The organism is Streptomyces sp. CA2R106 (assembly GCF_037034245.1).
Classification (GTDB): Bacteria; Actinomycetota; Actinomycetes; order Streptomycetales; family Streptomycetaceae; genus Actinacidiphila.
Genome location: NZ_JBAGKC010000009.1, coordinates 226028 through 283698, shown reverse-complemented (window position 1 = coordinate 283698; position 57671 = coordinate 226028). Strand labels below are relative to the sequence as shown.

At 74.0% G+C, this 57671-nt stretch carries 42 protein-coding genes and 1 tRNA gene (1 of these 43 cut by a window edge); 25 read left to right on the top strand and 18 right to left on the bottom strand.

Translation table 11 applies throughout. The features are described 5' to 3' along the window. The 5 genes from WA788_RS16640 to WA788_RS16620 form a co-directional block, all read right to left on the bottom strand. Positions 1-591: the 5' portion of a hypothetical protein gene (locus tag WA788_RS16640; RefSeq protein WP_335978030.1), read on the bottom strand. Its footprint begins 1221 nt before the window's first position; only the first 591 of its 1812 coding nucleotides appear in the window; its start codon is at positions 589-591; its stop codon lies off the left edge, out of view. Between the two features lie 250 nt (positions 592-841). After that, positions 842-1315: a carboxymuconolactone decarboxylase family protein gene (locus WA788_RS16635; protein WP_335978028.1), complete on the bottom strand. Its 474-nt coding sequence runs from the start codon at positions 1313-1315 to the stop codon at positions 842-844. A gap of 174 nt (positions 1316-1489) precedes the next feature. Continuing rightward, positions 1490-2188, bottom strand: coding sequence for a TMEM175 family protein (locus tag WA788_RS16630; protein WP_335978024.1), 699 nt, complete (start codon positions 2186-2188; stop codon positions 1490-1492). Between the two features lie 256 nt (positions 2189-2444). Continuing rightward, positions 2445-3695 carry an MFS transporter gene (locus tag WA788_RS16625; protein WP_335978022.1) on the bottom strand — a complete coding sequence of 417 codons (1251 nt, stop codon included), beginning with the start codon at positions 3693-3695 and terminating at the stop codon, positions 2445-2447. After that, positions 3692-4231: an ArsR/SmtB family transcription factor gene (locus WA788_RS16620; RefSeq protein ID WP_335978020.1), complete on the bottom strand. Its 540-nt coding sequence runs from the start codon at positions 4229-4231 to the stop codon at positions 3692-3694. The genes WA788_RS16625 and WA788_RS16620 overlap by 4 nt, the downstream gene beginning before the upstream one ends. 260 nt (positions 4232-4491) lie before the next feature. On the opposite strand from WA788_RS16620, the gene WA788_RS16615 reads away from it, so the two are divergent. The 4 genes from WA788_RS16615 to WA788_RS16600 all read left to right on the top strand — a co-directional run bounded on the left by WA788_RS16615 (position 4492) and on the right by WA788_RS16600 (position 7988). Then, positions 4492-5142 carry a hypothetical protein gene (locus WA788_RS16615; RefSeq protein ID WP_335978018.1) on the top strand — a complete coding sequence of 217 codons (651 nt, stop codon included), beginning with the start codon at positions 4492-4494 and terminating at the stop codon, positions 5140-5142. Then, positions 5130-6128, top strand: a complete 999-nt coding sequence (locus WA788_RS16610; RefSeq protein WP_335978016.1) for a hypothetical protein — start codon at positions 5130-5132, stop codon at positions 6126-6128. Before WA788_RS16615 ends, WA788_RS16610 begins: the two co-directional genes overlap by 13 nt. A gap of 88 nt (positions 6129-6216) precedes the next feature. Beyond that, complete coding sequence (locus WA788_RS16605; protein ID WP_443034048.1) at positions 6217-7203, top strand: ATP-binding cassette domain-containing protein; 987 nt, start codon at positions 6217-6219, stop codon at positions 7201-7203. Continuing rightward, positions 7200-7988 (top strand): ABC transporter permease, encoded by a 789-nt coding sequence (locus tag WA788_RS16600; protein ID WP_335978011.1) that lies wholly within the window; start codon positions 7200-7202, stop codon positions 7986-7988. The genes WA788_RS16605 and WA788_RS16600 overlap by 4 nt, the downstream gene beginning before the upstream one ends. Here WA788_RS16600 and WA788_RS16595 read toward each other — a convergent pair. From WA788_RS16595 to WA788_RS16585, 3 genes are all read right to left on the bottom strand, one after another. Beyond that, positions 7972-11139: an ATP-binding protein gene (locus tag WA788_RS16595; protein ID WP_335978010.1), complete on the bottom strand. Its 3168-nt coding sequence runs from the start codon at positions 11137-11139 to the stop codon at positions 7972-7974. The genes WA788_RS16600 and WA788_RS16595 overlap by 17 nt on opposite strands. 104 nt (positions 11140-11243) lie before the next feature. Continuing rightward, the gene (gap, locus tag WA788_RS16590) at positions 11244-12242 is read right to left on the bottom strand and encodes a type I glyceraldehyde-3-phosphate dehydrogenase (protein ID WP_335978008.1); all 999 of its coding nucleotides are present in this window, start codon (positions 12240-12242) and stop codon (positions 11244-11246) included. A 218-nt stretch (positions 12243-12460) separates the two neighbouring features. Then, complete coding sequence (locus WA788_RS16585; RefSeq protein WP_335978006.1) at positions 12461-13417, bottom strand: GlxA family transcriptional regulator; 957 nt, start codon at positions 13415-13417, stop codon at positions 12461-12463. A gap of 175 nt (positions 13418-13592) precedes the next feature. Here WA788_RS16585 and WA788_RS16580 point away from each other — a divergent pair, with 175 nt between their 5' ends. The 14 genes from WA788_RS16580 (at position 13593) to WA788_RS16515 (ending at position 34667) form a co-directional block, all read left to right on the top strand. Beyond that, complete coding sequence (locus tag WA788_RS16580) at positions 13593-16802, top strand: NHL domain-containing protein (protein ID WP_335978004.1); 3210 nt, start codon at positions 13593-13595, stop codon at positions 16800-16802. Between the two features lie 37 nt (positions 16803-16839). Beyond that, positions 16840-18429: a phospholipase C gene (locus WA788_RS16575; protein ID WP_335978002.1), complete on the top strand. Its 1590-nt coding sequence runs from the start codon at positions 16840-16842 to the stop codon at positions 18427-18429. 155 nt (positions 18430-18584) lie between these two features. Further along, entirely contained in the window at positions 18585-19241 is a 657-nt protein-coding gene (locus WA788_RS16570; RefSeq protein WP_335978000.1) for a DUF402 domain-containing protein, read from the top strand. 130 nt (positions 19242-19371) lie between these two features. Next, positions 19372-20154, top strand: coding sequence for a polyprenyl diphosphate synthase (uppS, locus tag WA788_RS16565; protein ID WP_335977999.1), 783 nt, complete (start codon positions 19372-19374; stop codon positions 20152-20154). Between the two features lie 143 nt (positions 20155-20297). After that, the gene (locus WA788_RS16560; protein WP_335977997.1) at positions 20298-21539 is read left to right on the top strand and encodes an ROK family transcriptional regulator; all 1242 of its coding nucleotides are present in this window, start codon (positions 20298-20300) and stop codon (positions 21537-21539) included. A 157-nt stretch (positions 21540-21696) separates the two neighbouring features. After that, a complete protein-coding gene (locus WA788_RS16555; RefSeq protein ID WP_335977995.1) occupies positions 21697-22974 on the top strand; it encodes a family 4 glycosyl hydrolase in 1278 nt (425 codons plus the stop codon). Then, complete coding sequence (locus tag WA788_RS16550) at positions 22965-23978, top strand: N-acetylglucosamine kinase (protein WP_335977993.1); 1014 nt, start codon at positions 22965-22967, stop codon at positions 23976-23978. The genes WA788_RS16555 and WA788_RS16550 overlap by 10 nt, the downstream gene beginning before the upstream one ends. Positions 23979-24106: 128 nt before the next feature. After that, complete coding sequence (locus tag WA788_RS16545; RefSeq protein ID WP_335977991.1) at positions 24107-25579, top strand: hypothetical protein; 1473 nt, start codon at positions 24107-24109, stop codon at positions 25577-25579. A gap of 71 nt (positions 25580-25650) precedes the next feature. Continuing rightward, positions 25651-26646: a glutamate ABC transporter substrate-binding protein gene (locus WA788_RS16540; RefSeq protein WP_335977989.1), complete on the top strand. Its 996-nt coding sequence runs from the start codon at positions 25651-25653 to the stop codon at positions 26644-26646. A gap of 94 nt (positions 26647-26740) precedes the next feature. After that, positions 26741-28030 carry a hypothetical protein gene (locus tag WA788_RS16535; protein ID WP_335977987.1) on the top strand — a complete coding sequence of 430 codons (1290 nt, stop codon included), beginning with the start codon at positions 26741-26743 and terminating at the stop codon, positions 28028-28030. A gap of 261 nt (positions 28031-28291) precedes the next feature. Then, the gene (locus WA788_RS16530) at positions 28292-30907 is read left to right on the top strand and encodes a serine/threonine-protein kinase (protein WP_335978092.1); all 2616 of its coding nucleotides are present in this window, start codon (positions 28292-28294) and stop codon (positions 30905-30907) included. 4 nt (positions 30908-30911) lie between these two features. After that, positions 30912-32225 (top strand): protein phosphatase 2C domain-containing protein, encoded by a 1314-nt coding sequence (locus WA788_RS16525; RefSeq protein ID WP_335977985.1) that lies wholly within the window; start codon positions 30912-30914, stop codon positions 32223-32225. Between the two features lie 77 nt (positions 32226-32302). Next, positions 32303-33628: a vWA domain-containing protein gene (locus tag WA788_RS16520; RefSeq protein WP_335977984.1), complete on the top strand. Its 1326-nt coding sequence runs from the start codon at positions 32303-32305 to the stop codon at positions 33626-33628. A gap of 70 nt (positions 33629-33698) precedes the next feature. Then, on the top strand, positions 33699-34667 hold the full coding sequence (locus tag WA788_RS16515; RefSeq protein WP_335977982.1) for an FHA domain-containing protein: 969 nt from the start codon (positions 33699-33701) through the stop codon (positions 34665-34667). A 35-nt stretch (positions 34668-34702) separates the two neighbouring features. Here the strand turns inward: WA788_RS16515 and WA788_RS16510 are convergent, their stop codons facing one another. Beyond that, positions 34703-35602, bottom strand: a complete 900-nt coding sequence (locus WA788_RS16510; RefSeq protein WP_443034046.1) for a methyltransferase domain-containing protein — start codon at positions 35600-35602, stop codon at positions 34703-34705. Between the two features lie 120 nt (positions 35603-35722). On the opposite strand from WA788_RS16510, the gene WA788_RS16505 reads away from it, so the two are divergent. The 4 genes from WA788_RS16505 (at position 35723) to WA788_RS16490 (ending at position 43689) form a co-directional block, all read left to right on the top strand. After that, complete coding sequence (locus WA788_RS16505) at positions 35723-36127, top strand: globin (protein ID WP_335977981.1); 405 nt, start codon at positions 35723-35725, stop codon at positions 36125-36127. Between the two features lie 170 nt (positions 36128-36297). Beyond that, positions 36298-39708, top strand: a complete 3411-nt coding sequence (locus WA788_RS16500) for an FtsX-like permease family protein (protein ID WP_335977980.1) — start codon at positions 36298-36300, stop codon at positions 39706-39708. Between the two features lie 130 nt (positions 39709-39838). Then, positions 39839-42613 (top strand): ABC transporter permease, encoded by a 2775-nt coding sequence (locus tag WA788_RS16495; RefSeq protein WP_335977978.1) that lies wholly within the window; start codon positions 39839-39841, stop codon positions 42611-42613. After that, a complete protein-coding gene (locus WA788_RS16490) occupies positions 42610-43689 on the top strand; it encodes an ABC transporter ATP-binding protein (protein WP_335977976.1) in 1080 nt (359 codons plus the stop codon). The genes WA788_RS16495 and WA788_RS16490 overlap by 4 nt, the downstream gene beginning before the upstream one ends. An 18-nt stretch (positions 43690-43707) precedes the next feature. Here WA788_RS16490 and WA788_RS16485 read toward each other — a convergent pair whose 3' ends face one another. The 7 genes from WA788_RS16485 to WA788_RS16455 form a co-directional block, all read right to left on the bottom strand. Continuing rightward, complete coding sequence (locus WA788_RS16485; protein ID WP_335977974.1) at positions 43708-44424, bottom strand: hypothetical protein; 717 nt, start codon at positions 44422-44424, stop codon at positions 43708-43710. After that, positions 44421-44843 carry an acyl-CoA thioesterase gene (locus WA788_RS16480; protein ID WP_335977972.1) on the bottom strand — a complete coding sequence of 141 codons (423 nt, stop codon included), beginning with the start codon at positions 44841-44843 and terminating at the stop codon, positions 44421-44423. The genes WA788_RS16485 and WA788_RS16480 overlap by 4 nt, the downstream gene beginning before the upstream one ends. Beyond that, positions 44843-46507, bottom strand: a complete 1665-nt coding sequence (ettA, locus tag WA788_RS16475; protein WP_335977971.1) for an energy-dependent translational throttle protein EttA — start codon at positions 46505-46507, stop codon at positions 44843-44845. The genes WA788_RS16480 and ettA overlap by 1 nt, the downstream gene beginning before the upstream one ends. A gap of 351 nt (positions 46508-46858) precedes the next feature. Beyond that, positions 46859-48295 (bottom strand): thioester domain-containing protein, encoded by a 1437-nt coding sequence (locus WA788_RS16470; RefSeq protein ID WP_335977970.1) that lies wholly within the window; start codon positions 48293-48295, stop codon positions 46859-46861. Between the two features lie 271 nt (positions 48296-48566). Continuing rightward, a complete protein-coding gene (locus WA788_RS16465; RefSeq protein WP_335977967.1) occupies positions 48567-49001 on the bottom strand; it encodes a single-stranded DNA-binding protein in 435 nt (144 codons plus the stop codon). A 125-nt stretch (positions 49002-49126) separates the two neighbouring features. Beyond that, positions 49127-51022 (bottom strand): dynamin family protein, encoded by a 1896-nt coding sequence (locus tag WA788_RS16460; RefSeq protein ID WP_443034047.1) that lies wholly within the window; start codon positions 51020-51022, stop codon positions 49127-49129. Positions 51023-51147: 125 nt separating this feature from the next. Then, the gene (locus tag WA788_RS16455) at positions 51148-52788 is read right to left on the bottom strand and encodes a dynamin family protein (protein WP_335977966.1); all 1641 of its coding nucleotides are present in this window, start codon (positions 52786-52788) and stop codon (positions 51148-51150) included. Positions 52789-53116: 328 nt separating this feature from the next. On the opposite strand from WA788_RS16455, the gene WA788_RS16450 reads away from it, so the two are divergent. Then, positions 53117-53192 (top strand) — tRNA-Arg (locus WA788_RS16450). Between the two features lie 172 nt (positions 53193-53364). Here WA788_RS16450 and WA788_RS16445 read toward each other — a convergent pair. Both WA788_RS16445 and WA788_RS16440 read right to left on the bottom strand, forming a co-directional pair. Then, on the bottom strand, positions 53365-54159 hold the full coding sequence (locus tag WA788_RS16445; RefSeq protein ID WP_335977964.1) for an alpha/beta fold hydrolase: 795 nt from the start codon (positions 54157-54159) through the stop codon (positions 53365-53367). Between the two features lie 128 nt (positions 54160-54287). Further along, the gene (locus WA788_RS16440) at positions 54288-55322 is read right to left on the bottom strand and encodes a phospholipase D-like domain-containing protein (protein WP_335977961.1); all 1035 of its coding nucleotides are present in this window, start codon (positions 55320-55322) and stop codon (positions 54288-54290) included. Positions 55323-55765: 443 nt separating this feature from the next. Here WA788_RS16440 and WA788_RS16435 point away from each other — a divergent pair, with 443 nt between their 5' ends. After that, on the top strand, positions 55766-56710 hold the full coding sequence (locus WA788_RS16435; RefSeq protein WP_335977959.1) for a SigB/SigF/SigG family RNA polymerase sigma factor: 945 nt from the start codon (positions 55766-55768) through the stop codon (positions 56708-56710). Between the two features lie 274 nt (positions 56711-56984). After that, entirely contained in the window at positions 56985-57476 is a 492-nt protein-coding gene (locus WA788_RS16430; protein ID WP_335977957.1) for a MarR family transcriptional regulator, read from the top strand. Positions 57477-57671 lie beyond the last annotated feature (195 nt).

The following is a 57671-nucleotide window of genomic DNA, read 5'->3' as shown; positions in this document are numbered from 1 at the left end:
GGTGAGCAGCGCGGCCAGCGGCGGGTAGCCGTAGGTGTAGTCGGCGCCGCCGCTCATGGTCTTGGTGAGCGCGATGCGGGAGTGCTCGAAGAGCCAGGGCCACGGCTGGTCGTAGATCGGCCGGCCGTGGTCGATGGCCTGGGCCGCCTGGGCGGTGAGCACGCCCTCGTCGGCGCCGGCGTGGTGGAGCGCCAGCCGGCAGCCGACCAGGACGAGCGCGATCAGCAGGACCCCCGCGTCGGTCCGCACCAGCGCGCGGCGGGTCCGTACGGCGCCGGCGGCCACCCCCGCGAGGAGGATGCCCGCGTAGCAGACGGAGATGAGCGCGGCGAGCGGCGGGTGCTCGCCCATCGCGTCGGACCAGGTGCCGCGGGTGCCGATGAACAGGCTGATCGTGCCGACCAGGGTCATCCCGCGGTGCCACTGGGCGGGCCCGGCCGAGCCGTCCGGTGCCGTCCCCTCCTTCGGCGCCGGTGCCCGGTCCGGTGCTCCGCCCAGCGCGTCGCGGCGGGCCGGCGCAGGGGCGCCGCCCACCGCCGCGGGTGGCCGCTGCGCCACCGCCCCGCCGCCCGGATGCGAGCCTGCGTCCATACCGACCCTTCCCTCCCCCCGCGCCCTGCCGCCCGCCGGGGTTCCGGCGGCGCGGCGCGGGTGCGCGCGCCTACTTGTGTGGAGGGTCGCCAGGGCCTTGGCGTTGCATCGGGCCGGTGCGGAATCCCCCCGACAAGGACGACCGCGCACCCTCCGTCCGGGTTGTCCGGGCGGCCCGTTACGAGTGGGTGAACTCTGGTGGACGCGGGGGTGGGAGGCGGCCGGGGGAAGTGCCGGACGGGCTTGCGGATCAGCCGAGTTGACCGACGACGTAGGAGCCCGCGGGCTGGCGGACCATGATGTTGAGCCGGTTGAACGCGTTGATCAGCGCGATGGTGGTGAGCAGGGCGGCGATCTGGTCCTCGTCGTAGTGCTTGGTCACCGCGGCCCACACCTCGTCACTGACGCCCTCGGCGCCGTCGGCGACGCGGGTGGCCCGCTCGGTCAGCTCCAGGGCGGCGCGCTCGGCGTCGGTGAAGACGGTGGCCTCGCGCCAGACCGCGACCAGGTTGAGCCGGATCGCGCTCTCGCCCGCGTGCGCGGCCTCCTTGGTGTGCATGTCGGTGCAGAACGCGCAGCCGTTGATCTGGCTGGCGCGCAGCCGCACCAGTTCGAGGGTCGCCGCCGGTATCGAGGAGGTCATGGTCAGCCGGCCGGCCGTGGCCAGGTGGGGGATGACCTTGTTCATGAGCGCGTTGCCCGTGAGGTCCATCCGAGCTTCCATGGTGGGTTCCCGCCTTCGCTGTCGCGTGGGTGCGGCGCGTGGTGCGCCGCCTTCACCCGTACGACGGGGCAGCCCGCCGGAGTGTGATGTCCGCGGGACCGCCACACGAGATCTGCGCAGGATCTCCACCGCCCCGGCGCAGCCCGCGGCGGGCCGCTCGCGTGCGCGCGGGCCTCAGGCCGCGGTGCGGGCCCGCAGCTTCAGCACCCGCCGCGGCAGGATCAGCAGCACCAGGCTGTAGTACTGCAGCACGGGCACGGCGAGCGCGATCGCGAAGGCGGCCACCAGGGCGATGACGTTCCAGTAGCTCTCGGTGAACGACTCGTCGATGTCCACGCGGGCGCCCCGCCCGTCCTCCTCGAGCAGCTGCGGGGTCGACTTGAGGATGCGCAGCATCGCCAGCCGGCACACCATCGTGGCCAGGAGCGTGGCGTAGTAGAAGCCCCCCGCGAACCGGTCGCGGCCGAAGGTGCCGATCATCTCGGTCGGGAGCGGGAGCACGACGACGGCGAGCAGCCACCCCATGTTCCATATCACCAGGGCGCGGGTGAGCCGGGTGACCGCCGAGAAAGCGCGGTGGTGCTCGCGCCAGACGTTCGCGACGACGGCGAAGCTGAGCAGGAAGCTCCAGATCTGGCCGAGGTGGCCGGTGATCACCTCGCTGGCGCCCTTGTGGTCGGCCGAGACCTCCGGCACGAGGTCCACCAGCGGCAGGACCAGCAGGGTGATGGAGATCGCGGTCACGGCGTCGGTGAAGAACACCAGCCGCTCCCCCGACATCGTGCCCTCGATCTTGCCGGACCCGGGCGCCGGCGGCTCAGCGGTGTCGACCCTTTCCGTCCCGATCTCGTCGACAGTGCCGTTGGCACCCATGTGTGCGCACCTCTCCCCTGTCCGGTCCGCCGGGGCCAGCCGGCGCACTACCGGAATCCGCTGGTCGCGGGGGTTCCCACGACCCGCGGGACTCTACCTGAGTTCCATGGGAGGGAAGTTGACGGAAAAGTGCGGACGGGGGCCCGCCGACGGGGGCCGGCCGGCGGCTGGTGAAGCTTTCGAGGAGAACGTCTCGAAGCGGCCGCCGGGTGGCCGAACCCCCGCGGCGACGGGCCCGTCCCGGTGCCGACCGGGTTCAGATGACCGGGGCGGCGGCCGGGGCAGAGGCGGCCAGGGCCGCTTCGACCCGGCGGTTGCCGGTCATGGACGCCGTGACGGCCGTCATCGTCAGCAGGAGTGCGCCGGCGGCGTAGAGCGGGGTGCGGATGTCGTAGGCGGTGGCCAGCCAGCCGCCGAGGAAGGCCCCGACCGGGGCGGCGCACATCGCCAGCATGCGGGAGGTGGAGGCGACGCGGCCCATGAGGTGGGCCGGGACGATCGCCTGCCGGAGGGAGGGCCCGAGCACCATCGTGGCGCCCATGCCCGCACCGCAGACGGCGAGCGCCAGCCCGGCCGCGTACGGGTTCGGGGCGGCGGCCAGCCCCAGGACGGCGAGCCCCTCGACGACGGCCGTGCAGGTCAGCGCGGTGCCGGTGCCGAGCCGTCGGCCGAGGGCGGAGGCGGCGCCCGTCCCGAGCAGTCCGCCGGTGGCCTCCGCCGTGAGGAGCAGCCCGTAGCCGTACGTGTCGATGCCCAGGCGCTCGTGCGCGAAGAGCGCGAGCACGGTCTCCACCGCGAGGAACGCGACGTTCCCGACCGCCGGGCGCAGCGCCAGCCCGAGCAGCAACCGGTCCCCGAAGACGTACGAAGCCCCCGCCCGCGCCTGCCGCAGCAGGGACTCGCGCGCTTCCGGCACCGGCCGGGGCACGGCGGGCAGCGTGCGGACCAGCAGCGCGGACAGGACGAACGACACCGCGTCGGCGAGCAGCGGGAACGCCCGCCCGAGCGCGAGCAGCGCGCTGCCCGCGGGCGGCCCCGCGAAGCCGAACATGGCGGTCTGGGCGCCGCGCAGACGGGAGTTGGCGCGCTCCAGCAGCGCCGGGTCGCGGCGCAGCAGGTCCGGCAGGAAGGCCGTGGCGGCCGTGTCGAAGAACAGCCCGCCCAGGCCGAGCAGGAACGCGACGGCCGCCAGCAACGGAATGCTCAGCGCGTCCAGTACGGCCGCCACCGCGGGGACCGCGATCAGCGCCGCACGCGCGGCGTCCGTCACCCACATCGTGCGCCGGTGCTCCCACCGGTCCACCAGCACACCGCCGAGCACCCCGAACAGCAGCCACGGCAGGGTCCCCGCCGCCGTGACGACCGCGAGCGCCATCGGGTCGCGCGTCAGCGTCAGCGCGAGCAGCGGCATCGCGGCCTGCGACACCCCGTCGCCGAGCGAGGACACCGTCTGCGCGGTCCACAGCCGCCCGAACCCGGCCGGCAACTTCCGTGTCTCCGCGGTCACTTGGCGTCCCCCTCGGCCTGCCGGCGCGGCGCCGGGCGGAACAGTGCGAACACCAGCGAGGTGTCCGGCAGCGACGGGTCCGACAGCTCCCGGTACTCGTCGGCCAATGCCTCCAGCCGCGCCCCCAGTTGGGCGAACTGCTCGTCCGTCAGCCGCAGATGCGCCATCCGCACATGGCGCTCGCTGTCCGTCCGCGCCGCCTCCAGGTCCGCGACCGCGTGCCGCATCAGCACGTCCGGCCCTCCCTCGCCCGGGTCCGGCAGCACGATCGTCCGCGCGGCCATCGCGTAGTACCGCTCGGTGACGCCCCGCACCTTCCGGGTGCGGACCACCTTCACCAGTCCGGCCCGCTCCAGCAGCCGCACGTGGTAGCTCGAACTGCCCTTCGCCAGGCCCACCCGCTCGGCGAGTTGGGTGATCGTCGCCGGCTCGAAGCGGAGTGCCGCCATGATCCGGTGGCGGGTGAGGTTGGAGACGGCGCGCAACTGCTCGTCCGTCGTGACGTGGAGGGTCTCGGGGACCTCGTCGGTGGGCATGGGGTAATGGTCAAGGGTTCTTGACCATTATGCAAGGGTGGGGCGGAACGCGGGGCCGGGCGCGCGCCGGTGGAGTCGGTCGCGTCGTCGTGGACTGCGGCGCGTGACGACAGCTAACGTAGGGCTCCGAACGTTGCAGAATGTGGCCACCGTGAAGGGCGGCCGGCCCGGGGGGGCTCTGCACGACCACTCCTCGGCAGCGCCTCGTCCTTTGCTCCCGTCACGTCTGCGTACACCGACAACGGGAGACTGGGTCCGCCATGGCACCCCGCACGACGTTTGCTGCCGCCGCCTGCACCGTGGCTGCGGCCGCCCTGTTCCTCACCGCATGCGGGGGTGGCAGCCACGATGACAAGATCGCGGCCACCACCCCCGCGAGTACCCCGCCCCCCACCACCACTTCTTCCTCCCCCACCCCCACCACGGCCCCCGGCGCCCCGACGTTCGACTTCCCCAGCGACGTCAAAATCACGATCGACGCGGACACCACGGGCGACAAGACCAAGGACGCCATCCTCCGCGACCAAGGCTACGGCTTGGATGCCACATACGTTGCCGTCACCAAGCTCGACAAGAACCTGCCTCTGTTTACGACTTACATGTCCGAGAGCGCTCTCGAGACGTGGAGCGAAACCATCGACGCGCTGAAGAAGAACGGACACAACATCAGCGGGTCGGTGCACTACTACGACCGCAAGGTCACCATCAACGGATCACAGGCCGGTGTGACGTACTGCGAGAACGAGCGGTACCTCTACGACAAGGACACGAAGAGCGGCAAGGTCCTCACCACCACCCCGAGCTCTGACGATTTCATTCTGCACAGCTCCCTCATGCGCAAGTCCAAAGATGGTACGTGGGTCACGGCAACCGACAATTCCCAGGAAGGAGTCGCCCGATGCCAGCCGTGAAACGCCGCCATCGCGCGCTGGCGGTCATGGTGTTCACCGGTTGCGCCGTGCTCGCATCCGCACCACCGGGCAACGCCAAGGTCGGCGAATTCAAACACGGCCACCAGCCGACTCAGAAAACTCCAGGGCCCGGCTCACCCAACTCGATCCAATCCAAGGTCAGCTACAAGAAGAGTTACCACGGCGCGGGGGTCCAGATGACGGCGCCGGCGGGGTCGGGGTGGTCGCCGCCGGCTTGTTGGTATGAGCCGGAGTTCACTCCGAAGGAGTTCTCGGACTACATCAACAGCAACTGGGTCTCGGGGTCGGCCTGGGACGAGATGGGACAGGAGTACGGGAAGGACAACTTCCACGAGGGCGACAAGGGGGGCTGGTACCAGCTGATCGTCCCCGACCTCTCCAAGGCCGACGCGTGCGCGGCGCTCGACCCGTGGAAGTGGATCACACCGGAGCAGCCGTCGACGCCCGACATTCCCAAGGTCGACCCGAAGACGCTGGCCGGGTTGGCGTTCAACGAGACGGTCCTGCCGAATCCGGATATCACGCTGCGCCCGATCGCGCAGAACCAACTGGTGAACCTGGACACGGAGATCGCGTTCGACAAGGCGCTGCCGAAGGTGTGGGTGACCGCGAGCCTGGACAACGCGGACTTCGGCATCCACGTCGCGGCGACCACGACCGCGGTGCCGGAGCAGCTGACGATCGACGCGGGAACGCCGTACGCGGACCCCCAGAGCTGCACGTACGACCTGAAGGCGGCCGGGGGGAAGTACAGCGTCGACACCAAGGACGCGGACTGCAACGTCACGTACACGAAGGCATCCTCCGCAGGGGGCTACACCCTGAAGGCCAGCGTCGTCTGGAAGGTCACCTGGACCCCTTCCGCCGACCCCGACGGCGCCCCCAGCGCCCCGGCGCTCCCGGACGGCCGGTCGAGCAAGCAGTTCACCGTCACCGTCCGCGAGAACCAGGCCGTCAACCGCTGAGGGTTTCACGGCGCCTGCTCCCGCCGGGACCCGGTGAGTGCGGGGTGAAACCGCGGTGAAGCCGGGGGGCGGGAAGCTCCGGGGCATGATGACGACATCGGGTGGGCCCGCCATCGAGGCGAGCGGGCTGCGGAAGGCGTACGGGGACAAGGCGGTCCTCGACGGGGTGGACATGGTGGTGCCCGCAGGCACCGTGTTCGCGCTGCTGGGGCCGAACGGGGCCGGGAAGACGACCGCGGTGAAGGTGCTGTCGACGCTGGTCGCGGCGGACGCCGGACACGTGCGGGTCGGCGGCCACGACGTGGTGGCCGGGGCGCAGCAGGTGCGGGCGGCGATCGGGGTGACAGGGCAGTTCTCCGCGGTGGACGGGTTGATCACCGGCGAGGAGAACATGCTGCTGATGGCGGACCTGCACCATCTGCCGCGCCGCGAGGGCCGCCGGGTGGCCGCGGAACTGCTGGCGCGGTTCGGCCTGGACGAGGCGGCGAGGAAGCCGGCGTCGACGTACTCCGGGGGGATGAAGCGGCGGCTGGACCTCGCGATGACGCTGGTGGGCGGCCCGCGGATCATCTTCCTGGACGAGCCGACCACGGGGCTGGACCCGCGCAGCCGCCACACGATGTGGGGCATCGTACGGGGGCTGGTCGCCGACGGGGTGACGGTGTTCCTCACCACGCAGTACCTGGAGGAGGCCGACGAACTCGCGGACCGTATCGCGGTGTTGAGCGAGGGCCGGATCGCGGCCGAGGGCACCGCGGAGGAGCTGAAGCGGCTCGTCCCGGGCGGGCACGTACGGCTGCGGTTCACGGACCCGGCCGCGTACCGGTCGGCGGCAGCGGCACTGCGCGGGGCGGTCGGGGACGACGAGGCGCTGACCCTGCGGGTCCCCAGCGACGGCAGCCAGCGCGAACTGCGGTCCGTACTGGACCGGTTGGACGCCGCCGGTGTCGAGGCGGACGAACTGACCGTGCACACCCCCGACCTCGACGACGTGTTCTTCGCGCTCACCGGCGGCCGCGACGTCCCCGCGCAGCCCGGCAGCGGCAGCACCCTCCGGAAGGAAGAGACCCGATGAGCGCCCTCCCCCTGGCCGTCCGCGACTCCCACACGATGCTGCGCCGCAACCTCCTCCACGCGCGCCGCTACCCCTCCCTCACCCTCAACCTCCTGCTCACCCCGATCATGCTGCTCCTGCTCTTCGTCTACGTCTTCGGCGACGTGATGAGCGCGGGCATCGGGGGCGCCACCGCGAACCGCGCGGACTACGTCGCCTACCTGGTGCCCGGCATCCTGATGATGACGATCGGCAGCACCGTGATCGGGGCGGCGGTGTCGGTGGCCACCGACATGTCCGAGGGCATCATGGACCGGTTCCGCACGATGGCGATCCACCGCGGCGCCCCGATCATCGGGCATGTCGTGGGCAGCGTGCTCCAGGTGCTGGCCAGTCTGGTGCTGGTCGGCGCCGTCGCCGTGGCCGTCGGGTTCCGGTCCACCGGAGCGGGCGCGCTGGAGTGGCTGGCCGCGTTCGGGCTGCTCGCGCTGTTCGCACTGGCGCTGACCTGGGTCGCGGTCGGGATGGGGATGGCGAGCCCGAACGCCGAGGCCGCCGGGAACAGCGCGATGCCGCTGATCCTGCTGCCGCTGATCTCCAGCGCGTTCATCCCGGCGGACACGATGCCGGGCTGGTTCCAGCCGATCGCGAAGTACCAGCCGTTCACACCGGCCATCGAGACGCTGCGCGGGCTGCTGCTGGGCACGGGCATCGGGGACAACGGGTGGATCGCGCTGGCGTGGTGCGCCGGTCTGACGGTGCTGGGCTACCGCTGGTCGATGCGGTCCTTCAACCGCGGTCGGTGACGAGCGCGCGGGCGGCGGCCCGCAGGTCGTCCCGTGCCAGGGCGGCGTACCGCGACACCGCGTCGCGGTACGCCGCCCGGTCGGCGTTCGCAGCCGCCCGCCGGGCGCGGTCCGCGGACATCGTCGGCTGGAACTCCCGCAGTACGTGCAGCCGTTCGGCCAGGGCGAGCATGCGGACGGCGGGGGCGGTGTCGCCGCGGGCGAGGCCGGCCATGCCGAGGGCGTGCAGCGCGGTGCCGTACAGGGGGAGTTGCGCGGACGCGCCGGGCGCGGTGTCCGCGGCCAGCAGCAGGCGCAAGGAGCTTCGCAGCTCGGCGAGTTGGGGCTCGGCGAGGTCGAGGCGGCCGGCGTGCGCGTGGGCGGTGACCAGGGCCGCCTGGAGGTGCAGCGTCCAGGGGTCGGGCAGGGCCGGCTCGGCGGCGGCCGGTCCGGCCCCCGCGCGCATCCGCTCCCCCACCTCGCGCCACAGGCCGAGCCCCTTCTCGGTCTCCCCGCGCGCCAGCGCGACCTCGGCGCGGCCGGCCAGGTCCGGCCGGTAGTGCGCGTCCTGCCGCCGCGCGGCGTCCCGTTCGCACTGCGCGAGCCAGAACTCGGCCTCGTCGAGGTCGCCGCGCTGGAGGCAGGCGAGGACGAGGGAGGAGCGGACGAAGAGGTGCTCCTGCCCGTCGTTGAGGAGCGGCAACACGTCCAGTACCGCGAGGAGATGGCGGTACGCCTCCTCGCCGCGCCCGACCCGCAGGTACAGCTCGCTCAGCCGGGAGTGCCCGACCAGGCGCATCGACGGGCTGCCGGCCGGGGCCAGTTCGGTGACGACGCGGTGGGCGGAGGCGAGCGCGCGGTCGGGGTCGTGCTCGGCCTCCCAGACGTAGGTGGCGATGCTCTCGGCGATGCCGGCGACCAACGGGCGGTCGCTGCCGCACAGTTCGTTCAGCACCGCGAAGTCGGGGGGCCGTATCCGGGGGACGGCGAGGAGGACCAGCGCGGCGGCGCCCAGCAGGGTGTCGGGGGTGGCCGCGGGCAGCCGCCGCAGCGTGGCGAGTTGGCGCAGCGGGCGCGGGCCGTGGCCCATGAGCAGGCCCGCGGTGCACATCACGGCGGCGGCGCGGGCGACTTCGGCGTGTTCGGGCGCGGGGCGGTGGTGCGAGAGGGCGGGGCCGGTGTCGGCGGCGAGGGTGAGCAGGCGGGCGTAGCCGGCGTCGCTGGACCACAGGGCGGCGAGCACCGCGGTGACGGCGGCGGTGGTGGCGCCGTCACCGCGGGCCAGGGCGTGCCGCAGGGCGAGGACGAGGTTGTCCTGCTCGGGTCTGATCCGCTCCCAGGCCGCGCGGGGTTCGGGGCCGAAGGGCACGTCGTGGTGGGCGGCGCCGAAGTCCCGGGCCCAGCGCAGGAAGCGGTCGGCGGCCTCGTCCTGCTCGCCGGCCTCGGCGCGGCGCGCGGCGCTGAACTCCCGTACGGTCTCCAGCATCCGGAAGCGGGTGCCGGCCGGGGTGTCGGCCACGGTGAGCAGGGACTGGTCGGCCAGTTGCTCCAGGACGGGCAGCGCGTCGGTGCCGAGGACGTGGTCCGCGGCGGCGCCGGAGAAGCCGCCGGGGAAGACGGACAGCAGGCGCAGCGCGGCGGCGGCGTCCTCGGCGAGCAGGTTCCAGCTCCACGCGACGACGGCGTGCAGGGTGCGGTGGCGTGCGGGGGTATCCCGGGCGCCGCCGCGCAGCAGCGCGAAGCGGTCGCCGAGGCGGCGGGCGATCTCCGGGACCGACAGCGCGCGGACGCGGGCGGCGGCGAGTTCCAGGGCGAGGGGCAGCCCGTCGAGGTGGCGGCACAGCTCGGCGACGGCGTCCGGCGGCAGGTCGGCGCCGGGGCGGGCGGCGCGGGCGCGCTGGGTGAACAGCTCGGCGGAGGTGGCGGGGCCGAGGGCGGGCAGGGCGTACACCGCCTCGGAGGTGAGGTCGAGCGGGGCGCGGCTGGTGGCCAGCACCCGCAGGTCGCGCGTGGAGGCGACGAGGGCCCGTACGAGGTCGGCGGCGCCGTGGACGACCTGCTCGCAGTTGTCGAGGACGAGGAGGGCGGGGGCGGGGCCGAGGGCGCCGAGGATGCCGGACACCGGGTCGGGTGCGGTGGAGGCGGAGGCGGGTGCGGTGGAGGCGGGGTGCCGGGCGTCCCCCGCGCCGAGCGCCGCCGCCACCTCGGCGGCCACGTCCTGGTCGGCGGTGACCCCGGCGAGCGGCACGAAGTGCACGACGCGCCCTTCGGCCCGGCGGCTGACGGCGTGGGCGAGCCGGGTCTTGCCGAGGCCGCCGGGGCCGACCACGGTCACGGCGCGGGCGTCGCGCAGCAGGTGCAGCACCGCCTCGACGTCCGCGTCGCGGCCGAGCAGCGGGTTCGGTTCGTGCGGTACGCCGTGCACGGCCGCGGGAGTCTGTTCGCGCAGCAACTCCTGCTGCACGGACCGCAGTCGGGCGCCCGGCGCGGTGCCGAGCCGGTCGCGCAGGCCGCGGCGGTACGCCTCGTAGCGGGTGAGCGCGGCGGACGGGCCGGCCGTCGCCGCCTGCGTGCGCAGGAGTTCGGCGAGGACTTCCTCGTCGTGCGGGTGGGCGGCGGCGGCCTGCGCGAGGGGGCCGGCGGCCTCGGTGTACCGGCCCAGCCGGGCCAGGGCCAGGGCCCGGGTACGGGCCAACGCGTCGCGTACGGGGCGGCGTTCGGCGCGCAGCGCGGCGACGGGGTCGGACGAGGAGCCGGCGTCGTGGGAGTCGTCGGGGACCTCCGCCCACAGTGCGAGGCCGGTCTCGGCGGCCGCCAGCGCTCCCGCGTGGTCGCCGGCCCGGGCCCGCTCGGCGCCCGTGGATGCGGCGAGCAACAAGGCGGAGCTGTCCACCTGTTCCTCGGTCAGGGCCAGGCGGTATCCGCCCGGGGTTCTCTCGATGACCTCCGCGCCCCACTGCGCCCGTGCCCGGGACACGATCACCTGGAGCGCCTTGCCCGGCCGCTCCGGCAACTCCTCCGGCCACAGCCCGCGCACCAGCCGCTCGGTGCCGCACCCGCCCCGCAGCTCCCCGGCCAGCAGCGCCAGCAGCGCCCGCAGCCGCGGCGCGTTGACCTCCTGCCCGCGCCACGCCACCCGCGGCAGAAGAGTCAGCTCAGGTCTCGCGTCCACCCGCGCAGCCTAGGCCACCCGGCCTTCACCCGGACCGCCCGAGCCCCGCGGCCTTCGGGCGCGCGGGGCCGGTCGGTGCCCTGGGCGAACCCGGGGGGCAAGGGTCAGGAGGCGGCGAGGAGTTGGAGGGTGTCGATGACGCGGTTGGAGAAGCCCCACTCGTTGTCGTACCAGGCGACGACCTTGATGTGGCGGCCGTCGACGCGGGTGAGGGCGGAGTCGAAGATCGCGGAGGCGGGGTTGCCGGTGATGTCGGAGGAGACGAGGGCGTCCTCGGAGTACTCCAGGACACCGGCGAGCCGGCCGTCGGCGGCGGCACGGTAGGCGGCGAGGACCTCGTCGCGGGTGACGTCGCGGGCGACGGTCGTGTTGAGTTCGACGATCGAGCCGACGGGGACGGGCACCCGGATGGAGTCGCCGGAGAGCTTGCCGTCGAGGTCGGGCAGGACCAGGCCGATCGCCTTGGCCGCGCCGGTGGTGGTGGGCACGATGTTGACGCCCGCGGCACGGGCCCGGCGCGGGTCGCGGTGCGGGCCGTCCTGGAGGTTCTGCTCCTGGGTGTAGGCGTGCACCGTGGTCATGAAGCCGTGCTCGATCCCGGCGAGGTCGTGCAGGACCGCGGCGAGCGGGGCGAGCGCGTTGGTGGTGCAGGAGGCGTTCGAGACGACCGTGTGCAGGGCCGGGTCGTACGCCTCGGTGTTGACGCCGAACGCCAGGGTCACGTCGGCGCCGTCGGAGGGCGCGCTGACCAGGACCTTGCGGGCGCCGGCGTCGAGGTGGGCGCGCGCGGCCTTCGCGGCGGTGAAGCGGCCGGTGGACTCCAGCACGATGTCCACGCCGAGCTCCGCCCACGGCAGCTGCGCGGGTTCGCGCTCGGCGAGCACCTTGATCCGGCGGCCGTCCACCACGAGGACGTCGCCGTCGACGCTCACCGGGCGGCCGAGGCGGCCGGCGGTCGAGTCGAAGGCGATCAGGCGGGCGAGCGCGGCCGGCTCGGTGAGGTCGTTGACGGCCACGACCTCCAGTTCGGTGTCGCGCTCCAGCAGCGCGCGCAGCACGTTGCGTCCGATGCGGCCGAATCCGTTGATGGCGATGCGGGTCATGAGAAGTGTCCCCAGTCCTGGCACGATTCCTGAAGTCTCCGCAGGTCCCTGCGGGTGACTGTCCGGTTCGCCTTCCAGGGTGGCGCGCGGCGGCCGGGTACGGCCTGGGCACGAGCGCCACGGTTCGCAAGGATCGCGCCACGCAGGCCGTAGGACCGCCTGGCGCCATAGGACCGGCACCGTACCGGCCCCCCGCCGAGGCTCGCCGGGGCCCGCCGCTACTCGCCGCGCGTGAACGTCCGCCGGTACTCGCTCGGTGTCGTCCCCAGCGTCCGCTGGAAGTGCAGCCGCAGGTTCGCCCCCGTCCCCAGCCCCACGTCCGCCGCGATCTGCTCGACGCTGCGCCCGGAGCGCTCCAGCAGCTCCCGCGCCACGTCCACCCGGGCCCGCATCACCCACTGCATCGGCGTGTACCCGGTGTCCTCGGTGAAGCGGCGCGAGAACGTCCGGGGCGAGACCGCCGCGTGGCGGGCCAGCACCTCCAAGGTGAGCGGCTCGCCGAGCCGGCGCAGCGCCCACTCCCGGGTGGCGGCGAACCGCTCCCCCAGCGGCTCGGGCACGCTGCGCGGCACGTACTGCGCCTGGCCGCCACTGCGGTACGGGGCCGCGACCAGCCGCCGCGCCGCGTGGTTGGAGGCGGCCACCCCCAGGTCGCGGCGCAGCACGTGCAGGCACAGGTCGATCCCGGAGGCGGCGCCGGCCGAGGTCAGCACGCTGCCCTCGTCGACGAACAGGACGTTCTCGTCCACCCGCACCCGGGGGTGCTTCACGGCGAGCGCCCGCGTGTAGTGCCAGTGGGTGGTGGCGCGGCGGCCGTCGAGCAGGCCGGTGGCGGCCAGTGCGAAGGCGCCGGTGGAGATCGCGGCGAGCCGCGCGCCGCGGCGGTGGGCGGCGACCAGCGCCTCGACGACGGCCGGCGGCGGGTCGTCGCGGTCGGGGAAGCGGTAGCCGGGGATGAAGACGATCTCGGCCCAGGCGAGCGCGTCGAGGCCGTCGGCGACGTGGTACGACAGCCCGTCGCCACCGGTGACCAGACCCGGCGCCGCACCGCACACCCGCACCTCGTACGGCATGCTCGCGCGGGTCGAGAAGACCTGCGCGGGAATCCCGACGTCGAGCGGCTTGGCCCCTTCGAGCACGAGGACGGCGACGCGTTGCAGGGCGGAGGCGGGCACGCGCACCAGCGTAAGTGCGGGGCGGCGCCGGACCGTCCATCCGGCGGCCGCGCCGACGCCGATCCGGCCCAACGGGCGCAATTCGCAGGCCGGCTGAGGAATGTTCACACAACATCCATCGTCCCGCCGGAACCGGGCCGCGCGGCGTCCGTGGCGCTGGCCGTGAATGAGGGCCATGATCCCTCAACTCAAGGTCGGCTGGAGAACCGTGGCCGCGGCCGCCGCGGCGCTGACCGTCCTCGGCCTCGTCGGGGCCGACGCCGACGGCAGCACCGCCACCGCGGCCACCACCGGCCAGCGCTTCTCCGCCGCCTGCCCCGACGCCGACGTGGTGACCCCCGCCCTGGGCACCAACCTCATCGCCAACCCGGGCGCGGAGGACTTCACCGCGGTCACCGCGCTCGGCGCCCCGGCGGGCGACCCGCAGGACGTCCCCGACTGCTGGGACGCCTCCTCCCCGATGAACGCGCCCGGCGCGGTCCTGGAGTCGGCCGCGTCCTCGGAGCCGGGCCAGACCGGCAAGCGCACCTTCTACGGCGGCTACGACTACGACTCCCCGCAGGTGTCGATCGTCGGCGTCACCACGATCGCCACCCAGATGATCGACGTCGGCACGCTGGACGCGGGCGGCAAGGCGTTCACCCTGACCGGCGCGATCGGCGGCTACACCACGCAGGCCGACTACGCCACGGTGACGGCCGCGTTCCAGGACGCCAAGGGCGCCACCCTCGGCTCCGCGGTGCTCGGCCCGGTCAACGCCGGGCAGCGCGGCAGCGTCACCAGCCTCGTCCCGCAGGCGGCGGCCGGCACCGTCCCGGCCGGCACCCAGCAGGTCCTGGTCACCATCGCCTCGACCGGCGTCAGCGCCGGGTACGGCATCGACGGCCGGGCCGACGACCTCGACCTGACGATCGCCGCCGACGGCACCGGCCAGCACTACACCGCGCCCTGCCCGGCCGCCGACCAGGTCACCCCGGCCCTGGACAGCAACCTCATCGCCAACCCCGGCGCCGAGGACGCCACCGCGGCCACCGCGCTCGGCGCGCCGCTGGGCGACGACCAGACCATCGCCGACTGCTGGACCAGCAACTCGCCGCTGGGCGCCCCCGACGCCACCCAGGAGTCGCGCGCCTCCACCGCCCCCGGCACCACCGGCGACCGCGTCTTCCACGGCGGCAGCAGCCCGGACGGCGTATCGGCGGCGGGCACCGTCACCAGCGGCACCCAGCTGGTCGACGTCAGCGCGCTGGACGTGGACGGCAAGCCGTACAAGCTGACCGGCCAGGTCGGCGGGTCCGCCGCACAGGGCGACTTCGCCCAGGTCACCGCCACCTTCGAGGACGCCGACGGCGCCGCCCTCGGCACGGCCGGCATCGGCCCGGCCACCGCCGCCCAGCGCGCGAACACCACCGAGCTGCTCTCCGACGGCACATACGGCACGGTCCCGGCGGGCACGAAGAAGATCCTCGTCACGATCGTCACGGCGGCCGTCGCCGACGACTCCGACAACGACGGCACGGCCGACAACCTCAACCTGACGATCGGCCAGAAGACGGTCGGCCAGACGTACACCGCGCCCTGCCCGGCCGCCGACCAGGTCACCCCGGCCCTGAACGCCAACCTCATCGCCAACCCCGGCGCCGAGGACTTCACCGCGGCCACCGCGCTCGGCGCGCCGCTGGGCGACGACCAGACCATCGCCGACTGCTGGACCAGCGCCTCCCCGCTCAACGCCCCCGACGGCACGCAGGAGTCGCGCGCGTCGACATACCCGGGCGTGACCGGCGGCCGGGTCTTCTACGGCGGCACCAACCCCAGCACCGTGTCGATCCCGGGCATCGCCACCACCGGCGTGCAGACCGTCGACCTGGGTGCGCTCAGCACCGGCAGCCAGCCGTTCGAGCTCTCCGGCGACCTCGGCGGCTACGCCACGCAGAGCGACTACGCCACCGTCACGGCCGCGTTCGTGGACGACCAGGGCGGCACGCTCGGCTCGGGCGTGATCGGCCCGGTCACCGCCGCCCAGCGCGGCAACGTCTCCAGCCTGGTCCACCAGGCGTGGTACGGCACGGTGCCCGACGGCACCGCGAAGGTCGTGGTCACCATCGCCACGGTCGGCGTGAGCAGCGGCGCCAACTCCGACGGCACCGCCGACAACCTCGACCTGAGGATCGGCTCCGACGCGGTGCCGTCCGGGCCGGTGCTCCAGACCATGCCGTACACCTCGGTTGGCGACATCCCCGGCACGCACGTGGACCCGGGCACCGGCGCGGTCGTGCCCAACGTGACGCCGGGCTCGCTGTACCGGCCGGCGGGGATCTCCGTCGGCGGTGGCTCCCCGCAGGCGCAGTCCCAGGGCGCCGCGGGCACGAAGGCGAACCTGCGGGCGGAGCTGGCGAGCGTCGGCGACGGCTCGGTCTACGTCTCCAACACCGGTGACAACGTGGTGGCGCGGCTGCGCGACGGCGCCACCAGCGTCATCGCCGGGCAGCTGGAGGACAGCGGGGAGAAGGGCGACGGCGGCAAGGCCACCGACGCGACGCTCTACCAGCCGGCCGGCACCGCCGTGGACGGCAGCGGCGACGTCTTCATCGCCGACAGCGGCGACAACGTGGTCCGCGAGGTCTCCGCGAAGGGCGTGATCTCGCGCTTCGCCGGCACCGGGACCGCGGGCAGCCGGTCCTCCGCCAACGCGCTCACCACGCAGTTCAACGGCCCGGCGGCCGTTGCGGTCGACAGCGCGGGCGACGTGTACGTCTCCGACACCCGCAACAACCGCGTGGTCGAGGTGAACACCAGGCACAAGGTCGTCCGGGTGATCGGCACCGGCCGCGCCGGGTACACCGGCGACGGCAAGGCCGCCACCCGCGCCCAGCTCGACCAGCCCACCGGGCTGGCCCTGGACGCCAAGGGCAACCTCTACGTCGCGGACTCGGCGAACAACGTGATCCGCCGGGTGGACGCGGCGTCCGGGGCGATCAGCACCGTGGCGGGCGACTACGCCGCGGCCAGGGCCGACGACGGCCTCGGCGGCTTCGCCGGGGACGGCGGCGCGGCCACCTCCGCGCGGCTCAACGACCCGCAGGGCGTGGCCCTGGACGGCGCGGGCGACCTGTTCGTCGCCGACACCGTCAACAACGCGGTCCGCATGGTCACCCCCGACGGGACCATCACCACCGTGGTCAACAGCTCGGCCGCGCCCGGCGGCGAGAGCAGCGGCGCGGCGCCGACCGCCTCCAGGCTCAACAGCCCGATCGCGGTCGCGGTCGACCTGTCCACGCACCTGCTGTACGTGGCCGACACCCACAACAACGCGGTGGCGCAGGTGCTCGGGATCGCCCGGGCCGGCGACGCGGCCGGGCCCACGGCCGCCGCGACGTCCTGACCGGTCCGAGACCCGACGAGAGAGGAAGAGAGAGACGATGAGCACCACCGACTCCCGCAACCCCGGCCCGGCCGCGGGCCGCTCGGGGATGTCCCGCCGCCGCTTCATCACCAGCGCCGCCACACTGGCCGGCGCCGCCGGTGCGGCCGGCGTGCTGCCGGAGAGCCTGGCGCGGGCCGCGGCCGCGACCCCCGCCAAGGGCAGCCTGTCCCAGATCAAGCACGTCGTGTACGTGATGATGGAGAACCGGTCCTTCGACCACTACTTCGGCATGTTCCCCGGCGCGCGCGGCTTCAGCGACCCGACCGCGATCAGGCTGCCCAACGGCGACTCCGTCTTCCGGCAGCCCGACCCGGCGAACCCGGACGGCTACCTGGAGCCGTTCCACATGTCCACCATCAGCACCGGCGCGGCCGCGATACCGTCGCTGTCGCACGACTGGCGCGACCAGCACGCCTCGTGGAACCACGGCGCGATGGACGGTTGGCTGACCACCCACCTCGCCTCCGACGGCGAGGTCAACGGGTCCTACACGATGGGGTACTTCACCCGCGAGGACATCCCCTTCCACTGGGCGCTGGCGGAGTCCTTCACACTGCTGGACAACTACCACTGCTCGATCCTCGGCCCGACGGACCCCAACCGGCTGGTGTGGATGTCCGGCACCAACGACCCGCAGGGCAGGTTCGGCGGGCCGGTGCTGGAGACGGTCACGCCCAACCCGATGACGCACCCGTCGGCGGCGGAGATCCTGTACGACGCCGGGTACAGCGTCAAGACGTACTTCTCCGGCGCGACCAGCGGGTTCAACGTCTTCTCCTGGTTCGCCAGCTTCCAGAACAAGACGGTGCCCACCGGGCTGTACAACGCCGTGATGAGCGGCGGCACCCTGTACGGCGACGGCACGCCCGGGAAGGCCGGCGACCCGCTGAACCCGACGGCGGCGGCCGACCCGGCGCTCGGGTTCGAGGAGGACTGCGCCAACGGGGTCCTCGCGGACGTGTCCTGGCTGTACATGCCGAGCGCGGCCGACGAGCACCCGCCGAACCTCCCGGCGGCCGGGGCGCAGTACCTCGCCTCGAAGCTGGAGGCGCTCGCGGCCAACGAGGAGCTGTGGAACTCGACCGTCTTCGTGCTCAACTACGACGAGAACGACGGGTTCTTCGACCACGTGCCGCCGCCGGTGCCCGACCCGCGCAGGTACCCCGAGGAGTTCGTCACCGTGCCCTCGCCGAAGGGCACCCCGGGCGGCGGGCTGCCGGCCGGCGGCGGCTTCCGGGTGCCGTGCATCATCGTCTCGCCGTGGACCGTGGGCGGGCGGATCTTCTCCGAGGTCTCCGACCACACCTCCGGGCTGCAGTTCATCGAGACGCTCACCGCGGCGGGCGGCCTGTCCGGCAACGGCCCGGTGAAGTTCACCCCGATCAGCACCTGGCGGCGCCGCACCTTCGGTGACTTCACCGGGGCGCTGCGCCTGAACGACCGCAAACCGGCCCCGAGCAACCCGCAGTTCGAGCCGGGCACCACCGCGGCCAACCTCGCCGCGCAGACCGCGGCCGCCGCCCAGCCGATGCCCTCGCGCCCCGGCGCGACGCAGAGCATGCCGGCGCAGCCGCACGGGCACTGACCGTCCGGCGCCGGCCCGTCCGAGGGCAGGGGGAACCGCGGGCCGTACGCCCACCCGGCGTACGGCCCGCGGCCACCCGCGCCGGTCGCGTGCCTCCGCCCGCCGGGGTGGCGGCCGCGGGCGCCGGGCAGGAATCCGGCCGAGGAGGTGGCGACATGGCACCGTTCGCCCCGGGAACGACGGTCGTCCGCAGGGACGTCTTCCGAGGCAGGGTCTGGAGCGCCCAGGCGCTCCGCGTGGTGAACGACGACCCCGAAGCGCTGGTGGCGGCCTGCCGCCCCGGCGCCCAGTCCCTGGCCCCGGCGGCCTGGATCGCGACGCAGGTGTCCGGGCAGAGCACGGGACGGATGCGGGCGCTGGACGACCTCGCCTCGGGCGACTGGCGGCTGGGCCGCTGGACCTGGCAGGACACCGTCCTACTGCTCTGGAACCCCCCGGCGACGTACTTCAGCGTCAACGCCTTCTACGCGCCCGACGGCGACCACCGCCTCGACCACTGGTACGTCAACTTCCAGCGGCCGCTGCGCCGCACCGGCCTCGGCTTCGACACCTTCGACCTCCTCCTCGACCTCGTCGTCAGCCCCGACCTCTCCCGGTGGACCTGGAAGGACGAGGACGAGTACGCCCAGGGGCGCCGGCTCGGCGTCGTCGACGACACCGACCACGCCGCCGTCGAGGCCGCCCGCGACCAGGTGCTGGCCATGGTCAAGAGCGCCGACGGGCCCTTCGCCCCCGCCGCGGGCTGGCACCGGTGGACCTCCTCCGCCAGCTGGCCGACGGCGCTCCTCCCCGCCGCCTCCGCGATCCCCTGACGCCGCGGGGGCGCGGGCGCGGCCCCGGTTCCGGCCGGACCGGGGGACGTAACAGGTCGGGCGTGGCATCGTTTCGTGTTGTAGCGGGTCCGACGAAGGGGTCCGCGGCCTGTCCCGGAAGGAGCGCGGCATGCGCATGGCCGGTCCGCTGTATGCCCTGTACACGCGGCGGTTGCGCCGCAAGGTCGCCGCGTCCGGGCCGCTGCCGCGGCACATCGGGCTGATCATGGACGGCAACCGGCGCTGGGCCCGGCAGATGGGCCTGGCCAGTCCGAGCCAGGGGCACCGGGCGGGCGGCGAGCACGTGGAGGAGGTGCTCGGCTGGTGCGACCGGCTGGGCGTGACCCACGTGACGGTGTTCGTGTGCTCCACGGAGAACCTGGCCCGCCGCGACAGCGCCGAAGTGGCATTCCTGATGGGCCTGATCGAGGACCTGGTCGGCCGGCGCCTGGCCGGGGCCGGCGCCCGCCGCCAACTGCACGTCGCGGGAACGCTGGACGCGCTGCCCGACCGTACCGCCCGCGTGCTGAAGGAGGCGGTGGCCGCGACGAGCGGCTGCGCGACCGGGGCCCACGTCACGCTCGCCATCGGCTACGGCGGCCGCCAGGAAGTGGTCGACGCGCTGCGCGAACTGCTCTACGAGCAGGCCGAGTCGGGCCGCACCCTGGGCGAACTCGCCGACGAGATCGACCTCGACGACGTGGCCCGGCACCTGTACACCGCCGGGCAGCCCGACCCCGACCTCGTCATCCGCACCAGCGGCGAGCAGCGGATGTCCAACTTCCTGCTGTGGCAGAGCGCCCACGCCGAGCTGTACTTCTGCGAAGCCTACTGGCCCGCCTTCCGCGAACTGGACTTCCTCCGCGCCGTCCGCAGCTACGCCGACCGCCGCGGCTCCTCCCCCACCCCGTAAGTCCCCGCCCGGTTTGGGCCCGGGCCGGTGCCCCTGCGGCTCGGGCACGGCCCGGTAACGGGTTGGGCGGGGGCGGGGTGCTGGGGGCGGGCCTATTTTGACATTGCAGATAGGAAAGTTTACTAACAGTGAATTGGGGGAGGATGGCGCGCATGGCTGGCACTCCCGGAACGCCGCGCGTCCTGCGCGCCATGAACGACCGCGCCGCGCTCGACCTCCTGCTGGAGCACGGCACGCTCTCGCGTACCCGCATCGGCAAGCTCACCGGCCTGTCGAAGCCCACCGCGTCGCAGTTGCTCGCGCGGCTGGAGGCGGCCGGGCTGGTGCTGGCCACCGGCACCACCGCGGGCCGCCCGGGGCCCAACGCCCAGTTGTACTCGGTGAACCCGGCGGCCGCCTACGTCGCCGGGCTCGACGTGAAGACCGAGCGGATCAGGGCCGCGGTCGCCGACATCACCGGCCGCACGGTCGGCGACTTCCGGCTGCCCACGCCGACCCACCCGGCCGGCAGCGCCGTGCCGCAGGTGGTGCAGGCGCTGGAGGGCGCGCTGAAGGCCGCCGGGCTCGGCCGCGCCGACCTGCACCGGGTGGTGATCGGTACCCCCGGCGCGTTCGACCCGAGCACCGGGCGGCTGCGCTACGCCAGCCACCTGCCCGGCTGGCACTCCCCCAGCCTGCTCGACGAACTGGCCGCCGCGCTGCCGATCCCGCTGGAGTACGACAACGACGTGAACCTCGCCGCGATCGCCGAGCAGCGCCTCGGCGCGGCCCGCGGCCACGGGGACTTCGCGCTGCTGTGGAACGAGGAGGGCATCGGCGCGGCCTTCGTCCTCGGCGGGCGGCTGCACCGCGGCTGGACCGGCGGCGCCGGCGAGGTCGGCTTCCTGCCGGTGCCCGGCACCCCCCTGGTCCGCAACGTCGCCAAGGCCAACAACGGCGGCTTCCAGGAGCTGGCCGGGTGCAACGCGGTCCTGCGCATCGCCCGCGAACTCGGGATCGACGTGCCGGACGGCAGCCTGGAGGACGCCGCGGCCGAACTGCTGCGCCGGGCCGCGCAGTTCCACCAGGAGGCGGCCGGCGCGGACGGCGGCGGCGAACCCGCGGGCCCGTACGCGGAGTTGCTGGCCCGCTGCGCCACCGGGCACGCCATCGGCCTCGCCTCGATCGTCGCGGTGCTCGACCCGGAGCTGATCGTGCTGGCCGGCGACGTCACGGTCTCCGGCGGCGAGCCGCTGCGCGCCCTGATCCAGTCCGAGCTGGCCGAACTGGCCGTCCCCCGGCCCCGGTTGGTGCTCGGCACCGTCGCGCTGCACCCCGTGCTGAGCGGCGCCCTGGAGAGCGCGCTCGCCACCACCCGCGACGAGGTGTTCGACACCTCCCGCTGACCCCGCACCCGCGACCGCACCCGTGGCGGCCGCCACACCCACGGGAATCCGACCCGGCGGCCGCCGTTCTCGTGACGGCCCCCGTGGTCGTGGTCCTCTTCCTCGCATTCGCACAGAAAGCCTTCATCGAAGGTGTGACGCTGACAGGAGTCAAAGGTTGAAACTCGCAGTCGTGGGCGGCGGTTCCACCTACACGCCCGAACTGGTCGACGGGTTCGCGCGGTTGCGGGACACGCTGCCGGTGGAGGAGCTGGTGCTGATCGACCCGGCCGCCGAAAGGCTGGAGCTGGTCGGCGGGCTGGCCCGGCGGATCTTCGCGAAGCAGGGGCACCCCGGGCGGATCGTCACCACCGACGACGTCGCCGCGGGCGTGGCCGGCGCCGACGCGGTCCTGCTCCAACTGCGCGTCGGCGGACAGGCCGCGCGCAACCAGGACGAGACCTGGCCGCTGGAGTGCGGCTGCGTCGGCCAGGAGACCACCGGCGCGGGCGGGCTCGCCAAGGCGATGCGCACCGTGCCGGTGGTGCTCGACATCGCCGAGCAGGTGCGCAGGACCGCCCCGGACGCCTGGATCATCGACTTCACCAACCCGGTCGGCATCGTCACCCGGGCGCTGCTCCAGGCCGGGCACAAGGCGGTCGGCCTGTGCAACGTGGCCATCGGCTTCCAGCGGAAGTTCGCCCGGCTGCTGGACGTCACCCCCGAGCAGGTGCACCTCGACCACGTGGGCCTGAACCACCTCACCTGGGAGCGCGGGGTGCGGCTGGGCGGACCGGACGGCGCGGACGTGCTGCCGCGGCTGCTCGCCGAGCACGGCGACGCCATCGCCGAGGACCTGCACATGCCGCGCACCCTGGTGGACCGGCTCGGCGTCGTGCCGTCGTACTACCTGCGCTACTACTACGCGCACGACGCGGTGGTGCGCGAGCTGGGCACCAAGCCGTCGCGGGCCGCCGAAGTCGCCGCGATGGAGAAGCAGTTGCTGGCGATGTACGGCGACCCGTCGCTGGACGAGAAGCCGGGGCTGCTGTCCAAGCGGGGCGGCGCCTTCTACTCCGAGGCGGCCGTCGCGCTCGCCGCCTCGCTGCTGCGCCCGCCGTCGCCGTCGTGGACCGGCGACGTGCAGGTGGTCAACACCTACAACAACGGCACGCTGCCCTTCCTGCCGGACGACGCCGTCGTCGAGGTGCCCGCCCGGGTGGACGGCACCGGCGCCACCCCGCTGCCGGTGCCGCCGCTGGAGCCGCTCTTCGCCGGCCTGGTCGCGAGCGTCACCGCGTACGAGGACCTGGCGCTGGACGCGGCGCTGCGCGGCGGCCGGGACCGGGTCTTCGCCGCGCTGCTGGCCCACCCGCTGATCGGCCAGTACGCGTACGCCGACGGCCTGACCGACCGGCTGATCGCGCACAACCGGGAGCACTTCGCGTGGGCGTGACATCCGAGCCGCTCGTCCCCGGCGGCGTCCTCGCCGTCGACGCGGGCAACAGCAAGACCGACGTGGCGCTGGTCGCCGCCGACGGACGGGTGCTGGGCGGCGCCCGCGCCGGCGGCTTCCAGCCGCCGGTCACCGGGGTCGACCGGGCCGTGGCGGTCGTCGCCGACGCGGTGGAGCGCGCGGCCGCGGCCGCCGGGCTGCCCGCGGCGGGCGACCGCGGCGGCCGGCCACTGGCCGAGCACACCTCGGCGTGCCTGGCCAACGCCGATCTGCCGGTCGAGGAGCGGCAGTTGCGGCAGGCGCTGCACGCGCGCGGCTGGGCGCGCGAGACCCACGTCGCCAACGACACGTTCGCGGTCCTGCGGGCGGGCGTGGCGCAGCCGCGCGGCGTCGCCGTGGTGTGCGGCGCCGGGATCAACTGCGTCGGGCTGCTGCCGGACGGGCGCACCGCGCGCTTCCCCGCGATCGGGAAGATCTCCGGTGACTGGGGCGGCGGTTCGGGTTTGGCCGAGGAGGCGCTGTACCTCGCCGCGCGCGCCGAGGACGGCCGGGGCGGCCCGACCGCGCTGGCCGCGGCACTGCCCGCGCACTTCGGGCTGCGCACCATGTACGAGCTGATCGAGGCGCTGCACCTGGCGCACATCCCGTACGAGCGGCGGTACGAGCTGACGCCGGTGCTCTTCGCGACCGCCGACGCGGGCGACCCGGTGGCCCGGTCCGTCGTCGACCGGCAGGCCGAGGAGGTGGTCGCGCTCGCCACGGTCGCGCTGCGGCGGCTGGAACTCCTCGACGACGAGGTGGACGTGGTGCTGGGCGGCGGAGTGCTGGCGGCGGGCAACGCCCGGCTGCTGGACGGCGTCACCGCCGGGCTCGCCGCGGCCGCGCCCAAGGCCCGCGCGCACGTGGTCACCGCGCCCCCGGTGCTCGGGGCGGCACTGCTCGGGCTGGACCGCACCGCGGCCCCGCCCGACGCGCACACCGCGCTGCGCGCGCACTACCGGTAGGGCGGGGTCCGGGGCCGGGCCCGGCGCACAGGGTGGCCAGGAACCGCGCGGCGGCCCCAGGCGTGTGCAGAGGTAGCAGACGGCAGCCATACTGCTGCTGCACACCGAACGCTCTGTGGGGAGGGTGCGTGACGCAGACGCCAACCGGCAACACCACGGGCACGGCACAGGTGCCGGCGCCGGTACCGGGCCAGGCGCGGGGCCACCAGGGCGCCCCCGCCCACCCGTTGCCGCCGGCTGCGCACGCCCCGCGCCGCGCCGCCTGGCGGGAGTCCCTGACCCGGGTGCGCGCGGCGGCCACCACGGAGCCGGGCCGGCTGCGGGTGGTCGGCGCGGTACTGGCCGTCGTCGTGGTCGCGTTCGGCGCCGTCACCGCGTGGCAGGTCGCCGAACGGCAGTCCGCGGCGGGCAACGTGATCGACCACAGCGGCCCGCTCAGCGCCAACGCCGCCGAGATCTACCGGTCCCTCGCAGACGCGGACGCCACCGTCGCGGGCGGTTTCCTCGTCGGCGGCGAGGAGCCGAAGGCGGTCTCCGACCGCTACCAGCGGGACATCACCACCGCCGCCGAACTCATCGCCGACGCCGCCGCGAACAGCGCCGGGTCCAAGGAGGCGCGTACCCAGATCGCCGCCCTCAACAGCCAACTCCCGCACTACACCGAGCTGGTGGCGACCGCGCAGGCCGACAACCGGCAGGGCCTGCCGCTCGGCGGCGCCTACCTGCGCTACGCCGACCAGCAGATGCGCAAGCAGGGCGGCCTGCTGGACGCGGCCGACAAGCTCTACCAGGCGGAGAACGGCCGGCTCGGCGCCGACTACGCCGACGCGAAGGCCCTGCCGTACGCGTCGTGGGCGCTGGGGGTGATCGCGCTGGGCACGCTGGTGTGGGCGCAGCGGCGGCACTACCGCCGCACCAACCGGGTGTTCAACCAGGGCATGCTGACCGCGACGGCGGCGACGTCGGTGGTGCTGCTGTGGCTGGTCGCCGCGCACACCGTGGCCCGTACCGACCTCGCGGACTCCTACCACCACGGCGCGCAGTCGATGCAGGTGCTCAACAACGCCAGGACCGATGTGCTCCAGGCCCGCGGCGACGAGAACCTGACGCTGGTCGCGCGCGGTTCGGGCGACGCGTACGAGGAGAGCTTCAGCAAGGAGATGGACGCGCTGGCCGGGCCGGCCGCCGGCGACCGGGCGGGCCGGGGCAGCGAGTTGGCGCAGGCGCTGGCGCTGGCCGACAAGGAGGCCGGGCGCGCCCCGGTGCGCTCCGCGATCGCGAACGTGGCCGAGTGGCGGCAGCGCCACACCGAGGAGCGGTCGGCCGACGACAGCGGTGACTACACCACCGCGGTTGCCGAGGTGATCGGCGGGAAGAAGAGCAGCGGCGCCACCGTCACCGAGACCACCGCGCAGACCTTCGACGCGGTCGACACCAGCCTGGGCAAGGCCGTCGCGCAGGAGCAGAAGGAGTTCCACCAGGCCGCGACGGACGGGCGCGGCGCGCTCGCCCTGCTGCCGGTCGGCGCCGGGGTGCTCGCGCTGCTCGCCGCGGGCGCGGCGGTCATCGGCGTCGGGCGGCGCCTGTCGGAGTACCGGTGAGCGCCATGCGCACGGACACACGTACCCCGGGGCGGGGCCGGTCCGGCCGGGCCGGGAGCAGGGAGGTCGCGATGAGCCGTACAGCACGCGGATGGGGCGGGGTCGCGGCGATGGCGGCGGCGTGCGCGCTGACCGTCACGGCGGCGCTGGGCCCGCTGGGCGTGGGGCCGCTCGGCGGCGGTCCGGCCGCCGGGGACACCCCGGGGGTCGCCACCGGCCGGACCGTGCACGTCCAGGACGCCGCCGCCACCGACGCCGGCGGCTGCACCACGCCCGAGGCGAGCCTGTCGCCGTCGTCCGGCAGCACCGACGGCGCCGCCGTGGAGCGGATCAGGAAGCGCGGCCGGCTCATCGTCGGCGTGGACCAGAACAGCTACCTGTGGGGCTTCCGCGACCCGGAGACCGGCGCCATCACGGGCTTCGACATCGACATCGTCAAGGCCATCGCCCAGAACATCCTGGGCAGTTCGGCGAAGGTGCAGTACCTGACCGTGCCGACCGACAAGCGGGTGCCTGACATACAGGACCACAAGGTCGACATGGTGGTGCGCACCATGTCGATCACCTGCGACCGGCTGAAGCAGGTCGCGTTCTCCATCGCCTACTTCGAGGCGGGACAGCAGCTGCTGGTGCCCAAGGACTCCGCGATCACCGGCTTCGACGACAGCCTGGCCGGCAAGCGGGTGTGCACCGCCAGCGGCTCGACCGGGTACGCGAAACTCCAGCAGGGCGCCCACGGCGCGCGCGTCACCACCGTCGACAACCAGCTCGACTGCCTGGTGCTGCTCCAACTCGGCCAGGTCGACGCGGTGTTCACCGACAACGCGCTCGCCGCCGGACAGGCCGCGCAGGACCCGACAGTGCACCTCGTCGGCCAACCGGTCACCAAGGAGCCGTACGGTGTGGCCATGAACCTGGACGACCAGGACCTGGTGCGCCGGGTCAACCAGGTGCTGGCGGCCTATGAGGCGGGCGGCGCGGACAGCACCTGGATGCACGCGTACGAGACCTGGCTCGCCAAGGACCTGCCGGGGGTCACCGGACCGCCGGCGCCGACGTACAAGTAGCGGCAGGAAGCGCCCAGTAGGACATATCAGCAGGACGTACCCGTAGGACGTACCAGTAAGGCCGACCGGCGGACGGGAAGAGAAAGAGGGTGTGATGGCGGTCGCGGGAGCCTCCGGCCCGGTCATGGGCCGGGAGGATGTCGATCTTGCGCTGGAACGGCTCGGCGCCGAGCACGAAGCCGTCGAGACCTCCCTGCTCGCCCTCCAGGACCACTCCGGGCGCAGACTGCTCGAAGGCGCCGAGCTGACCGGCGTCACCAAGGAGCGGTGGGAGCGCACGGACACGGCGATCACCGCGCTGTGGGCGCACTTCGACGCGTACACCGCCGCGCTGGACACCGCCCGCGAGCTGCGGGCCCGCCGCCGCTGGCCGACCCAGACCGAACTGGCCAGGCTCACCGAGCTGTTGCGCGGCGACGGCATCACCGTGGTCGGCGCGGCCGTGCCGGACCACGAGCGCTCGCTGACCGGACCGGCCCGCGCCACCGAGCAGTTGAGCCTGGACGAGCTGGTCCGCCGGATGAACACCTGGTACGACCAGGCCATGGAGACCGTGGCCGCCGCGGACGCGGTGTGGTCCGCGCTGCCGGCCAGGATCGACCTGCTGGCCGCCGAGACGCAGCGGGTGCGCTCACTGGCCCACTCGGTGGGCGTCCTCCCGGGCGAGCACCCCGCCGGGGACGAACTGGAGGCGCTGGTAGCGGAGTTGAAGGAGCTGCGGGCCCGTACGGTGGCCGACCCGCTGGCCTTCTGGAACCCGCGACCGGCCCCCGGCCGCCCCGACACCTCGGGCTACGACGACGCGGGGCGGCGGCTGGAGGAGATCCGGCGCGAGGTCGAGGCGGTGCTGCACGTGCGCGACGACGCCGAGCACCGGCTCGGGCGGCTGCGGGACGTGATGTCACGGGCCGACCGCACCCTCACCGAGGCGCGCGGCGCCCGGGTGGAGGTGCTGTCGAAGATCCTCGCCTCCGACGTGCCCGCGGTCAGCGGCCCGGCCGCCGCACTGCACGAACGGCTCGCCGCGGCCGAGGAGTTCGCCCGCACCGCGCAGTGGCACCGGCTCTCCCCGCTGCTCGACAGCCTGGAGGGCCACGCGGACGAGGAACTGCTGCGCGCCCGCGAGTCGTTGACCGCGGTCACCGCCCCGCTGGCGGTCCGGGCGGAACTGCGCGGCCGCCTGGACGCCTACCGGGCGAAGGTGGCCCGGCTCGGCATGGCCGAGGACCCGGTGCTGATCGAACGGTACGACCAGGCACGGCGGTTGCTGTGGACCGCGCCCTGCGACCTGGGCGCGGCCGAACGGGCGGTGCGCCGCTACCAGCAGGCCGTCAGCGACCTGGGCGGCACCCCGCGCACCCCCACCGACCGGAGCCCGGCATGAAGGCGCCCGCGGGGACGGCACCGGGGCCGACCTCGGTTGCGGCATCGGGGACTGCCTCGGACACGTCTACGAATGCGGGCTCGCGTGCGATCGCGGGCCGGCGCGCGAGAATCGGCAGCGTCACCACGACCGGCGTACCGGTCGGCATCATGAGCGGCAGTGCGGCAGCGGCAGTCAGGGACCGGGACAGAAACAGGGAAGGCTGAGGGGGAGACCGTGAGCGAGTGCCAGCGACCCGGCTGCGGCGGGACCTTGGAGGACATGGGCGGCGGCGACCTGTACTGCGACACCTGCGGGCTGGCTCCGGCCGCGGCCGCGCCACCGGCCGCCCCGGTGGGCAGCGCGGGTGCGGGCGCGGGATCGGGTGCGGCCGGCGGCTCAGGCTCCGGTGCAGGCTTCGGTACGGGCTCGGGCGGCTCCGGCGGCTCGGGCGGCACCTCCGTCCCCGGCACGTCCTCCGCACCCTCCGCACCCTCCTCCCGCTCCTCGCGCTCCTCCCAGGCCTCCCGCCGGTCGGTCTCCGGGCGGCTCTCCCAGTCCCTCGCCGGCAGCTCCACCGGCCGCTCGGTGTCCGTGCGCAGCACCCGCGGCAGCGGCTCCGGCCCCACCCGCGGCAAGCTGGGCGCCGGCCTGGTCCCGGTACCCACGGTGCCGCGGGCCGACCCGGCCGCCGCTGTGCTGGCCAACCCCGAGGTGCCCGAGCGCAAGCGCTTCTGCAGCAAGGGCGAGTGCGGGGCGCCGGTGGGCCGCAGCCGCGAGGGCCGGCCCGGCCGCACCGAGGGCTACTGCACCAAGTGCGGGCACCCGTACTCCTTCACGCCCAAGCTGCGCCCGGGCGACGTGGTGCGCGGCCAGTACGACGTGGCGGGCTGCATCGCGCACGGCGGCCTCGGCTGGATCTACCTCGCCCGGGACCGCGCGGTCGCCAACCGCTGGGTCGTGCTCAAGGGCCTGCTCGACACCGGCGACGAGGACGCGCTGGCCGCCGCGGTCTCCGAGCGGCGCTTCCTCGCCGAGATCGAGCACCCCAACATCGTGCGGATCTACAACTTCGTCGAGCACCTCGACCAGCGCACCGGCACCCTCGACGGCTACATCGTCATGGCGTACGTCGGCGGCAAGTCGCTCAAGCAGATCGCCAACGAGCGCCGCACCCCCGACGGCAGGCGCGAACCGCTGCCGGTCGCCCAGGCGATCGCGTTCGCCATCGAGGCGCTGGACGCGCTCGGCCACCTGCACAGCCGCAACCTGCTGTACTGCGACTTCAAGGTGGACAACGCGATCCAGACCGAGGACCGGCTCGAACTGATCGACATGGGCGCGGTGCGCCGCATGGACGACACCGAGTCGGCGATCTACGGCACGGTCGGCTACCAGGCGCCGGAGATCGCGGAGGTCGGCCCGTCCGTCGCCTCCGACCTGTACACCGTCGCCCGCACCCTGGCCGTGCTGACCTTCGACTTCCAGGGCTACAGCAACATCTTCGTCGACAGCCTGCCCGACCCCGACAAGATCGAGGTCTTCCAGCGCTACGAGTCGTTCTACCGGCTGCTGGTGCGCGCCACCGACCCGGACCCGCACAAGCGGTTCTCCTCGGCCGAGGAGATGTCCGACCAGCTGCTGGGGGTGCTGCGCGAGGTCGTCGCCCTGGAGTCGGGCACCCCGCGCCCGGCGCTGTCCACCCTGTTCGGGCCGGAACTGCGGGTGGTGGACACGGAGTTGGTGCGGCCGCTGACCGGTGACACCTCGCAGCTGGGCGCGTCGCGGCCGCCGGACGCGCCACGCCGGCCCCGCGCGGACCGGGGCAGGCGGGCGATCCCGGCGCAGGCCGGGCCCGCGGGCGCCCCGGCCGTACCCGGTGCGGCGGGCGGCGGCCCCCTTCCCGGGCCCGGCTCCGTCCCCGGCGCCGTCCCCGTTCCCGTTCCCGGGCGGCCGATCGTCTCCCGGCTCGACGCGGCCGCGGCCGTCCTGGCGCTGCCCGTCCCGCACGTCGACACCGCCGACCCCAACGCCGGCTTCCTGGCCGGCATAGCGGCCGCGGCACCCGGCGAGGCGGTGGCCGCGCTCCGGTCCGCGCCGGTCGACTCCGTGGAGAAGCGGCTGCGCGCGGTGCGGGCCCACCTGGAGCTGGACGACCTGCCGGGCGCCCGCGAAGTGCTGCGCGGCCTCGACGAGTCCGAGGACAGCGCCGACTGGCGGGTGGTCTGGCACCGCGGCCTGGTCGCGCTGTGCACCGCCGACCACGCCACCGCGGCGCTCAGCTTCGACGCGGTCTACGACGCGTTCCCCGGCGAGCCCGCGCCGAAGCTGGCGCTGGGCATCTGCGCGGAGGTACTCGGGCAGCTCGACAACGCCGCCGAGTACTACCGCCTGGTGTGGACCACCGACCACAGCTACGTCAGCGCGGCCTTCGGGCTGGCCCGGGTGCTGCTGAAGTCCGGCGACCGGGCCGGGGCGGTGCGCGCGCTGGAGTCGGTGCCCGAGTCGTCCATCCACTACACCGCCGCCCGGGTGGCCGCCGTCCGGGCCCGGCTGCGCGACCGGGGCCCGCAGGAACCGCTGCTGCCGGACCTGTACTCCGCGGCCCACCAGGTCGAGGCCCTCCAGCGGCAGGGCCTGGACCACGACCGCCGCGAACAGCTCGCCACCGAGGTGTACGGCAGCGCGCTGGACTGGCAGCTGGCCGGCCGGGCCGGCGCGGGGGGTGCGGAGGGCGCGCCCGCGGTGCCGCTGCTCGGCGTCGCGCTGGACGAGCGCGGACTGCGGTTCGGCCTGGAGCGGTCCTACCGGGTGCTCGCCCGGCTGGCCGGCCAGACCGGTACGAGGATCGAACTGGTGGAGCGGGCCAACCGCTTCCGCCCCAGGACCTGGGTGTGAACCGATGCCACCACTGCCCGAGTCGGCGCACAAGGCGCCCGCGGCCCGCCCGGCGATCTGCCCGGGCTGCTCCGAACCGCACGACCCCGGGGACCGGTTCTGCGGTGCCTGCGGCCGCGATCTGAGCGCGCCGCCGCCGGTCGCGCCAGTCTCCCCGGAGGCCGCCGGGGAGCCGGCGGACGGGGCGGACGGCGCGGGCGGTTCGGGTGGCGGCGACACCACCAGCTCCTTCGTGCTCGCTCCCCCGCGGGGTGCCGCCTCCCCGCCGCCCTCCTCCGACGCCACACTCCCGCTCGGCTTCTCCGCCCACGGCGCCGACAGCACCGGCGCCACGGGCAACCGGGGTACGGGCAGCGGCGGTACGGGCAAGGACAGCACGGGCAGCGGCCACCGGGAGGCACCGTCCGGCCCGGTCTGCGTGGCCTGCGGCGTCGGCGGCGTGGACGACGACGGCTACTGCGAGCACTGCGGGCACGCCCAGCCCCGCCAGCGCGACCACCAGGAACGGGAGTTGGCGGGCGTCGCCGCGGTCAGCGACCGCGGGCTGCGCCACCACCGCAACGAGGACGCCTTCGCCCTGGCCACCGCCGCCCTGCCGGGGGGCGCCGCCGCCGTCGCGGCCGTGGTGTGCGACGGCGTGTCCACCGCGTACCGCCCCGACGACGCCTCCGCCGCCGCGGCCACCGCGGGCAGCGACGCCCTGGTCGCCGCCCTGGAACGCGGCACCGCGCCCGACGACGCGATGCGCGAGGCGCTGCTGACCGCCTTCGACGCGGTCGGCGCGCTCGCCGCGGAGGAGCCCAAGGAGCCGATCCACCGCAACTCCCCGGCGTGCACCTACGTCAGCGCGGTCGTCACCGGCCAGGTCTTCACCGTCGGCTGGATCGGCGACAGCCGCGCGTACTGGGTGCCCGACGACCGCGAGCGGCCCGCCGCCCGCCTCACCGAGGACGACTCGTGGGCGGCGCGGATGGTCGAGGCCGGGCTGATGTCGGAGGCCGAGGCGTACGCCGACGCGCGCGCCCACGCGATCACCGGCTGGCTCGGCGCGGACGCCGCGGAGGTCGACCCGCACGTGGCCGCCTTCCAGCCGGAGTGCCCGGGCGTGGTCGTGGTGTGCACCGACGGGCTGTGGAACTACGCCGAGTCGGCCGCGGAGATGGCCGAGGCGGTACCGGCCGACGCCCGCACCAGGCCGCTGGCGAGCGCGCGTTCGCTGCTCGGCATGGCGCTGGACGGGGGCGGCCACGACAACGTAACGGTCGCGGTGCTGCCGTTCCCGGCAGCGGCCGCAGGGGCAGGATCACCCTCCGCGTAGCCGGTCCGGGCGCGGCGCGCAGGCGCACCGCGCACGGCGGGGGCGGACGAGCACAGCGTGAAGGAGTACAGGAAGCGATGCCCAGTCTTTCGAAGTCGAACGTGCCGCAGTTCTCCGTGGACGTCTACCAGAACGCGTACCTGCCCGAGGGCGGCCGCGAGGTCAACGCGATCGTCACGGTGACCTCGACCGGCGGCGGCACGTCCGGCGGCCTGCCGCTGCCGGGTGGCGCGCCGTCGGCCGGTGTGGTCATCATGGTCGACTGCTCCGGCTCGATGGAGTACCCGCCGACGAAGATGCGCAACGCCCGGGACGCGACCGCGGCCGCCATCGACACGCTGCGCGACGGGGTGTCGTTCGCGGTGGTGGCCGGCACCCACCAGGCCCGCGAGGTCTACCCGGCCGACGGCGGCCTGGCGGTGGCCGACGCGCACACCCGCGCGCAGGCCAAGCAGGCGCTGCGCAAGCTCACCTCGGGCGGCGGCACCGCGATCGGGACCTGGCTGCGGCTGGCCGACCGGCTGCTGTCCGGCTCCGACGTCGCGATACGGCACGGCATCCTGCTCACCGACGGCCGCAACGAGCACGAGAAGCCGGAGGACCTGCGCGGCGCACTGGACCACTGTGCCGGCCGCTTCACCTGCGACGCGCGCGGGGTCGGCACGGACTGGGAGGTCAAGGAGGTCACCGGGATCGCCTCGGCGCTGCTCGGCTCGGTGGACATCGTCGCCGACCCGGCCGGTCTGGCCGCGGACTTCCAGGCGATGATGGAGAACGCGATGGGCAAGGAGGTCGCCGACGTGAGCCTGCGGGTGTGGACCCCGCAGAACGCCGAGATCGCCTTCGTCAAGCAGGTCGCGCCCACCGTGGAGGACCTGACCGGGCGGCGGACGCAGGCCGGCCCGCGGATCGGGGACTACCCGACCGGGTCATGGGGCGACGAGTCGCGCGACTACCACGTCTGTGTGAAGGTGCCGCCGGTCGTCGTCGGCCAGGAGATGCTCGCCGCGCGGGTCTCGCTGGTGCTCCCGGAGCCCGACGGCAGCACGCAGGTGCTGGCGCAGGGCCTGGTGCGGGCGCTGGGCACCGACGACATGGCGGCCTCCACCCGGATCAGCCCGCAGGTGGCCCACTACACCGGGCAGGCCGAGCTGGCGCAGGTGATCCAGCAGGGCTTGGAGGCCCGCAAGTCCGGGGACATGGACTCCGCCACGGCCAAGCTGGGCCGCGCGGTGCAGCTCGCCAACGCCTCCGGCAACGAGGACACCGCCAAGCTGCTGGCCAAGGTGGTGGACGTGGTCGACGCCGCGAACGGTACTGTGCGGTTGAAGCCCAAGGTCGCCGACGCGGACGAGATGACCCTGGAAACGCGGTCGACGAAGACCGTACGCGTGAAGAAGTAGCCATCGGGTACAACGTGCTCGCGCACAACCTTTGGAGCCGCCCGAACCCGGCGGAGGGGGAGCCGACACCATGCCGATCTGTGCCAACGGCCATCAGAACAGCGCCACCGACTGGTGCGAGGTCTGCGGCGTGCTGTTGACGGCACCGGCCGCGGGATCGCGGCCGGCGTCCTCCGCGACGTCGTCCTCGTCCTCGCCGTACTCGACGCCGCCGTCCTCGCCCTCGCCCCCCGGTTTCGGCGGCGAGGGCGAGGGCGGCGAACACTGCCCGAGCTGCGGGACGCCGCGGGAGGGGGCGGCGCTGTTCTGCGAGGGCTGCCGCTACAACTTCCTCACCCACACGCCGACCGTGGTGCCGTCGCAGCCGGTTCCGCAGCCGGTTCCGCAGCCGGTCCCGCCGCCCGACTACCCGCCGTACCAGCGGGAGGACTCGCAGGCCTCGCGGCCCTCGCAGGTCAACCGCCCGGCGGAGTCGGTGCCGGACGGCTCGGTCACGGTCGGCTCCGGCTCGGGGGACTTCGAGCTGGAGCCGCCGTCCAGGCCCGCCCGGCGCTCGGACACCGGCGGCACCGGGAGCGGCCCGACCGGCTCCACCAGCAGCGGCCGGTCGTCCTCCGCGGCCGCGGGCACCAGCGCCGGCTGGGTGGCGGTGATCGCGGCGGACCGGGCGTACTTCACCGCGATGATGGCCCGCAGCGGCCCGGACGCCGGGCAGCTGTACTTCCCGGCGTTCTCCCCCGAGGTGGAGCTGCCGCTCACCGGGCACCAGGTCACGATCGGCCGCCGCCGGCACAGCACCGGCGAGGCGCCCGACATCGACCTGTCCCGCTCCCCGGAGGACCCGGGGGTCTCGCACCACCACGCGGTGCTGGTCCAGCAGCCCGACGGCTCCTGGTCGGTGGTCGACCAGGACTCGACGAACGGGACCACCGTCAACCTCGCCGAGGAGTCCATCCGGCCCTACCTGCCGGTGCCGCTCGCCGAAGGGGACCGGGTGCACGTCGGCGCGTGGACGACGATCACGCTGCGCAGGGCCTGAGCGCCGCCCGCGCGAGCCGGCCGGCCGGCCGCCGGTCAACCGCCGGTGAGCGGCCAGGTCAGCGGGCCGTCGGGGCGGTCCCGCCAGATCCACTGGTGCGTCCCGTCCACGGTCAGGCCGTAGCGGGTCCGGTCCGCGCCCCCGCCGAACACCCGTGCGGCCAGGCCGTGTTCGGGTGCCCCGGCCGGCGCGCCGGCCGCGCCCCGCAGCGGCACGAAGTACGCGGGAGTGTCCAGGAACCGCCCCTGCGCGCGCCCAGGACCGTACACCGTCAGCGCCACCAGCCCCGCGGCCAGCGGCAGCAGCACCAGCCCGCCCGGCACGCACTGCTCCAGCCACGCCGGCGGCACCGACGGCAGCTCGCAGGTCGCCATGACCCGCTGGTACGGGGCGCCCGGCGGGTGGCCGAACGCGCCGTCGCCGGTGACCACCTCGACCGAGCGGGCCGCCTCGGTGCCGTACGCGTCCAGGTGGGCGCGGGCCGCGGCCGTGATCTCCGGCTCCAGGTCGATCGTGGTGACCGTGCCGGGGCCGAGCCGGTGGGCCATCAGCGCCGCGTTGTAGCCGGTGCCCGCGCCGATCTCCAGCACCCGTTCCCCGCCGTGCACCTCCAACGCCTGGCACATCAGCGCCATCAGCGACGGCTGGCTGCTGGAGGAGACCAGTTCGCCGCCGACGACACGGGTGGCGATCGGCCGGTCCTCGTAGGCCCCGGCGAGCAGCCGCCCGGTGCGCTCCTCGCCCTCCTCCAGCACGAACAGCTCCCGCGGGACCTCGGCGAAGGCCGCCCGCCAGGCGGGGTCGGTCAGGCCGCCCCCGGCCACGATCCGGTCGACCATCCGGGCCCGCAGCTCCCCCGGGGCGGCGGCGTGCCGCTGCTCGTACCGCTGCCCGTGGCGCCAGTAGCGCCCGTCCTCCGGCCAGGTCCCGGCCATACCTCCATGGTGCGCCGGAAGGCCCGCCGACACGAACCGCCCCGCCTGCCGGCCTTCCGCCCGCCCCTTCCCGCTTCCCTTCCCTTCGGGAGCGGGCGCCGCGTCTGCGACGATGGAAGGGTGAATGAGATCCGGCGCGGCGAGTTGCAGCAGCAGACGTTCTACGAACTCGTCGGCGGCGAGGAGACCTTCCGCCGCCTCGTACACCGCTTCTACCTGGGCGTCGCCGACGACCCCGAGCTGCGGGCGATGTACCCCGAGGAGGACCTCGGCCCGGCCGAGGAGCGCCTCACCCTGTTCCTGATGCAGTACTGGGGCGGCCCGCGCACCTACAGCGACGAGCGCGGCCACCCGCGGCTGCGGATGCGGCACATGCCCTTCGCCGTCGACCGCGCCGCCCACGACGCCTGGCTGCGCCACATGCGCGCCGCCGTCGACGAGCTCCAACTCCCCGGCGACCAGGAACGCCAGCTCTGGGACTACCTCGTCTACGCCGCCGCCTCCATGGTCAACACCCCCGGCTGACCCCGGCCGCCGGCCCCCTCTGCCCCCGTGTGACCCCCGGCCGTCCCTTCGGCGGCGCCCGATCCGTCCGCTGGCCGGACCATCACGATCGGATTGCGACATACGCCGCACCGCTTCTGCGCCGCAGCTCTCTTTGAGAGCATCTCGTCAGCATCTGACGGGGGGAACACGTGACCGGATTCGTGCTGCTCCGTGTCCGGGCCCACCGGCTGCTGCTCGCGGCCGCGCTCCTGACGGTGCTGCTCACCACGTGCGTGCTCGCGACCTTCACCGCCTTCACGGGGGCGATCGGTGACGCGGCCCTGCGCCGCACCCTCCAGCACCAGGCCGCCGGGCAGGCCACCGTCGAGGTCACCAGCGACCTGAACGGCACGACCACGGGCGCCGTCGACACCGCGGTACGGCGGCACCTGCGCACCTCGTTCGCCGGGCTGCCCACCACCGTGCGCGGCAGCACCCGCTCCGGCCCGTACGGCCTGCCGAAGACGCCCCGGACCACCGGAAAGCCCGCGGACGGCGACCCCGACCTGACCCTGCTCGCCACCTTCGACCGGGCCCAGGTCCGCCTGGTGAAGGGCAGTTGGCCGACCGCGGCCGCACGCGGCGCGACGCGGGTGCAGGTCGCGGTCCCCGAAGTGGCCGCGCAGGCGCTGGGCACCGCCCCCGGCGACGTCCTGACCCTCACCGACCGGTTGGGCGGCGCCCCGCTGACGATCCAGGTCAGCGGCGTCTTCCAGCCACGCGACCCGGCCTCCCCGTACTGGCACCTCGACCCGCTGGGCGGGCGCGGCGCGCACACCGTCGCCTTCACCACCTACGGGCCGATGCTCGCCGACCCGGGCAGCTTCGGCTCCGGCCGGGTCACCGCCGCCGCGATGTCCTGGCAGGCCACCGGGGACTTCCGGCAGGCCGGCAGCCATGACATGGACCGGCTGGAGAACGGCGTCCGGCAGACCCTCTACGCGCTCCACGACGACCAGGCCACCTCCACCACCACCGCCACCAGCGACCTGCCCGCGCTGCTCGACGCGCTGCGCCGCAGCATGCTGGTGACCCGCTCGACGCTGCTGATCGGCGCGCTGCAACTGGTGATCCTCGCCGGGTTCGCGCTGCTGCTGGTGGCCGGGCTGCTCGCCGAGGAACGGGCCGGGGAGACCGCGCTGCTGCGGGCCCGCGGCGGCTCACGGGCCCGGGTCGCCCGGCTGGCCGGCGCGGAGTCGCTGCTGCTCGCGGTGCCCGCGGCAGTCCTCGCCCCGCTGCTGGCCGGGCCGATCACCCGGCTGCTGGCCGGCACCGGCGCCATGGCCCGTACCGGGGTCAGCCTCGGCTCGGGCAGCACCGGCCCGGCCTGGCTGGTCGCCGGGGCCGCCGCGCTCGCCTGCGCCGGCGCGGTGATCGTGCCCGCGCTGCGCACCGGCGGCGCCGACTCCGCCGAGCGGGCCGCGCGCTCCCGGCGCCGCTCCCTGCCGGGCGCGGTGCAGGCCGGCGCCGACGTCGGGCTGCTGGTCGTCGCCGCCATCGCCTACTGGCAGCTGGACCGGCGCGCGTCGGGCAGCGGCGCGCTGAGCACCAACGCGGGCGGCGGCCTCGGGGTGGACCCGATCCTCGTCGCCGCGCCCGCGCTGTGCCTGCTGGCCGGCACCGTGCTGGTGCTGCGGCTGCTGCCGCTGGTCGCGCGGCTCGGCGAGCGGCGGGCCGAGCGCGGCCGGGCGCTGCCGCTGGCGCTGGCCGGGTGGCAGCTCGCGCGGCGGCCGCGGCGCGGCGCGGGCGCGGCACTGCTGCTGGTGCTGGCGATCGCGATGGGCGTCTTCTCCATCGGGCAGAGCGCGAGCTGGGACCGCTCGCAGCGCGACCAGGCCCAGTTCGCGGTCGGCGCCGACCTGCGGGTGACCGGCATGACCACCCCGCCGTTCGGGCAGCCCGGGATCTTCGCCCGGCAGGCGGGCGTCGCGGCGGCGGCACCGGCCACCCGCACCGGCCTCTACCTCGACCAGAACCGTACGGCGAGCGTGCTGGCCATCGACTCCGAGCAGGGCGGGAAGGCGATGCGGTTCCGCTCCGACCTCACCGGGGGGCGGTCGGCCGCCGCGGTGCTGGCGCCGCTGCGCCAGGGGGTTCGGGCCGGGGGCGGGTTCGCGCTGCCCTCCGGCACCCGGCAGGCCGCCTTCGAGGCGGTGCTGCGGCCCGCGGCGGGCTCCCCCGGCGGCGCCGCGGTCGTCCACCACGTCGCCGTCACCGTCCTGGACGCCGACGGCGTCCCGTACTCCGTCCCGCTCGGCGACGTACCCGCCGACGGCAAGCAGCACCGGCTGCTCCTGGACCTCGCCGCACCTGCCGGCACCACGGACGGCGCACCCGCCGGACCGCTGCACGTCACCGCCGTCAGCGTCGGCTTCGACATGCCCGCCCAGGGCGGCACCTACGCCCTGACGCTGTCGACCCCGCAGGTCACCGGCGGTTCGGGCGCGGTTCGTACGCTGACGGTGCCCGCGCAGCAGTGGTCGGCCGCGCCCTCCTACGACGACCCGGCGCTCGCCGAACTGCCCGGCGCGCACGCCCCGTCGTCCGACGTGCCGCGGGTCGGCGGGGCCGCGACGCTGTCCCTGGGCTACGGCACCGGGTCGGTGCGGGTCGCCTCGAACGCGTACGACTCGGCACCGACCGGCACCGTGCTGGTCCGCGCGCCCAGCGCCGACCCGGCCGCCGTGGCGGGTGTCGCCACCGACGACTTCCTCGCCGCGCAGCACGCGAAGGTCGGCGGCCGCGTCACCGTGCAACTGGGCGGCATCCAGGTGCCGGTGCGGGTCGTGGGGGCGGTCCGCGCGATCCCCGGGCTGGGCGACGGCACGGGGTCCGGGGCGGATAGTTCCTCGGCCGCGTCCTCCGGGTCCTCCTCCACCGGGTCGGACGCGGACGACGGCGGCGCGGACGCGGGCCGCGACCAGGACGTCGGCGGCATGGTCGTCGACCTGCGCGCGGTCAACCAGTTCCTCCAGTCCCACGACGGCCAGGCCATGGAGCCCACCGAGTGGTGGGTCGCCGCCCGGCCGGGCGCGGTCGCGCGGACCGCCGCCGCGCTGCGCGCCCGTACCGACGTCGACACCGTCCTGGTCGCCGACGAGACCGCCGCCGACCTGCGCGCGGACCCGCTGGGCGCGGGCCCGCAGTCGGCGCTGCCGGCCGCCGTGGTGGCCGCGGCGGTGCTGGCCGCGGTCGGTTTCGCGGTCTCCGCGGCCGGCGCCGTGCGGGAGCGCACCGCGGAGTTCGCGATCCTGCGGGCGCTGGGGGCGCCCCGGCGCCAACTGGCCCGGGTGATCGCGGCCGAACAGGGGCTGCTGGTGCTGGTGTCGGTGGTCGTCGGTGTGGCGCTCGGCGCGCTGCTGACCCGGCTGGTGGCCCCGCTGATCGTGCTGACCCCGCAGGCCACGACGCCGACGCCGGCCCTGCTGGTACGGCTGCCGGCCGGGCGCGTACTGGAACTGCTCGCGGAGGTCCTGGTGGTGCCGGTGCTGGTGGTGCTGGCGACGGCGGTACGGCGCGGCGATCCGGCGACGGCGCTGCGGCGGCAGGGGGAGGACTGAGATGGCGGCGGCACGGGAACAGGGATCTGCCGTACCGGAGCCGGACGGTGGGGTCGTAGCCGGGGACGGTGCGCGCGCGGGTGCCGGTGGTGCGGGCCGGGACGGGGGCGCGGCCGGGGACGGCGGGGGTGTGCGGCTCGCCTGGGTACGGGTGCGGCTGCGCTCGGCCCGCGGCGCGGCGCTCGCGACGTTCGCGCTGGTCCTGGCCACCGCCTTCCTCGCCGCCGCGCTGCCGCGGGCCGTGGACCGCTACGAGGACCGGGCACTGCGGCAGACGGTACTGGCCGGGCAGTTCCCGGACCGCGGGGTCGCGCTGACCGAGGACTACGACGCGCGGCAGGGGCTCGGCGGCACCTCGCCGCTCGACCCGTCCGGCATCGGCAGCGTGCAGACCGCGGTCCGCTCGCTGCTGGCCGGCGCCGCGCCGCTCGCGCCGGGCGCCGCGGTGTACGGGGCGCGGACCGCCAAGGAGTCCGGGGTCCCCGACCAGGGCCTGCCGCTCACCTCCTCGCACCTGCCGACCGCCGACCTCGTGGCGCAGGCCGATGTCGGCGCGCACGCGCGGCTGCTGTCCGGCCGGCTGCCGCACGCCCCGCGCAGTTCGGCCCAGGACGCGTCCGCGCCGGTCGTCGAGGCGGCCGTGACGGAGCGGACCGCCCAGGTGCTCCATCTGAAGGTCGGCCGCACCCTCCACCCGCAGGGGCTGAGCCCGACCCCGCTGACCGTGCGCATCACCGGCATCGTCGCCCCACGCGACCCCGCCGCCGCGTACTGGAACGAGGACGGCGACATGCTCGGCCCGGTGGTGAACGAGCAGCCGGCCGGCGTCGGCGAAGCGCCCCACACCTACTGGCACTTCACGCTGCTCACCGACCCCGCCGCCGCCGTCCTGCTGCCGCGGCTCGGCGCGGGCGTCACCCTCTACTGGTACGAGCCGATGGCCGTCGGCCGGCTGACCGCGCACGGCGTCCCGGCACTGCGCGGCACGCTGGACTCGCTGTCCGGCGGCCCGCTGGCCGCCCGGCTCCAGGACACGGTCGGCGCACCGGTGGACATCGGCGACGGACTGGCCACCGTGCTCGGCGAGTTCGTCCGGGAGCGCGACGCCACCGCGCCGCTGGTGCTGGTGGCCGCGGTCGGCGTCGGCACCACGGCGCTGGCTGTGCTGCTGATGGCCGGCGGGCTCGCGGAGGAACGGCGGCGCGCCGAGATCGTGCTGCTGCGGGCGCGCGGGGGTTCGCTGCGCGCCGTGACGGGGCGGCTCGCCGCGGAGACCGCCGCGGCGGCCGTGCCGGGCGGGGTGGTCGGCGCGCTGCTCGCGGTGGTGCTGCTGCCGACCGGCCGCTGGCTGCTGCCGGTGCTGCTGGCCGCGCTGGCCACCGCGGTCGTGGTGGTGGCGCTGCCGGTGCGGGCCGGGTTCGCGGTGCGGCGGCCGCGGCCGGGCGGGCGGGAGGACGTGGCGACGGCCCGCCCGTCACGGCGCCGGCTCGTGGTCGAACTGACGGTGGTGGTGCTGACGGTGGGCGCGGTGGCGGCACTGCGGCAGCGGGGCGGCGGTTCGGGCACGGACCCGTTCCTGGCCGCGGCTCCCGTGCTGGTGGCGATCGCCGCCGCACTGGTCCTGCTGCGGCTGTACCCGGTGCCGCTGCGGCTGCTGGCTCGTCCGGCGGCGCGGCTGAGCGGCGCGGTCACCCACCTCGGCCTGGCCCGTGCGGGCCGCTCCTCGACGGGTGGCCAACTGCCCCTGCTGGCGGTGCTGGTGGCGCTGACCGTGACGTCGTTCGGCGGCTCGGTGCTGGCGGGGATCAGCCAGGGCCGGGACCGGGCGGCCGCGGCGACGGTCGGCGCCGACGCGCGGCTGGACGCGGCCACCTCCACGCTGTCCCCGCGGCTGCCGGGCGCCGTACGCAAGGTGCCCGGGGTCGGTCTGACCACCACGGCGCGGGTGGAGCAGAACTCGGCCGACGCGACCTTCAGCGAGTCGTACGCGGTGGTGCTGGTCGACCCGGCCTCGTACGACAAGCTGACCCGCGCGGTGGGGCTGCCGTCCTTCCGGTCCGGCGCCCTGTCCGGGCACCGGGGCACGGGGGCGGACGAGGTGCTGCCCGCGGTGCTCTCGCCGGGCCTGGCCGAGCAGGTCGGCCAGGGGACGGTGTCGCTCAGCACCGGCCTGGGCAGCACCGACATCCGCGCCGCGGGCGTACTGCCGACCACACCGGCCGCGCCCGGCGGCGAGTTCGTGCTCGTGTCGGCGGCCTCGGTCGCCGCGCTGCACCCGGTCGCCGGGGCGGACACGCTGGAGGAGCCCACGACGCTGCTGGCGATGGCGGCGCCCGGCCGGCACATCGACGCGGCGGCGCTGCGCAAGGTGGCGGCCATGGACACCTCGTCGGTGTCGGTCCTGCTGCGCAGCCAGGAGCGGGCCGCGCTCGCCGACACCCCGTTGCAGCGCGGGGCCCGGAACCTGTACCTGGCGGCGGTCGCGGCCGGCGCGGGCTACAGCGCGCTGGCGCTGCTGCTGTCGCTGCTCCAGGCGGCGCCGGGGCGGGCCACCGTGGTGGCCCGGCTGCGCACGATGGGCATGACGCGGCGGCAGGCGCGGCGGCTGGTGCTGCTGGAGACGCTGCCGCAGGTGCTGCTGGCGGCGGTCGGCGGGGTGCTGGTGGGTCTGGCGGCGGTGCCGCTGCTCGGGCCGGGCATCGACCTGCGGGCGCTGACGTTCGGGACCGGGCCGCGCGACTTCACCCCGGTCGACTTCGGGCTGGGGCTGCGGGCGAACCCCTGGGCCCTTGCCCTGCCGTCGGCGGGGCTGCTGATACTGGCGTGTGCGGTGCTGCTGGCGCAGACATGGCTGTCGGGACGGCGGCGGGAGAGCACGGAACTGAGAGCGGGGGACCGGGTATGAGCGGGGATGTGCGGGGCGCGGGGGCGGGGGGCACGGGTCCGGCGGGTGTAGGTGCGGCCGGTGCGGGGACGGCGGGCGCGGGTGGTGCGGCTGGTGCGGGTGCGGCCGGTACGGACGGGCGGCCGGCGGTACGCAGCCTCGCCGACCTGGAACAGCAGGCCGCCGCCCGCCGGGACGGCCCCGCCTACGGGCATGACGCGCTGATCAGCTGCGACCGCCTGGTACGGATCTTCACCGCGGACGGCGTCGAGGTGCAGGCGCTCCAGGGCCTGGACCTGCTGGTCGGCAAGGGCGAGCTGATGGCACTGGTCGGCGCGTCCGGGAGCGGCAAGTCCACCCTGCTGAACATCCTCGCCGGCCTGGACGTCCCCACCGCGGGCGCCGCCTCCGTCGGCGGCTACGACCTGCTCGCCATGGACGCCGCCGCCCGCCTCGAGTACCGGCGGCGCGTGGTCGGCTTCGTCTGGCAGCAGACCGCCCGCAACCTGCTGCCCTACCTGACCGCGGCCCAGAACGTGGTGCTGCCCATGCAGCTCGCCGGCCGCGGCGGTCCCCGCGCCAAGCGCCACCGGGCCGCCCGGGCCGCCGAACTGCTCGACATGGTCGGCGTCGGCCACTGCCGCGACCGGCGGCCCGGCCAGATGTCCGGCGGCGAGCAGCAGCGCGCCGCGATCGCCGTCGCGCTGGCCAACGACCCTGCCGTGATCCTCGCCGACGAGCCGACCGGCGAGCTGGACTCCGCCACCGGCGAGCAGGTCTTCGCGTCCTTCCGCACCGCCAACGAGGAGCTGGGCACCACCGTGGTCGTGGTCACCCACGACCACGCGGTCTCCAGCTCCGTCCGGCGCACGGTCGCCATCCGCGACGGCCGCACCGCCTCCGAGGTGGTCCGCCGCACCGAAATCGACGAGCACGGCCAGGAGTCGGTCGTCGCCCGGGAGTACGCCACCGTCGACCGCGCCGGGCGGCTCCAGCTGCCCCGCGACTACACCGACGCCCTGGACATCCGCTCCCGGGTGCTGCTGGAGCTGGAACAGGACCACATCGGGGTCTGGCCGGACCGCCCGGAGCAGTAGGGCCGCGCCGGCGGCCGGTCAGGAAGGCGAGACCGTCAGCCCGGACGCCCCGGACGCCGAGCGCGTCGCCACCGAGCCGTAGCCGGTGCGCAACCGCAGCCACGGGCCGGCCGCGAGCACCGCGACCGCCTCGCCCGCGGCCTCGCCGGAACGCCGCGCGGGCAGGAACCCGAGCGCGTGGGCGGCGTGCACCACGCGCAGGGTCACCCCGGCCCCGCCGCCGGGCAGCGGCCGGCTCCACAGCTCCTCGGCGAGCGCGTCCAGCTCCGCCCGGGAACGCCGCTCCGGCACCAGCGCCTCCGTCCGCGCCCGGAACTCCGCGACCGCCCTCGCCGCGACCTCCCGTACGACGGCCGCCTCCAGCTCCGCGACCCGCCGCCAGCCCTCCCGCGGCGGCAGCAGCCCGGCCCAGGCCGGACCCGTGACGGACGGCGGCACCGTGAACCGCCCGCCCCCGACCGCCTCCCCGACCGCCTCCAGCAACTGCCCGGCCGACACCGTCGCGTCCACCGCCGCCGCTATCCCGTCGCCGCCGAGCGCCAGGCTCTTGACCGCCAGCACCCCACCGAACGGCGGCTGCCCGAACACGCCGAGCGCCGCCTCCCCGGCCGCGGAACGCAACCGCACCACCGCGGCCTTGTCCCACCTCACCAACCGCCCCAGGAACGCGGCGAGGTCGGCCTCCACCACCGCCGCCCCGCCCGGTCCCTCGGCGAAGCCGAGCCGCACACTCACCCGACCACGGCCCCCTCGTCGCGGTAGCGCTCCAGGAACGCCCGCTCCTCCTCGGTGATCCGCCGCGGCCGCTGCTCGGCCAGCAGGTACGGCACCACGACCGTCGCCGCCCGCGCGTACACCGCCTCGTCGTCCTTCACCTCGTACCTGACCGTCATCGACGCGGCGTTGATGCTGTCCACCCACGTCTCGATCGCCACCGGCTCGTACCGGTGCACCAGAGGCCGCAGGTAGTCGATCTCGTGCCGCGCCACCACCGACCCGCCCGAGAACGTGCCCCCGCCTTCCCTGTCCGCCAGCCGGAACATCAGGTCGATCCGCGCTTCCTCCAGATACCGCAGGAACAGCACGTTGTTGACGTGCCCGTACGCGTCCATGTCGCCCCAGCGCAGCGGACAGCGGAAGACGTGCCGGGCCATCAGCCGCGCGTCAGCTTCTTGTACGTGGCCCGGTGCGGGCGCGCCGCGTCCGGCCCCAGCCGCTCGACCTTGTTCTTCTCGTACGACTCGAAGTTGCCCTCGAACCAGAACCACTTCGAGTCGCCCTCGTACGCCAGGATGTGCGTCGCCACCCGGTCCAGGAACCACCGGTCGTGGGAGACGACCACGGCCGCACCCGGGAACTCCAGCAGCGCGTTCTCCAGCGACGACAGCGTCTCCACGTCGAGGTCGTTGGTCGGCTCGTCGAGCAGCAGCAGGTTCCCGCCCTGCTTGAGGGTCAGCGCCAGGTTGAGCCGGTTGCGCTCACCACCGGACAGCACCCCGGACGGCTTCTGCTGGTCCGGGCCCTTGAAGCCGAACGCCGACACGTACGCCCGCGACGGCATCTCCACCTGTCCGACGTTGATGTAGTCCAGGCCGTCCGAGACGACCTCCCACAGCGTCTTCTTCGGGTCGATGTTCGCCCGGCCCTGGTCCACGTACGAGATCTTCACCGTCTCGCCGACCTTGATGGTGCCGGAGTCCGCCTGCTCCAGGCCCTGCAGCATCTTGAACAGCGTGGTCTTGCCGGCGCCGTTCGGCCCGATGACGCCGACGATGCCGTTGCGCGGCAGCGTGAACGACAGGTCGTCGATCAGCACCTTCTCGCCGAACGCCTTGTGCAGGTGGTCCACCTCGACCACGACCGACCCGAGCCGCGGGCCCGGCGGGATCTGGATCTCCTCGAAGTCCAGCTTCCGCATCTTGTCGGCCTCGGCGGCCATCTCCTCGTACCTGGCCAGTCGGGCCTTCGACTTGGCCTGCCGCCCCTTGGCGTTGGAGCGGACCCACTCCAACTCCTCCTTCAGGCGCTTCTGCCGCTTGGCGTCCTTCTGCCCCTCGACCTTCAGCCTGGACGCCTTGTTCTCCAGGTACGTCGAGTAGTTGCCCTCGTACGGCAGCGCCCGGCCGCGGTCCAGCTCAAGAATCCACTGCGCGACGTTGTCCAGGAAGTACCGGTCGTGGGTCACGGCCACCACGGTGCCCGGGTACTTCGCCAGGTGCTGCTCCAGCCACTGCACCGACTCCGCGTCGAGGTGGTTGGTCGGCTCGTCCAGCAGCAGCAGGTCCGGCGCCTCCAGCAGCAGCTTGCACAGCGCCACCCGGCGCTTCTCGCCACCGGACAGGTTCGTCACCGGCCAGTCCCCGGGGGGGCAGCCGAGCGCGTCCATCGCCTGCTCCAGCTGTGCGTCCAGGTCCCACGCGTTCGAGTGGTCCAGCTGCTCCTGGAGCTTGCCCATCTCCTCCAGCAGCGCGTCGGAGTAGTCCGTCGCCATCTGCTCGGCGATCTCGTTGAACCGGTCGAGCTGCGCCTTCGTCTCCGCGACGCCGTCCTGCACGTTCTCCAGGACCGTCTTCGACTCGTCGAGCGGCGGCTCCTGGAGCAGCATCCCCACGCTGTAGCCCGGCGACAGGAACGCGTCCCCGTTCGACGGCTGCTCCAGCCCCGCCATGATCTTCAGCACGGTGGACTTACCGGCGCCGTTCGGGCCGACCACACCGATCTTCGCGCCCGGCAGGAAGCTCAGCGTCACATCATCGAGGATGACCTTGTCGCCGTGCGCCTTACGCGTCTTGCGCATCGTGTAGATGTACTCAGCCAAGAGAAACCGTCCGGCAATCGAGAAGGGCCAATGTGCGGCTCCGCCGCGTGAGGGCAGATACGCCCCATCTTGCCAGCCGTCCGCCCCAGGGGGCGAACGGGTAGGTCAGCCCCGCCCCGTACCCGAACCGTTCCCGGCCCGCCCCGCCCGTCCCCGCGGCCCGGTCCGGCCCCGGCGGAGCCGGTCCAACCGGTTCGGCCGCACCGGAGCCGGCCGAGCCTGGGACTGCCGTGCCTGCGCCGGCCGGGCCTGACCGTCCCGGGCCCGGCGGGACCGGGCGGTCAGGCGGACCGGGCGGTCAGGCGGGCTGGACGGACAGGCGCGCCCGCCCGTCCAGCCGGCTCACACCGATCAGGCGGCGGAGTTCTTGCGCGCGTTGCGGCGGAAGAAGAAGACCGCTCCCCCACCGACCACCACGAGGGCGACCGCTATGCCCGCGATCATCGGGGTGGCGCTGCTGCTACCGGTCTCGGCGAGGTTGCCGGTGTCGGAGGCGGACGCCGGGCTGGGCTGGTTGGTCGCCGGAATGGTCGGCGGCGCGGTGGCCGCCTTGCAGTCCAGCACGCCCTTGAACGTCTTCACCGACTTGTCGGGCAGCGCGATGTCGATCTTGTAGCCCTGGTCCTCGGCGACGGGGACCGTGATCGTCTGCGACTCGCCGGGGGCGATGGTGTAGGTCTTCCCCTCCAGCGTGAAGGTGAAGGACTCGTCGCCCTTGTTGCTGGCACTGACGTCCACACCGGACTTGGAGCAGTTCACCTGCGCCGACAGCGCCGGTATCGGGCCCTGGTCCGCCCACGTGGCCGTCGCGGTGGCCTTGATCTCCGACTGGCTGGTGCCGGCCAGGATCATGGTCTGGCTCGGGCCGTTGGTCTTGGAGTTGGTACCCGCGAAGGCGCGACCGACCGGCACGCTGGTCGTCGCGGACACCGTCACCGAGGTGCTGCCCTCCTTGGTGCCCGCGGGCACGTCGAAGTACAGCTGGCTGCCGTCCGAGACCGACGTGACCGGCTTGCCGTCACCGTCGACGAGCTTCACGCCGTCGGGCGCGTCAGCGGCCAGGACCGCCTGGGCACCGGTCGCGCTGGTGTGCGCGGTGATCGGGCCGATCCGCCCGCCGGACTTGCCGGACACCGACGGCGGAGTGAGCTCCAGCGACGGCGACGGCTCCGCGACGGCCTGCGCGGACTGGTCGAGGTAGTCCGCCAGCTTCTCCGCGGCCGGGTCGTTCGCGGCGGCCTTCGGGTCGTCCGAGAGCCGCCAGATCGCGACCTGGGTGCCGGCCGCGGCCGACTCCTTGGTCAGCGGACCCGATCCCGCGGTGGTCGCCAGCGCGCCGAGGTCGTTGACCGTCGGGAAGGAGTGCTGGAGTATCCAGGTGATCTTCCCGGCCACGTCCTTGTCCCGGCCCTCCTGGGTCAGGGACGTCGCGCTCCAGGGGACCTCGTGGTAGACGGCGTTGCCGCTGGTGTCGGCGCCCCTGTAGAGGTCGATGCAGTAGGTGTAGACGCTGGTGCCGTCGTCGAGCTTCAGCTGGAACAGGCCGGCCAGCTCGGGAGCGGACTTGCCGCTCTTGTCGGTCACGGTCGCGCCGCCGTACATACCCGGTGCGAGCTCGCCGAGCTTGCCGGTCGCGCCGCCGGACGTCGTGGTGGCTGTGCTGTCACCGGAGTTGCCGCCGTCGGCGGCGGCCGTGGTCGCGCCGGCGAACACGCCGGCCGCGAGCAGGCCGGCCGTGACACCGGCCGCCGCGAAGCGGGCAGCACCCCGTCTGTAGGTGTTGAACATGAATTTTCCCCTCCGGGCGAGGTACCTGGTCGTGATGAAGGGGTTGACCCCGCCTGTGCCGAGCCCCCGTACATACGAACGCCGAAATCCTAGGAACCGCGCATGTGATCCCCACAGTCGAGAGCCGCCCGAGCGGCATTCGAATCTCAATCGTTATGCGCGAAGGGCGTGTCTCCGTCATTGTCGATAAATCATTGACACAATTCACGCCACGAATACCCGCGGGTATTCACCCGCCGCTCGCACGCCGCACGGCCCACGTCAACCCCGCTCACGGCACGGCAGCCGTCAACTCCGGTGCGGACGGCCGGACTTCCGCCCCCGCACCTGCGCTCGCCCCGCCGCGGCCGCCGGAACGGCTGAATCGTGCCACACCGCGGGCGAGGTCGTGCCCGATCGCCACCGCCTCCAACTCCGCCGCGAGATAGCGGCGGCCGTCCTTCTCGTCCTCCCTGATCCGCAACCGGCCCTGCACGACCAGCGGTTCACCGAGGCAGACGGACTCCTTCACATTGCTTCCGAGGTTCCGCCACGCACGCACGGTGTAGAAGCTCGTCGCGCCGTCGGTCCAGGCACCGCGCTCGGCGTCCCAGCGCCGCGTGGTGGTCGCGAGCCGAAAACGGGTCACGACCAGACCGGTGGCCGTCACCTGGCTCTCGGGCTCGGTCGCGACATTTCCCACAACCGTCACCAGCGTCTCGTTCATCGCGCATTCCTTTCGTCCGCCGCGCTCCCGTGTGGAACGCGGCAAGACCATCTTGCGCGAAATCGGACGACTGAGGAAAAAAGATCCGGAAAATGTGGATAGCCCGCCTGTTGTGGATAACTTCGTCACCCGGACGAGTGAGAAGAGCGCTCCACAGCCCGCCCGAGCGGCAGCGGCGCACCGGTCGAGCCCTCCGCGGACCTGCCGGCCGGGACGAGCCGGGCGGGCGCCGGAGCGGAGCCTGCCACGACCGCGTACTGCTCGCGCACCTCGCGGTAACGCATCAACTCGGCCGCGACCGGTTCGAGGACCCGGGCCCGACCGCGGTCGGCCGCCGCATCCCGCAGCCGCCGCTCGGCGGCCTGGCCGTACCTCCTGGCCGGTCCGCGCGCGGCGATCCGGCAGGTGCCGGAGACCAGCGGACCGCCGAGCCCGCCCACCGCGACCGTGACGAGCGGCGGCCACCACGACATGTCCAGCGAGCCGGAGCCGACCGCGGACAGGCAGACCACCCCGGCCAGCGCGAGCGCCATCAGCAGCCACTGCACGGCCGCGGCCACGGACCACCAGCCGGGCCGCTCCGGCGTGCGCGGCCGGGCCCGGACCGCCGCGGCGTCGAGCGCCGCCGGCAGCCCTTCCCCGCCCCGCCGTGCCGCGTCGCGCACCGCCCTGGCCCACGGCGCGGGCAGTCCACGCGCGGCGTCGGCCGCAAGTCCGCGCACCGCCTCGTCGATCACCGGCCGCGACGCCGTCGGCCGCGCCGGCACTTCCTCCTTGTCCGCGCCCGCACGCGCGGGCGCGCGGACAACGGACGGGCGGGCAATGGGCTCCCGCGGCACCGTTTTCCCTCGACCGAGTGAACCGGTCATTTTCCGGGCGAAACGGGAACGGCTCGCGGCTCCGGCCCGTTCCCCCAACAGTCGACTCCACGGAGTGCCGCAGGCGTCCCATGCGGCACTCGCCCACTCCTTTTCCGCCGACTGACCGGCTCCGGCCGCTCCCACCGCGTCCGCGAGCCGGTCGACGAACTCCTCACGCGCCGGATCGGTGAGCCCGGCGCCGCCCTCGCCGACGTAGAGCGGCTGGAGCCCGCTCGCCATGCGGTCCATGTCCGCCGCCAACCGCCGCCCCGCAGCGGCGCGTTCGGAGACGATCTGGGCCAGCACGGCGCGCAGGTCCGGCACGCCCTGCCCGGTGAGCGCGGAGGCGGCGAGCACGACGGCCCCCGCTTCGCCGTGCTCGCCGACCGCCAGCCCGTCCTCGTCGAGCAGCCGCCGCAGGTCGTCGAGGACGAGGTCGGCCGTGTCCCCCGGGAGGCGGTCGACCTGGTTCAGCACCAGCACGGTGACATCGGCGTGCCCCGCCAGAGGCCGCAGATACCGCTCGTGCAGTGCCGCGTCGGCGTACTTCTCCGGGTCCAGCACCCACACGACGACGTCCACCAGCCGCAGCAGGCGGTCCACCTGCTCGCGGTGCCCGGGGGCGGCGGAGTCGTGGTCAGGGAGGTCGATCAGCACCAGCCCGTCGAGGCTCAGCTCCTCGGCAGCACCGAGGTCGCCACCGATCTCGGCGCTGTCGCCAACTGCACAGTGGGAAGCGTCGTCCGCGGCCGCGGCCTGGCCGGGCAGACAGGGCGCCTGGCCACCGGGATACTTCTCGTCCCGCCCGTCGGCCGGTGCTTCCGTGTCCGCCTCGGTTGCCGCGCCTGCCTCCCCGGACGCCGGGGCCGAGGTGTCCCGCAACCCGTAGCGGGCGTAGCGGTCCTGCGGGGCCACACCCAGCCGGTCGAGCAGTCCCGCCGCCCGCTCCGGCTGCCACGCGCAGGAGACCGGTCGTGAAGTGGTGGGCCTGCGCACACCTGTAGCGGACAGTTCGATCCCGGTCAGCGCGTTGAAGAGCGTGGACTTGCCGCTGCCGGTCGCCCCTGCCACGGCGACCACGGTGTGGTCGAGCGACAGCCGCCGCCGCTCGCCGACCCGGGCGAGCAGCTCGCTGCTGTCGGCCAGCTCGTCCGGGCTGATCCGGGTCCTGGACAGGCCGAGCAGTTCGCCGAGGGCTTCGACCCGCACGGTCAGCGGGTCGGCCACCGCCGGCTCGGCTGATGCGTTCGGGTCGTCCAGGGCCGAGGGGCTGGTGGCCACCGGGTTCACCTCTCCTTCTGCAGTACGGACAGGGCGGCGATCAGGGCGGACTGCTGTCCGGCGGTGACGTCGTAGCCGTCGATGGGCGCGAGTCGGCGTTCGCGTTCGCGGGACAGCAATCCCGCGACGGCGTCGTCGAGCAGGGCGCGGGCGGCGTCGCGCAGCCGTACGGCGGCCTGGGCACCGAGGGTTTCGGCCAGTTGCTCGCCGGCCGGCCGACCGGCCCTGCCGCCGAGCAGCACCGTGGCAAGGAGTGCGGCGATGTCCTCCGGGTCGGTGGCCGGCCGGTCGGCGGAGCGGGCGGCACGGGCCTCCGTGTAGGCGAGCTCGGTCACACCGCGCCGCCAGCGCCGTACTCCCTTGTCGATCCGAGCCGCGACGGCCACCCGGTCCCGGTCGGGGCGGGAGGTGGGTTCGTCGAGCAGCGCGGCTCCGGCCGGCTCGCGCTGCCACGCCTCGGCCACGCGGTCGTCGGCGGCGTCGGTCTCGGTGCGCAGCAGGGCGGCCAGCTCCTCGGCCAGGGCGCGCTGGAGCGCATCGGGGCCGCAGGCCGGATAACTCTGCCAGTACGCCAGCGCCTCTCCGGCGAGTGGGCTGCCCTCCTCGATCGCGGCCGCGGTGCGGGCTGCGGCCTGCTCGTAGGATTCCTCGGCGGCGCGGGTCAGCCGCTGGGCGGCCGCATGCTGGGCGGCGGAGGCGGCGGCCAGCGCGGGCAGTCGCTCGTTCATCGAGTCGAGGGTGCCGACGGCGGTGCGGCGGGCGGCGTGCTGCCGCGCGGCGGGGTCCTCGGCGCAGTGCGCCAGCCAGGCGCGCAGCGAGGCGACGGTGGTCTGCGGCAGCAGGCCGGCGCCGGCAGCCGACTCGGGCAGTTCCGGCACGGTGAAGCGGGGCACGTCACCGAGCCCGGCTTTGGCGAGCAGGGCACTGTAGTGGCGGCTGATGTCCTCGACGACCTGGTGCGGGACCCGGTCCAGGACGGTAGCGAGGGTGACGTCGTACTCCTTGGCGGCGCGCAGCAGGTGCCAGGGCAGGGCGTCGGCGTAGCGGGAGGCGGTCGTGACGAGAATCCAGATGTCAGCGGCGCAGATCAGTTCGGCGGCGAGTTCGCGGTTGTGGCTGACCAGCGAGTCGATGTCCGGGGCGTCGAGGAGGGCGAGGCCGCGGGGCAGGGAGTCGTCCGCCTCCAGACGGAGTTCGGCCCGCTCCGGGCCGAGGCGCTCGGCGTCGGAGCGGTCCGGGCCGTCCTCGTCCGCCCGGGAACGCTGACGGACGGACCAGATGCGGGCCAGCCCCGGCAGTACCCGGGGGTCCGCGAACCATGCCCGGTCCTCGGGGTGGCAGACGAGCACCGGTGTGCGGGTGGTGGGGCGCAGCACCCCGGAGGGGCTGATCCGGCGGCCGACCAGCGAGTTGACGAGGGTGGACTTTCCCGCCCCCGTGGACCCTCCGACGACCGCGAGGAGCGGCGCTTCCGGGGCTTTCAACCGGGGGACGAGGTAGTCATCGAGCTGGGTGAGCAGCTCCTGCCGGGTCCGGCGAGCCCGTTCGGCCCCGGGCAGTGGGAAGGGGAAGCGCGCGGCGTCGACACCATCACGCAGTGCGGACAGCGCATCAAGCAGCTCGGGCCGTACGTCCAAGATCACCACAATGGCACAATGCCCCATATTGGCGTGATTTTGAAGCGCATTCGAGCGGGTTTGCCCTATTCGCCCGCCACGAGACCCCGATGGGACGCATGTGGACCAGGGGACGGAATGAGCCACCGGCATAACGAGTGCACAACAGCAGCATTTCGACCCGTCAAAAGCGATGCGGCTTCAGTGGTCACCTGGGATTATCGGACCGCTTCACCGAACCTCCACAACGTGTCACGCGGGTGAAGCATGCGGCAGCGGGCATCTGTCGCCCTATCCTTGACCCCGGTACGAGGTCACGGAACCACCCAGGGGCGGAGACAGCCGCGGCCACTGTCCGGCCCCCGTAGCTCAGTGGATAGAGCAGGTGCCTTCTAAGCACTTGGCCGCAGGTTCGAGTCCTGCCGGGGGCACCACAGCGAGAGCCCGCGGGCCACCCACGGAGTCATTTCATCCTCTTTTTTCGCTTTTATGGCGATTTCCGGCCTGGCGAACCGTTGCCTCAGATGGCTGGTTTCAGCCCCCAAGGCCGCTGTTGACGCGGTTGCTGCGGCTACATCCCGGATCGTGGCGGCCCGCCCGAGGGCGTCACCGTGCGAGGAAGTCGATCACGGCCGGAAGCGCGCTGGGGTCCTGGAACGGAAAGATGTGTCCGCCCTCGAAGACCCGCAGCTCGGCGTCCGGGACAACCCGGGCGATGGCCTCGCTGTTAGCGACCGGGGCGATGCCGTCGTAGCGCCCGGCGGCGACCAGCGTCGGGCAGGTGACGGCTGCGAGCCGGTCGTACACGTCGTGCGCGGCTCGGGCCCTCATCTGGAGTTCCTCGCCCCGCCGTACGCCGGCCGGCCGGTCCGACGCCAGCCGCCCGCGCATCGACTCGACCACGGCGCGGTCACCAGGGTGGGCGGCCAGCCATTCGGCGGAGAAGCGGGTGTCGAGGATGCTCGTGTACCGGGCCACCCGCTCCTCCGGCGGAAGCAGGGGCAGCGTGTGCAGCGGGTAGGAGGAGCCGCCGCGGCCCCCGGAGGACGTGCACAGCAGCGCCAACCGTTCCACCCGCTCTGGCCGGGTGACGGCCAGTTCCTGCGCCACCATCCCGCCGAAGCTGAACCCGAGCAGGCGGAAGGACGGCCAGCCGAGGTGGTCGGCCAGTGCCAGCGCGTCCGCGCCCAGGTCCGCCATGGTGTACGGCCCGGCGGCGGGCCCGGACCTGCCTATGCCGCGCTGGTCGAAGGCGGCCACCTCGAACCTGCCGGACAGGCGCATGATCAGCACGGCCGCCTCGGCGAGCGTCCCGCCGGAGCCGTTGAGGAACAGCAACCGCGGCCCCTTGCCCGTCACCTCGTAGTTGAGGGCGACTCCGTCGAGGTCGGCGGTGGCCATGCGATCAGCTCCTTGTCCGGTCCGTCGTGCGCGGCGGCCGTGCCCGGCGCCGTCGGTGGGATTCTCGCGCACGGCGAAGTCGCGCCGTCCGCAAGCCCCGTTCGACCGCCGACCCGCACTCCCGTGGATCAGGACCAGGCCGTGCCGCCCGCGTAGTCGGAGGCAAGCGCCGTGTTGATGCCGGAGATGATCGACATGGAGGTGGTGATGAAGCCCAGCTCGCGGTTCTTGTTGAGGGAGGCGTTGGAGAAGTTCTGCGAGCCGACGTCCACGGTGGCGGCGCTGGTGCCGTAGTCGGCGACGATCGCCTTGGCGTGGATGTACAGGGACGCGGTGTAGGCGTAGGTGTGCACATGGACGCCGGCCGCGGTGAGGGCATCGAACTCGTCGGCGTACTCGTTGTCGTCGTTGGTCATGGTGACCTCCACGTTCACCCCGCGCTTGGCGGCGTTCTCCAGCGCGGTGACGACGGTGGCGTAGCCCATCTCCTCGTTCTCCACCGACAGGCTGGTGGTGGCGCCGTTGATGATCGCCAGGATCTTCGACTGGGCGTCGGTCGGGCTCCACACCAGGTGGTCGCCGTCGGTCGGGGTGATCGCGGTACCGGCGTAGTCGGCCGCGAACACCTTCTCGATCGCCTTGACGTCCAGGGAGTTGTTCTCGATGACGGCGAAGTCGCGGCTGGTGGAGTAGTACTGGCTGGTCAGGTTGCCGCTCATGATGGCGGTGGTGGCGTCGTCCACCGTGAGGGTCTTCTGGTGGGTGGCGGCGTACGTGGTGGAAGCCCAGTGCGTGGGCACGCCGTTGGCATTGAGGTAGGTGTAGGCCGCGGTGTTGTTCGACTTCTCCAGGTTCTGGTCGAGGATCACCCGGACCGTCACCCCGCGCTTGGCGGCGGCGACGAGATCCTGCTCGGCGGTGGTGTCGGTCAGTTCGTACATGGTGAGGTCGATGCTGGTCGTCGCCGAGCCGATCAGGTTGTAGATCGCGCCGTAACCGGCGGACGGCTCGGTGACCAGGGTGTAGGTGACCGCCGAGGGGGCGACCGAGGCGGAAGCGGTCGCAGCAGTACCGGACGTGGCGGCACCGGCGGTTCCGGCAGCCCCCGCGACCAGAGCGGCGGCGGCGAGCAGACAGGCAGGACGGATGTACGGGCGGGACATGCGCACCTCGCATAGGTCGTCCGATGTGGCATGTACAGGACATCACGACCCGCCCCGGCGATCTCCACAGTCCAGGCGAAATCCTGGACTCGGCTTGGCAAAGTCCCCAAGCGCGGAGGGCCGCGTCCAACCGGACCCGGATGCGTACCGCCATCACCAGTCTGCGACGAACTCCCCCCGCACACAGGAGTGTTGGCGCCCCACCCGGAGCTCTCCGCATACGCCCCGCACCCGCAGCACTACGGCACACGAACCCCGGCGCGCGGCCGCGCCGCACACGCAGCCCGACCAGGGGCGCCACACGCAGATGGTCGCCCTTTTGACTATTTGATCCTTTTACGGTGGTTTGTCCCACATCTCACCGGGCACACCACCTTCGGCCCCTCCCCCGGCCGTGACCGACCGTATCCCTGAGGGGTCGCAGCGCGAGGAGCTGGTGATTGATGGCCTCTTCCGTCCCCGCTTCCAGTCACACATCCGCACACGCCTCCCCCCGGGGCCGGCACCCGCACGACGACGCCCCCGACACGGCCGAGGCGTTCCGCCTGCTCGCCCGGCTGCCGGACGGCGCCTCCAAGGAACATCTTCGGCAGCAGATCGCCACGGAGTGGCTGCCGATGGCTCACCGCCTGGCCGGGCGCTACCGCAACCGCGGCGAGTCCCTGGACGACTTGCGCCAAGTGGCCGCCCTCGGCCTGGTCAAAGCCGTGAGCCGGTACGACCCCGACCGCGGCACCGCCTTCGAGAGCTACGCGGTGCCGACCATAGACGGCGAGATCAAACGGCACTTCCGCGACTGCATGTGGTCGGTGCACGTACCGCGCCGTGTCCAGGCCCTACGAGCCCGCGTCCGCGCCGCACACCAGGAGCTGACCCAGACCCGGCCGGGACGCGAACCCACCGCCCGGGAGATCGCCGAGCACGCCGGCCTCACCGAGGAGGAAGCCGCCGCCGGCCTGGAAGCCCTGGAGAGCTTCAGCTCCCTGTCGCTGGACGCCCAGTGCCGGCAACCCCTGGACTCCGGGCCCATGTCCCTGGCCGACACTCTGGGTGCCCCCGACCCCGCGCTCGACGTCGTACTCGACCGCGAAGCGGTCAAACCGCAACTGTGCCGCCTTCCCGAGCGCGAACGCCAGATCCTCTACCTGCGCTTCTTCCACGGAATGACGCAGAGCATGATCGCCGACCGGCTCGGCATCTCGCAGATGCACGTATCCCGCCTGATCGCCCGGTCCTGCTCGGCGATCCGAGAGGAGGTCGTCGGCGCCGAACACGCAGTGGACGCCCTCGAACGCGGCGCCCCCGAGGCCGCCTCGCAGCAAACCCTGCACCGCCGTGATCACACACCGGCTCCGAACGCCGCCGCACCGCACAGACGCGCTGCCTGACCGCGCCCGGCACCGCCCCTGCCGCCTCCCTGGCCCCTGCTCTCCACCAGCGCATCCTCCCTCCCGGCGGCCCGAACTCCCCTGCCCAGGACCAGGCATGCTTTTGCCAGAAAGGGCTACGAGGGTGAACAGACGGTGTGAGAAAGTGTGCGCCTGAGCTGTCCCCAGCAGGCTTCGAGCACCTGCCGGTACCGCGCTCGCCGCCGGGGGCGAGCGCGCTGGCAGCTATGGGCCACCCCGGCGATCAGGCAAACGATGCGAGGGATCGTTGCGTATGGACTCCACCCTGTCCGGGGCGACTTCGACAGCCCGACGCCGCAGACGGCTGACGAACCACATCAAGGAGCATGTGCGGGACCTCCATGCCCAACTCACGCTTCTCAACCACCAGATAGGTGCGCACCTCGACCTTCGGGACGCCGATCTGGAGTGCCTGGACCTGATCAGCCGACACGGCCCGATGGGCCCGACAGCACTGGCGCGGCGCGCGGGCCTGCACCCCGCCACCCTCACGGGCGTGCTGGACCGGCTGGAACGAGGCGGCTGGGTGGTCCGCACCCCCAACCCCAGCGACCGCCGAGCGATCCTCGTCCAGGTGATCAAGGAGAAGGAAGCCGAGATCGGCTATCTCCTCTCCGGCCTCAGCCATGCCATGGACGGCGTGTGCGCCGATTACGACGATGACGCACTGACCACCATCGCCGACTTCCTGCAGCGCAGCACCGAGGCGGGACGGACCGCCACCGACGAACTCACCAAGAGCTGATCCCCCCGCCTCCACACCGGCCCGGCCCCCTGCGCCAGCAACTCCACCACCCCAGGCGCAGGGGCCGGGCTTTGTGCTTCCCGCCCCCACGGCGGCGCCCGCCCACCCGATGGAGCAACCGAACTGCGCACTCCTGTTCATTACCCCCTCACTTCAAGCAGAATCAATCATCTACACTGACCGAAGTACGCGCAC

Excerpts from the sequence above, each read along its gene's own strand:
- WA788_RS16635 (WP_335978028.1), bottom strand. The coding sequence starts at position 1,315 with ATGGAAGCTCGGATGGACCTCACGGGCAACGCGCTCATGAACAAGGTC.
- WA788_RS16630 (WP_335978024.1), bottom strand. The coding sequence starts at position 2,188 with ATGGGTGCCAACGGCACTGTCGACGAGATCGGGACGGAAAGGGTCGAC.
- WA788_RS16620 (WP_335978020.1), bottom strand. The coding sequence starts at position 4,231 with ATGCCCACCGACGAGGTCCCCGAGACCCTCCACGTCACGACGGACGAG.
- WA788_RS16615 (WP_335978018.1), top strand. The coding sequence starts at position 4,492 with ATGGCACCCCGCACGACGTTTGCTGCCGCCGCCTGCACCGTGGCTGCG.
- WA788_RS16610 (WP_335978016.1), top strand. The coding sequence starts at position 5,130 with ATGCCAGCCGTGAAACGCCGCCATCGCGCGCTGGCGGTCATGGTGTTC.
- WA788_RS16605 (WP_443034048.1), top strand. The coding sequence starts at position 6,217 with ATGACGACATCGGGTGGGCCCGCCATCGAGGCGAGCGGGCTGCGGAAG.
- WA788_RS16600 (WP_335978011.1), top strand. The coding sequence starts at position 7,200 with ATGAGCGCCCTCCCCCTGGCCGTCCGCGACTCCCACACGATGCTGCGC.
- gap (WP_335978008.1), bottom strand. The coding sequence starts at position 12,242 with ATGACCCGCATCGCCATCAACGGATTCGGCCGCATCGGACGCAACGTG.
- WA788_RS16580 (WP_335978004.1), top strand. The coding sequence starts at position 13,593 with ATGATCCCTCAACTCAAGGTCGGCTGGAGAACCGTGGCCGCGGCCGCC.
- WA788_RS16575 (WP_335978002.1), top strand. The coding sequence starts at position 16,840 with ATGAGCACCACCGACTCCCGCAACCCCGGCCCGGCCGCGGGCCGCTCG.
- WA788_RS16570 (WP_335978000.1), top strand. The coding sequence starts at position 18,585 with ATGGCACCGTTCGCCCCGGGAACGACGGTCGTCCGCAGGGACGTCTTC.
- uppS (WP_335977999.1), top strand. The coding sequence starts at position 19,372 with ATGCGCATGGCCGGTCCGCTGTATGCCCTGTACACGCGGCGGTTGCGC.
- WA788_RS16560 (WP_335977997.1), top strand. The coding sequence starts at position 20,298 with ATGGCGCGCATGGCTGGCACTCCCGGAACGCCGCGCGTCCTGCGCGCC.
- WA788_RS16540 (WP_335977989.1), top strand. The coding sequence starts at position 25,651 with ATGAGCCGTACAGCACGCGGATGGGGCGGGGTCGCGGCGATGGCGGCG.
- WA788_RS16535 (WP_335977987.1), top strand. The coding sequence starts at position 26,741 with ATGGCGGTCGCGGGAGCCTCCGGCCCGGTCATGGGCCGGGAGGATGTC.
- WA788_RS16530 (WP_335978092.1), top strand. The coding sequence starts at position 28,292 with ATGGGCGGCGGCGACCTGTACTGCGACACCTGCGGGCTGGCTCCGGCC.
- WA788_RS16525 (WP_335977985.1), top strand. The coding sequence starts at position 30,912 with ATGCCACCACTGCCCGAGTCGGCGCACAAGGCGCCCGCGGCCCGCCCG.
- WA788_RS16520 (WP_335977984.1), top strand. The coding sequence starts at position 32,303 with ATGCCCAGTCTTTCGAAGTCGAACGTGCCGCAGTTCTCCGTGGACGTC.
- WA788_RS16515 (WP_335977982.1), top strand. The coding sequence starts at position 33,699 with ATGCCGATCTGTGCCAACGGCCATCAGAACAGCGCCACCGACTGGTGC.
- WA788_RS16510 (WP_443034046.1), bottom strand. The coding sequence starts at position 35,602 with ATGGCCGGGACCTGGCCGGAGGACGGGCGCTACTGGCGCCACGGGCAG.
- WA788_RS16490 (WP_335977976.1), top strand. The coding sequence starts at position 42,610 with ATGAGCGGGGATGTGCGGGGCGCGGGGGCGGGGGGCACGGGTCCGGCG.
- WA788_RS16480 (WP_335977972.1), bottom strand. The coding sequence starts at position 44,843 with ATGGCCCGGCACGTCTTCCGCTGTCCGCTGCGCTGGGGCGACATGGAC.
- WA788_RS16470 (WP_335977970.1), bottom strand. The coding sequence starts at position 48,295 with ATGTTCAACACCTACAGACGGGGTGCTGCCCGCTTCGCGGCGGCCGGT.
- WA788_RS16465 (WP_335977967.1), bottom strand. The coding sequence starts at position 49,001 with ATGAACGAGACGCTGGTGACGGTTGTGGGAAATGTCGCGACCGAGCCC.
- WA788_RS16445 (WP_335977964.1), bottom strand. The coding sequence starts at position 54,159 with ATGGCCACCGCCGACCTCGACGGAGTCGCCCTCAACTACGAGGTGACG.
- WA788_RS16440 (WP_335977961.1), bottom strand. The coding sequence starts at position 55,322 with ATGTCCCGCCCGTACATCCGTCCTGCCTGTCTGCTCGCCGCCGCCGCT.
- WA788_RS16435 (WP_335977959.1), top strand. The coding sequence starts at position 55,766 with ATGGCCTCTTCCGTCCCCGCTTCCAGTCACACATCCGCACACGCCTCC.
- WA788_RS16430 (WP_335977957.1), top strand. The coding sequence starts at position 56,985 with ATGGACTCCACCCTGTCCGGGGCGACTTCGACAGCCCGACGCCGCAGA.